We start from the raw sequence: 57,671 nt of genomic DNA, 5'->3' as shown, positions 1-57,671 counted from the left end.
TCTTCGACGGCCTCGGTGGGGACGGTGCACCGCTGCCCCAGAGCGCGCCCGTGGTGTTCGAAGTGCTGGTCGAACGGATCGCCGAGATCCACTTCGTCAGCGCCGACGTCGAGGTGCGGGCAGGCGGCATCGAGGTGACCCGGCTCAACGGCGCCGAGGGCGGCGAGCGGACGCTGCACTGGGACGACACGCCGTTCGACCGTCGCGGACCGAGAAGGTGCAGCGGCACTCCGGTGCTCGACGGCCGGGCAGGTCACGACAGCGCCGGAGGAGTGCACGGCTGGGGGATCGGCGGGTGCGGAAGTGTTGCGGGCGCGGACGCCGATGACCATGTCAGCGGCGGGTGGGGTGACGCCCGAGTAGTCGATGACTGGGCCTATCTCCCGGTCAGGGTCACTCACGCGGTCGTCCTGCCATGACCCGTCGGCGACGCTCGCCACAGTCGGTGGCTGTTCTCCGGGTGAACCACTCAATTGAGTGATCGCGTGATAGTGGCGCGCAAGCCGAGCAACCGCCAGGGTTGTGCAATGCGTTCGGTTGATTAACCGTGCGCGATAAGGAACTGGCTGGTTTCGCCGACGGATTCAAGTGATGTCCGAAGGGGTAAAGCGATGAGTGCAGGCCCGAATGAGACCGAGAAACCGCTGCGGATCGCGCTCGTCGAATCATTGCCGCTGATGAAGCGTGGGGTGCAGACGGTCATCTCCGGCCAGTCCGGCATGGAGTGGGTCGACGCGGTGAGCAGCACCCGCGCGGCGGTCGAACTGTGCGAGTCGGTGCATCCCGACGTACTGCTCGTCACGTCGGGTGGTGATCCTGGCTGGAACCGTTGTCAGTTGCTGACCCGTCTCTTCACCCGGCTCACCGTGGTGGCACTGCTGGGCAGGGAGGCGCGGAACTCGGACAGCATCGCCATGGCCCGCCTGCGCGGCGTCCGAGCGCTGGTGCCGCTGGAGGCCCATCCGGACCGCCTGGTCACGGCCATCACCGCGGGCGTCGTCCTCGGGTACTACATCGACCCCGACCTGGCGATCCACGCCACCGCACCGGATGGCGGCCGGTCCGCGGGCAAGAAGTCGTTGTCGCGCCGCGAGCTCGAGGTGCTGCATCTGGTCTCCGAGGGCCGGACCGCGGTGCAGATCGCGCTCAGGCTGCAGATCACCGCCGAGACGGCGCGCACGCACGTCAGTCACATCCTGCGCAAGCTCGGCGCCAGGGACCGCGCGCATGCGGTGGCCAGGGGGTTCGAGCTGTCGTTGTTGCCCTGCTGAACACGCCCGAGGTGTTCCTACCGGAGGAAGTTGGCGAATGAGCACCCAGTGGAGAAAAGCGTTCCTGTCGGTTGTCGCCCGTATACGCCCGTGTCGTGACCGGTGTTTGCCGGTGCGGTACCAGGACGAAAGCGGGAGGCGGGCCACCGCCGTGGTCCGGCCGGTCGAGGGTGGCGTCCGGCTCGAGGGTTCCGACTTCACGGCGGTGCACCTTTCGGTCACCCAGGCGGACAGGCTGCGCGAGGCGCTCAGGGCGGCCGTGTTCGATCTCGACCGGCTCGACGAGAACGACCTGGCGCCTGTCCGGGCGGTCGAGATACCAGAACAACGGTCGAAGTCGATCACTCGGGAGGGTGACGCCGACACGTATTACCTGGGATGAGGCGACATATTTGGATTCCCGATCGAGTATTTCTCGACACCGTGCGTATGTCGCCTTCCAAGCAAGATCAGCTCGCGGTAGGTTGTTCGCTGAAGTCGGGGCGAAGGGATGAAAGGGATCCATAACAACCCTGAGGTAGGTGAAATGACTGGCCAGGTCCACGATCTCGAGGCCCGCCTGGTGGAGGCGATGCGATCAGGGAACCAAGAGGCGTTCAGCGAGCTCTACCGCAGAAACTTCGCGGCCGCGCGCGGGCTCGCATGCAAATTGTTGGGAACGGCACAAGGTGCCGACGACCTCGTCGCCGAGGCATTCGTCAAGGTGTTCACCCGGATCATCGCGGGCGGCGGGCCAACCTCGATGTTCCGCGCCTACTTGCTGACCACCGTGCGCACGACCTTCTACAAGCAGCTCGACCGCGACCGCATGATCGACCGGCACGCCGACATCACCGAGGCCATGCTGCCCGCGGACGACCGCGACCCGGTGGACCAGCTCGAGGCCCAGTTGGCGATGAAGGCGCTCGCGAGTCTTCCCGAGCGCTGGCGCACCGTGCTGGTTCTGCTGGAACTGGAGCGGCTCACCACGTCGGCGGTCGCGGACCTGCTCGGCCTGCGCCCCAACGCGGTCGCCGCACTCGCGTTCCGCGCCCGTGACGCGCTCCGCGTCGCCTACGTGCAGATGCACGTGAAGGCCGCGGCCGAGGAGGCGTGCCGGGAGTCGGTCGACAACCTCGCGGCGCTGCTGTGCGGGAGGCTGGCACAGGCCAGGAGGCAACGCGTCCGCGATCACCTGCGCGTGTGCGAGCCGTGCGCCGCGGCGGCGACCGAGGTCACCGAACTGCTGGGGCAACTCGCGAGGTCGGTGCCGCTGAACATGCCGCTGGCGGCGTGAGTGGCGAATTCGTCACGCTTTCCCTGCAGGGAATGTCGCGGCTCGCTGCGTGTCGTTCACTCGAACGAGTTAACGCATATCAGTGGTCGTCACGCAGTGTCCGTAAGCGGTCGTCGCACAGTGTCGCGATGGTGCGGCCGTGACAGAAAAATTTGTCACGTTTTGGTGCAAATCCTTCACATACCTGTCTCAACCTTCGCGGCCCCCGTAGTCTCTGCGTGGTTCGCGCGGCCGTTGGTCGAGAACGAGGGGGCGGGATCGGCAGTGACAAAGGGGTTGCGATTGCAGCACGTCGTCGATCTCATGCAGGAAGCCGCGCTGGTGTTGGCGCCGGTCGTGAATGAGTTGCAACCCTCGGTTGTCGTCGACTATCGCGCGGAAATGGTGAACAAGTCCGCCGCTGATGTTCTCGGGAGCGACCAGGTGGTCGGCCAGAGGCTCGCGCAGTTCCTTCCTGAGGACACCGCTGCGCTGCTGCGCAAGCTGTGCGACGAGACGAGGCAGTCCGGTGCAGGTGTCGGTCATGTCGCCGCTGCGCCCGATCCGCTCACCGACCTCGCCCGCGCACCCTCGGTGTCCCTCCGGGTCGCACTGGTCGGCGACCTGGTCCTGTGCACGTGGCTGCCGGGTTGGCTGACTCCTGCCGGGGCCGGCGAGCGGCCGCCGATCACGTCCGACGGGGAGTCGACGGCGGATCACCTCGAGCTCGCCAACGCGGTCGACGCACTCGCGGACGCCGGGGTCGGGGTGTTCTCGCTGGACCTGATGACCGGCAGGCTGATCGGGTCGCGAGGCTTGCGACGCATCTTCGGGCCAGGGTCGGACGCGCAGTCCGGTCTCGAGGCCGCGGTCGCCGACGACGGCGCCTGGCAGGCCCTGCTCAGGCGGGGCGAGCCGATGGACGTCGAGGTGAAGCTGAGCTCGCGACTCGGTGGGCACCGGGTGCGGGTGGTCGGCCGGGTCGGGTACGCCGCTGACGGTCATCCGGCTGTCGTGCGGGGCAGCTGCAGCGTTCTTCACACGTGAGTCCCTGAGCTGCCGTGCTGCGGGAGGGAAGCCGCGTTCAGGTGGGGCGGGCGGAGGTAGCGGTACGCGTCGTCGATCCGGGATCTCGGCGTCATCGTCAGCACGGTGCCGAGCAGCCGCGCCGACACCGCCTCCAGCGCACCGGCCGAGCTGCTCGCCTGCTTCCCGGTCGTCGAGCCGTGGCGCACCAGGAGCACCGCGCCGTCACAGCGGCTCGCGAGGACGGCCCCGTCGGTGATCGGCAGCAGCGGCGGGGTGTCGACGAGCACGACGTCGAAGCGGGCCGCCAGCAGGTCGAGCACGTCGGCGATGTGCCGCGAGGCGACCAGCTCGCTCGGGTTCGGCGGAATCGGCCCGCTGGTGAGCACCGCGACGCCCGCCCGGCCCCACGGCCGCAGGACCTGATCCAGCCCGACTCGCCCGATCAGCACGCTGGTCAGGCCAACCGAGGACGGCAGGCCGGTGTACTCGCCGATGCTGGGCCGGTGGAAGTCGGCGTCCACGACGACGACGGTCCGCCCGGCTTCCGCCAGCGTGATCGCCAGGTCGCACACGACCGTCGACTTGCCCTCGCCGGGAACGGAGCTGGTGACCACGACCGTGCGCGCCGGACGATCCACATCGACGAACCGCAGGTTGGTGCGGATTCGCCGGAGCGCCTCCGCTCTCGCTGACACCGGGAACTCGACCGGGTGCCGCCGCACACCGGGGTCGACCGGGACGGAGCCCAGGAACGGGGCGGCGACCAGCGTCCGGAGCGCGTCGTCCGACCGCACGGACGTGTCGAGAGCGTTGCGCACCAACGCGGCTCCGGCCCCGGTGACGAGTCCCAGCGCGAGTCCCAGCGCGAAGGTGCCCACCGGGCGGGGCGACACCGGCGTGGTGGGCAGCCCGGCCGGCTCGACGACCTTCACCACGACGGTGGGCCTGCCTCCGTCGACGGGCCGCTCCAACTCGGCGACGAGCCTGCTGAACGACTCGGCCACCGCGTCGGCGAGCCGTTGAGCCTGTTGCGGTGAGGCGTCGGTGGCGGTCAGCGTGAGCAGCACCGTGCCGGGCTGGACCTCGGCGCTGACCGCGTCCCGGCCGGGAGCCAGCCCGCGGTGTTCGAGGTCCTGGCGGATGCGGCCGCTCGTGACGAGCCGCGTGTAGGACTTGACCTTCTGCTGCGAGAGCAGGCTGCCCTGGTAGGCCTGGGTCGCGTCGCCGTTCCCGTCACCCGCCGAGACGAACAGCGTCACCTCGGCCGCGTAGACGGGGCTGACGGCCCAGCTGGCCGCCGCTGCGGCGGCGACACCGAGCAGGAGCCCGGCCACCACCAGCCGCCAGCGTTCCCGGAGGACCTGGAGATGTCCGCGCAGAGACACAGGGGTTCGCCTTCAATCAATTCGAGTGCGGATCGCCGGTGAATTCTCGTGGGTGTTCGTGAATGTGCAACTCGGCAACTCTTTCGAGTGCTCGCCAGTAAGCGACCGCGGAAAGAGAGATCTGGGCGGGGTGACTGCGCGCATAGGCGGACTGTGGAATGAGGTGGGAATCCGTGCCCTCCAGAGGTTGGGGACATCGGCTTCTACTAGTGGGAATCGACGCGTCGGCGTGGACCGTCGCATTGGGGATGGTGACCTCGTTCCGGTACGTGCTGGAGAAGACGCACGTCGACGGTCCGCGACTGCTCTGGTTCACGCTGATCGTGCTGGCCGTCGCGCCGGTGATCGGTGTGGCAGCGCATCTCTACCAGGGGCGCTACCCGGTGGGCAGCCTCGAGGAAGCCGTGCGGCTGGCGTGGGTGGCACTGGTCACCGGAGTGCTGGCCGCGGCCGTCAACCTGGCCGTGCCGGATCCGCTCGTCCCCCGCTCCGTCCCGCTGACGGCGGCGTTCGCCTCGCTGTTCCTCTCCCTGGCGGTGCGCGGCGTGATCCGGTGGAGCCGGGAGCGCTGGCCGTACCCGGAACGTGAGCGAGCGACGCGCGTGATCGTCGTCGGTGCCGGCGACACCGGTGAGCAGCTCGTCCGCTCCATGCTCAGCGATCCCTCGCGCGGCTACTTGCCGGTCGCGCTCCTGGACGACGACCCGGCGAAGCGATGGTTGCGGATCCGCGGCGTGCCGGTCGGCGGCACCGGCGGGGACATAGCGGAGGTGGCCGCGCGGACGGGGGCGACGTTGCTGGTCGTCGCGCTGCGCGCACCGGATGCCGAGGCGCTGGGCGAACTGTCTCGGACCGCGCACGAAGCAGGTCTCGGTGTGCAGGTGCTTCCGGGTCTGGACGAACTGCTCGGGCTCCGCGTCAGCGTGGCCGACCTGCGCGAGCTCGACGTCGCGGAGCTGATCGGCAGGCGGCGGATCGACACGTGCGTCGGTGTCACCGGCGAACACCTCACGGGCAAGCGGGTGCTGGTCACCGGCGCGGGTGGGTCGATCGGGTCGGAGCTGTGCAGGCAGATCCACCGCCTCGGACCGGCCGAACTGTTCCTGCTCGACCACGACGAGTCGGCGCTGCACGCGTTGCGGCTGTCGATCCACGGTGAGGCGATGCTCGATTCCCCGGAGATCGTGCTGGCCGACATCCGCGACTCGGAGGCCGTGCGGGCCGCGTTCGCCCGGTGCCTGCCGGACGTGGTGTTCCACGCGGCGGCCCTGAAGCACCTGTCCGTGCTGGAGAAGCATCCGCTGGAGGCGTGGAAGACGAACGTGCTCGGCACGTACTACGTCCTGGAGGCGGCGTTGTCCGCGGGCGTGCGCACCTTCGTCAACATCTCCACGGACAAGGCGGCGAACCCGACGAGCGTCCTCGGCCGTTCCAAGCGCGTCGGCGAGCGGCTCACCGCCAACGCGGCGACGCGCTCCGACGGCAAGTACCTGTCCGTGCGGTTCGGCAACGTGCTCGGCAGCCGTGGCTCGGTGCTCAGCACCTTCACCGAACAGTTGGCACAGGGGCGTCCGATCACCGTGACGCATCCCGACGTCAGCCGGTACTTCATGATGACCGACGAGGCCGTGCAGCTCGTGATCAAGGCCGCGGCGATCGGCCGCTCCGGTGAGGTCCTGCTGCTGGACACGGGCGAGCAGCTGCGCATCGCCGACGTCGCCCGCCAGCTGATGAAGGTGTCCGGCAGGTCCGTTCCGATCGTCTACACCGGACTTCAGGACGGGGAGAAGTTGCACGAGGAGCTCTTCGGCCAGGGTGAGTTCGACCACCGTCCGCTGCACCCGGCCATCTCGCAGGTCCCGGTGCCTCCGCTCGACCCGGCTCATCTGTTGTCGCTCGCCCTGGGAGACAACGAGGTCGCCGCAATGGCCGAGTGTGCAGCGAGGCTGACGGTTCCGTTCGCCCGTGCGTGCCAGGACGATGCGAGCGTGACGTCGTGAAGGTGGTCGTCACCGGCGGAGCCGGTTTCATCGGCGCCAACCTGTGCCGTGAGCTGGCGCGCCGCGGCGCCGAGGTGCTCGTGCTCGACGACCTCAGCACCGGACGGCGCGCGAATCTCGACGGCCTCGACGTGGAGCTGCGCGTGCAGTCCGTGCTCGACCGGGACGCGGTGGTGTACGCCTGCGCGGGCGCCGACACCGTGGTGCACCTCGCGGCCGTCCCGTCCGTGACGCGGTCGCTGATGAACCCGCGGCACAGCCACGACGTCAACGTGACCGGGTCGCTGGAGGTGCTCGAGGCCGCCTGCGCCGCGGGGGCGCACGTCGTGCTCGCCTCGTCCAGTTCCGTGTACGGGCGCAACCCCGCACTGCCGAAGTCGGAGGAGATGGCGTGCGTGCCGGTGAGCCCGTACGCGTCGGGCAAGCTCGCGGCGGAGTCCTATGCCTTGTCCTTCCAGCACTGCTTCGACCTGCCGTGCACGGTGTTCCGCTTCTTCAACGTGTTCGGGCCGCTGCAGCTGCCCGACCACCCTTATGCCGCCGTCATCCCCACGTTCATCTGGTCGGCACTGCGTGGACAGCCTCTCACCGTGTTCGGAGACGGTGAGCAGACCAGGGACTTCACGTTCGTCGACTCGGTCGTGGGCGTGCTGGCCGACAGCGTGCTGCGCTCCGTCAGCTGCACCCGTCCGGTCAACCTGGCCTTCGGCACGCGCACCAGCCTCAACGACGTCGTCGCACTGTTGTCCGCACTGCTCGGCCGCAAGCTCGAGGTCGCGCGCCGCCCGCAGCGCGCGGGTGATGTGCGGCACTCACAGGCATCCGGGACCTCGTTGCGCAGGCTGTTCCCGCAGGCCCGGCCCGTCTCGCTGGAAATGGCGCTGAGCAGGACGATCGAGTGGGTGGAACGGCTTGTGCGCACCGAGAACGAGGCTGCGAGGTCCTCGGTATGAGCCTGGGAAAACTGGTGGTCGTCGGGCAGGGGCACGTGGGCCTGCCGATCGCGATGCGCGCCGTCGAAGCGGGGTTCTCCGTCGTGGGGCTCGACATCGATGCCGACCGGATCTCGTCGTTGCGCGCGGCACGCTCGTACGTCGGGGACGTGCCCGGCGAACAGGTGGCCGAGGCACTGGCGAGCGGCCGGTTTCTGCCGTCCGCGTCCTATCAGGACGCCGTCGGGTTCGACGCGGCGATCATCGCGGTGCCCACGCCGTTGGCGTGCGGGGCACCCGACCTGAGCTTCGTGGAGTCGGCGGTCGCGGGGATCGCACCGTTCGTGCGCACCGGCTCGCTGGTGGTGCTGGAGTCGACCACGTATCCGGGAACCACCGAGGAGCTGGTGGTTCCGCTGCTGGAGCAGGGCAGCGGCCTGGTCGCGGGTGAGGGCTTCGCGGTCGGGTACAGCCCCGAACGCATCGACCCCGGCAACGACCGGTGGACGTTCGCCAACACCCCCAAGGTGGTCTCCGGCGTCAACCGGGCGTCGCTGCTCGCCGTCGACGCGCTCTACTCGAACCTGGTCGGCACCACGGTCCGAGTGACGTCTGCGCGGTGCGCCGAGTTCACCAAGCTGCTGGAGAACACGTTCCGGCACGTCAACATCGCGCTCGTCAACGAGATAGCGATGTTCGCGCGGCAGCTCGGCGTCGACGTCTGGGAAGCGATCGACGCGGCGTCGACGAAACCGTTCGGGTACATGCGTTTCACGCCGGGCCCCGGCGTGGGAGGTCACTGCCTGCCGGTCGACCCGACCTACTTGTCCTGGCGGGTCCGCCACGAGCTGCAGAGGTCCTTCCGGTTCGTGGAACTCGCCAACGAGATCAACGACACCATGCCGGACTACGTGGTGAAGCGCGTCGCCGGGTTGCTCGCCCGGCGTGGAAAGTCTTTGGTGGACAGCAAAGTGCTGCTGCTGGGTGTTGCCTACAAGGCGAACACCGGAGACCTGCGCGGCTCGCCCGCGTTGCGGGTCGCGGAGCTGCTCGCGAAGTTCGGCGCGCGGGTGGAGGCCGTGGACTCCCACGTCGAGCCGCACCGCTGTCCGGACCACCTGAAGCCGGTGGAGCTGTCGGAGGACTGCCTGCGGCTCGCCGACGCGGTGGTCCTGCTCGCTGATCACGACGACGTGGACTACGCACTTGTCGAGCGGGTGGCCGACTGCGTGCTGGACACCCGGTGTCGGCTCACCGCCGCGCACGTGGAGTACCTGTGACCACAACGCTTTCCGCGCGCCCTCTGCGCGTTGTGCTCGTGCTCAAGACCAACCACGGATGCATGTGGGTAGCGCCGCACGTGGACGCGCTGCTCGCTCGCGGGCACGAAGTCGTCGCGGTGCTGCCACCGGGTGAGGGCAGGCTGCGCCGTGAGCTGGCCCGCCGTGCCGTGTCCGTTGTGGACAGCCCGTTCGACTTCGGTTTCCGCCCCGGCTTCCGCACGCTGGCCGGCCTGTTCGAGCTGCGCCGCACGCTCGCCGGGCTCGAGCCGGACGTGCTGCACTACCACCTCTTCGCGTCGGCGCTCGCGGTCCGGCTCGCCGGTGCGGCACTGGGCGCGGCGCGGGTGCACATGGTCCCCGGACCGCTCCACCTGGAGTCGCGGCTGATCAGGGTGGTGGAGCGGTTCCTCGCGCGCATGGACACTGTCACGATCTGCGGAAGTCGTTTCACGGCAAGGCGTTACCGCGCGCTCGGCCGGCCGGCGGCCAAGACGCCGGTGATCCCGTACGGTGTGGACACCTGCCACTTCCGGCCGGTGGGCCCCGCCGAGCGCGCGGTCGCCAGGGCCCGGCTCGGCGTGGAGGGCCGCGACTTCGTCGTCATCATGGTCGCACTGGTCTACGCGCCGAAGGCGCTGGTGCACAGAGGCCGCGGTCTCAAGGGACACGAAGTGCTGCTGGCGGCGTGGCGGAGGTTCCACGCCGAGCACCCGGACAGTCGTCTCGTGCTCGTCGGCGGCGGGTTCGACGAGGCGGGCGCGTCGCATCGCCGGGAGCTGGTCGCGGAATTCCGTCTCGATGAGGACAGGTCCGTGACGTGGGTGGACACCGTCGACGACGTCCGGCCCTACTACGGCGCCGCCGACCTCAGCGTGTCGCCTTCCCTGTCGGACAACCACGGAGCAGCCCTGGAGGCGGGCGCGATGGGCGTGCCCAGCGTCGTGAGCGATGCCGGCGCGCTGCAGGAGGCCGTCGACACCGCGGCGTGCTGGGTCGTGCGGGCGGACGACCCCGACGCCCTCGTCACGGCGCTGCACGAGGCGTGGGCGGAGCATCGTGCCGGCAGGCTGGCCGACCGCGCGGAGGTGGCCCGCGACCGGGTGGTGCGGCAGTTCGACAGCGCGCCCGCGGCGGCAGCGGTGGCCGAGGTCGTCGAGCGAGCCGCCGGCCGCGGCCGGCGGCTCATCAGCGTGTTCACCGAGACGCGGTCCGGCGGAGACCACCGCGCGTACGCGCGGTACCTGGTGAACGGCGATCGGCTGTGTCTGGTCACGAGGGCGGAGGAGCTGGTCAGCGAGGCCGCGCGCCCGCTACCGGACTACCACGGCCCGGTGGCGCTGGTGCGCACGTTGCCGCGGCTCGCGCTCGCGATCGTCCGTGAGGTGCTTCGCGCGGAGGTCGTGGTGCTGCGACAGCCGGGTCCCATCGGGTGGATCGCGGCAGTGGCGTGCAAGCTGTTGCGCCGCAGGTATTCCGTCGAGGTCGTCGGCGACCCGTTCGACGTGCTCGTCTCGGGAACCCTCGGACGAGCGGGGAGAAGCTGTGCGCGCCTGGCGCGTGCGCAGATGCGCTGGGTCGTGCGTGGCGCGACCGCGGTGTCCTACGTCACCGGCTCCGCGCTCCAGCAGCGCTATCCGGCCGCGTGGGGACGGCGCACGGCTGGAGTGTCGGACGTGCGCATCGACGCGGGGGCGCTGCGCGCCGGCCCGCGTGAGTGGTCGCCCGCACCGTTCGGCGTCATCGCCGTCGGCAGTCACGAGCAGCGGTACAAGGGACATGACGTCCTGCTCCGCGCGGTGCGACGGCTGGTGGCCGAAGGGCTCGACGTGAACGTGGTGCTGGTCGGCGGCGGCAGGCGGCACGACGAACTCGTGGCCTTGGCGGGGAAGCTGGGGCTCGCCGACCGGGCGCACTTCACCGGGCCGGTCTTCGACCGGGCGCGCGTGACCGCGCTGCTCGACTCGGCGCACCTGTTCGCCCTGCCGTCGCGAGCGGAGGGGATGCCGCGCGCGTTGATCGAGGCGATGGCCCGCGCGTTGCCCGCGGTGGGCACGTGCGTGGGCGGCATCCCTGAACTGCTCGGTCCCGGCAGCCTGGTGGCTCCCGATGACGACGAGGCGCTCGCAGGCGTCATGAGGCGGCTGCTCACCGACCCGGTGGAGTGGGAGCGCCAGTCGCTCCGCAACCTCGACGTCGCTCGCACCTACGACAGCTCACTGCTGGACGAGAGGTTCTCGACCTGGCTGGCACAAGTGCCTGCCGCGCGGCCAAGAAGGAGGAGTGCATGACGGCTCAGATCGTGCCGGTCAAGGTGGTGCAGGTGCTCGGGACGCTCGACCGCGGCGGGGTCGAGACGATCGCGTTGCGGCAGTGCCGGGACATCCCGCCAGAGCACGTGCGTCAGGTGTTCGTGACGCTGGGAACGCACGAAGGCATGCTCGCCCCTGAGTTTCGCGCCGCGGGCGCCGAGGTCGTCCGTTGCCCCGTTCGTCCGAAGTGGACGTTCCCGATGCGGTTGTGGCACCTGCTGCGCCGCATTCGGCCGGACGTGGTCGAGTCCCACGTGAGCCTCACGAGCGGGCTCGTGCTCGCGGTCGCGTCCGCCGCCCGTGTCAAGGTGCGGATCGCCCGCCTGCGCAGTGAGGGTGACGGTCGCGGCGACGCCCCCCTGCGCAGGCTGCAGCGGAGGTTGCTGCGTGAGCTGATGTGCAACTCGGCCACCAGTGTTCTCGGGGTGACGCGCGCCGCGCTGACCTTCGCCGGGCCGCCACCACACGACTACCGGTACCAGGTGGTGCCCAACCAGGTCGACGTCGAGAGGTTCGCGTCAGCCCGGCGGGCCGTGCGGGACCGCTGTGCCGGACCGGTGATGACGCACATCGGGCGCGCCTCACCGGAGAAGAACCGCGGGTTCCTGCTCGGCGTGCACACCGAGGCGCGACGGCTGCGCCCGGATGTGCGACTGACCGTCGTCGGTCCTGGTGGCATCGAGGACCTCGCGGCGGTGGCACCCCGCGTCGCCTCCGACCCGTCGGTGCGGCTCCTCGGGCCCACTGACCGCGTGGAGGAGGTGCTCGCCGCCACCGACGTGCTGCTGCTGCCCTCGCACCGCGAGGGGCTGCCCAACGTCGTGCTCGAAGCACTCGCCGCCGGGGTGCCCGTGCTGGCCGCGGACCTGCCTGGCCTGCGGGAGCTGTCTGAACAGGTGCACGGCCTGTACCTGTTGTCGCTCAGGGCAGGAGCGGCCGCGTGGGCCAACACGGCGCTGACCCTGGCGGGCACTCCGGAGTCCGAACGTGATCGGATCAGTGAGGGAATCCGCCGCTCGCCATTCGCCCTGTCGGCGGACGACCGCTGGTGGAGGACGGTGTGGACCGCGCACCGGTGACCGGTCGGGCCGGCGCCGATGTGGCCGCGAGCCGTCGGTTCGGCGCCACCACGACAGCGCTCGTGGTGGCCGCGGCCGGGGTGGCCGGGTGGTGCGAGCCGCCGACCGGCACCGCGGTGGCGGCGACGTTCTGGGTGTCGTGGGCGGCGTGCCTCTTCGTACTGGTGCGCGGGCATCCACGGGGGCTGTTCCGTCCCGCCGCGGCCTATCTGGTGGTCTTCGGCCTCTTCCACGGCGGGTTGCTGCTGGCGGTCGTCGTCCGCGGTGAGCACGACCTCGGCTTCGAGGACACGGTGTGGCTCGGTGACCCGCTCATGCCGCGGGCGGTGTCGCTCGCGGTGCTCGGCATGGCGGCGTTCACCCTCGCCGCCGTGCTGGCCTCTCCCGGACCAGGGGTGGCGCCGCCTGACGAGGGGCCGGGCGGCGTCCTGCTGGGGCCACTCGGTGTCGCGGTGCAGGTGGCCGGACTCGGTCTCTTCGCCACCGCGGTGCTGCGAGCGGGCGGCGAGGACCTGCTGTCCGGTGGCTACGTGGCCTTCGTCGAAGCAGGCGCGACAGATCCCTGGCTGGCGGTCGGCACCTTGTGCGCCGGCGTCGGGGCGGTGCTGGCGGTGGCGGCAGGTGGGCCGTCGCGGGTGGCCGGATGGTGCTGCTTCGCGGTGTACGCGCTCATGGCCCTTCCGCTCGGTACGCGTGGTGAGGTGCTGTTCCCCCTGCTCGCCATGACGGTGGTCGAGGCGAGCAGGGTCCGCGTTCGTCCGATGTGGACGGTGGGTGGCGCGGCGCTGACGCTCGTGCTGTCGGGACTGGTGCGGAAGACGAGGACCGAGGGGGAAGCCGTGCTCGACGCACTCGCACTGCCGCTCGACGCCGTGGCGGAGCTGGGTTTCTCGTTGCGGCCCACCGTCGTCGTGCTCGGCTGGGACGAGCCCGGCCGCGGCGGAGCGACACTGGTCGCCGTTCCGTTGCGGGTCGTCGAGTCGCTCACCGGGTGGCACGGCGGGCCTCCCGCACACGACACCCGGCTGTTCAACGTCGAGATCGCGGACCGGGTGGGGCAGATCGGTGGATCGCCCGTCGCCGAGGCGTACCACAACTTCGGGATCGTCGGTGTCGCGCTGTTCCTCGGCGTCGCGGGTGCCGTGCTGGGGCGGCTGGAGCGTTGTTCGGGCGTCGTGCTGGGCGTCGTGCTGCTGCCCGTGCTCATCCAGGTCCGCAACAGCTTCGCACCCGTTCCCGCGCAGATCGCGTTCGGGCTGCTGCTGGTGGGCATCGCTCGAGCGGGTGCGCGATGAGCGGTCTCGCCGTCGACGGCGGCACGCCGGTGCGGACGACCCCCATGCCCTCGTGGCCGTACTTCGCGGACGCCGACCTCGAAGCCGCGCTGAAGGTGCTGGCATCGGGTCGGGTCAACTACTGGACGGGTGCGCACGGCAGGGCGTTCGAAGCCGAGTTCGCCGCGGCCACCGGCACCAGCCACGCGGTCGCCGTCTGCAACGGCACCGTCGCGCTCGAGCTCGCGCTGCGAGCGGTCGGGGTGCAGCGCGGTGACGAGGTGATCGTGCCCGCCGCCACCTTCATCGCCACGGCGAGTGCCGTGGTCGCGTGCGGAGGGCGGCCCGTCGTCGTCGACGTCGACCCGGCCAGCGCGTGCCTCACCGCGGACACCGTCGGCGAGGCGATCACGGCACGCACGAAGGCGGTTGTCGTGGTCCACCTCGCCGGTCATCCCGCAGACATCGTTCCCGTGCTGGAACTGGCCCGCGCGCACGGGCTGAGGGTGGTCGAGGACTGCGCCCAGGCGCACGGAGCAGTCCACTTCGGACGGAAGGTCGGGAGTCTCGGTGACATCGCCGCGTGGTCGTTCTGCCACGACAAGATTCTCACCACGGCCGGTGAGGGCGGCGCCGTCACGACGTCGGACGAGACGCTGTGGCGCCGCTGCTGGGAGATGAAGGAGCACGGCAAGGGCTGGTCCGCGGTGCACGAGCGCGAGCACCCTCCCGGATACCGCTGGCTGCACGAGAGTTTCGGCACGAACGCGCGCATGACCGAGGTGCAGGCCGCGGTGGGGCGCAGCCAGCTCGGCATGCTCGACACCTGGGTGGCGCGGCGGCGGGCCAACGCGGGCGTCCTGCTGAGGGCACTGGCCGGTCAGCCCGCGGTCCGGGTCGCCGAGCCGCCGGAGGGTGTCGAGCACTCGTACTACAAGTTCACCGCCCAGCTGCGTCCCGAACAGCTGGCCGCCGGGTGGACCAGGGACCGCGTCGTCGAGGCCGTGCGCGCCGAAGGGGTCCCGTGCCTGCACGGCGGCTGCGCCGAGATCTATCGCGAACGCGCGTTCGCCGCGGTTCCGGGAACGCCGGCGGAACTGCCCGTGGCCGCGCGACTCGGGCGGACCTCGTTGATGCTCCTCGTCCACCCGACGCTCAGCGACGCGGACATGGCGGACACGGCTGCCGCGCTCACCAAGGTGCTGGAGGTGGTGACGGCATGACGCGGGTGGTCGACGTGGTGGCCGCGACGGCGGCGCTGGTGGTGCTCGCGCCGGTGCTGGCGGTGGTCGCCGTGCTCGTGCGATGGCGACTCGGACCACCCGTGCTGTTCCGCCAGCCGCGCAGCGGGCTGCACGGCGTGGAGTTCTCGATCCTCAAGTTCCGCACCATGCGCCCGGCCGCCTGGCCGGGGGAGCCCGACCGTCCACGCATGACGCGGCTGGGTTCCGCGCTGCGCCGCACGAGCCTGGACGAGCTGCCTCAGCTGGTGAACGTCCTTCGCGGCGAGATGAGCCTGATCGGTCCCCGGCCGACCCTGCCCGAGCAGGTGCGCCGGTACAGCCCGCGGCAGCGCGGGCGGCTCTCCGTCCGGCCCGGTATCACCGGATGGGCACAGGTGCGCGGGCGCAACGCGTTGAGCTGGCCCGAACGCATCGAGCTCGACCTCTGGTACGTCGAGAACCGGTCCTGGCGGGTCGACCTGCGGATCGTCCTGCGGACCATCGGCCAGGTCGTCCGGCCACGCGGCGTCGTGGGCGCCGGTGGTGTCAATCCGGGGTTTCCGCGGTGATGGGGTTCTACATCGCGGGAGCCGGTGGCGCGGGACGGGAGGCGCTGGACATCTGCCTCGCGCTGGGCCGCGAGGTCGCCGCGTTCCTGGACGACGCCGCAGCGGCGCAGATCGTCAGGCGGCACGCGGTGTGCGTGCCGGACGAGGCGGCTGAGGGCGCGGAGTACGTCGTCGCCATCGCGTCGTCACAGGCGCGGTTGCGCATGTCGCGGCTGCTCGACGCGCTCGGCCTGCACGCGGGCGAGCTGGTCCACCCGCGTGCGGTGATCTGCAGTTCTGCGGGACCGGGCCTGATCGCGCAGGCCAACGTCATGATCTCGAGCGGAGTTCGGCTCGGCGCGCACTGCCAGGTGCACTACAACGCCACGATCGGGCACGACGCGGTGCTGGCCGACCGGGTGACGGTGCTGCCGGGTGCGAACGTCGCGGGCGGGGTGCGCTTGGGGGAAGGCGTGCTGGTGGGGTCGGGCGCTGTCGTGCTGCAGGGCCGCACCGTCGGCGCGGGCGCCGCCGTGGGGGCGGGCGCGGTGGTCACCCGCGACGTGCTGGCCGGCGCCGTGGTGGTCGGCTCACCGGCCGCCCAGCTGTGCCGGGGTGCGCGCTGAGAGGCGGTGGCGCAGCATGGTCCACGAGGCGGCGGACATCGCCGCGTACAGGAAGACCGATCCGGCCGCCACACCCGTGGCGCCGGCGAGCGTGCCGGTGACGGTGTAGCAGGCGACCGCCGCGACCGCGCTCGCCGCCCCGAGCCAGCCCGCCGCTGCGGTCCAGCCGCCGCCCACCAGCCCGCGGCTCGCCACGGCCCACGGCGCGAAGCACAGCTCCGCGGCGACGAGCACCACGAGCAGCTCGCGTGCGGCGACGAACTCCGTGCCGAACACCGGGACGACCAGCGGCCACGCCACGAGCGCGACGAGCGGCCCCGCCACGGCGGTCGTCCCGAGTCCGAAGAGGACTGAATCCGCCATGTTCCGCCCATGTCCGAGTGCGACGTCGCGCAGGCACAGCTGCCCGATCGCGGCAGGGAGGATCCGCGGCACCTCGCTCAGCGTCGCCGCGACCGAGTAGATCCCGACCGCCGCCGTGCCCGCCGTGACCCCGAGGACGTACCGGTCGGCCCGCAGCACCACCACGAGGCCGATGGAAAGCCCCAGCGTCGGCGCTCCGAGCCGCAGCAACGCGGCCACCTGGTCACCCGGCCCCCACTGCAGCAGCCCGCCCCGGCGCAGCGCGACGACCTCGGCCACCGCGGCGGCGGCGGTCCCCGCGACCTGGGCGAGCAACAACGTCGTCGCGCTGGGCGAGAAGGAAGCCAGCAGCACCCCGCCGAGCCCTCCCGCGCCGGTGACCGCGGCCGTCGCCGCGCCTCGGCGGAAGCGGCCGGCGGCGTACCAGGCGTCGACGACCTGCCCGATGACGAGCTGGACGGCGGTGAAGCAGCCGACGGCCACCAGGAACCACGGGGCCGCCATCCGGCTGTCGATGAACGTGGCCGAACCGGCGGTGACGGCGACACCCAGCAGCGCCGCGGCAACCGCGCCGGCGGCGGAACACCGCGTGAACGCGGACAGCACCGCGGTGGTGTCTCCGCGTTCCAGGCAGAGCCGCCTGCGCAGGGCCGAACCGGTCCCGCACGCGCCGACGAGGGCGCACAGGCCGCCCAGCGTCACGCCGAGCACCATGACCCCGCGCTCGCCGGGGCCCAGCGCGCGGGCGGCGACGACCGCCGCACCCGCGCTGCACATCAGTTGCGCGACACCGGCACACGACATCGTCGCCAGGTGCCCGAGCCTGCTCATCTGGCCGCGTGCCGTCCGGTCGGGGCACCGGTGTCGAACGCGGCGAGCCGCCACGCGATCTCGAGCGAGGTGTCGAGGCAACGCCGCAGATGCCACGGCGCGTCGACGGTGAACCGGGTCTGTTCACCGGAGACGGTGAGGTGTGTCGTTTCCGTGATGCGGTCGGCGAAAATGATTCGCAACGCGCGGTCGCTGTCTCTTCGCGCTTGGTGGACTGTCATTCCGCTCAGCCGGGACAGGACTTCGAGATGGTGCGCGGAAATCCTCCTGCCTGCGCCGGACTGCCCCAGCCGCCAGCGATGGTCCTCGTCGAGAAACGCACACATCTCCGTGTCACCGAACCGCAAGCGCCAGTGCGTGTTCAGGTCGAGCTGCAGCTCGTAGTCGCGCTCGTCGCTGTAGAAGACCAGGAAGGGAGTGCGTTGCCGTTCGCCGACAGCCACCACGAACGTACCCGCCAGCTCCTGTGGATTCGTCATCACGCGCGCCATTCTCACCTCGTCGTGCCTGGTGATCAGCCTTCTTTCACACGAACTCGTGAGATCTGCTTCTCGCCCGTAATCGGCTCTTGTTTCGCGGTCTTCATCGGGAAGAACGAGTGGCACGCGCGAGTGGAGGAGCAATAGATGATGTGCTGGACGCGGCTGACGGGGGTCTGCGCCGTGGCTCTGCTGCTCGCCACCGCGGTCACCCCATCTCCCTGCGTCGCGACGCCGCCCCCGAGCGGGTCGGCCAGCCCAGCGAACACGCACATCCGATCGCCGCAGACGTTCTTCGCGCACCTCTCGCCGGGTGAGCAGCTCGACGCGTCGTTCATCAAGGCCACCGACTCGACCGGCGCCGCCTTGCGCGACGTCACCGTGACGGTCCGCAGACCAGGAGGGTTCCCGGCCAGTTGCCAGGTGCTCGACGACGCCCCTGTCGGCGCCGCGTGCACCCTGCCCGGCCTCACCAGCCCGGCCGCCGGGATCTGGTCGGTCGAGTTCGCCATGTCCGACTGCCCGAGCACCGGGCAGTGCAGCGGCGACCGGTTCAGCTGGAGCATCGCGGTGCGCAGTGGCGCAACGGGGCTGCCGGGTCGCGTGTGGACGGAGAAGTACCTGATGAACCAGAACGCGACCGCGCAGCCGGTCGACCTCTCGTTCTGGTACCAGAGCGAGTTCGGCTACACCTACCAGGGAATCTACCGTCAGTACAACGGCATCGACTCCACGATCGCGGCCGACAACTTCGGTGTCGTGCGAGCAGGCACCTGCACGCCCGCGTACGAGAGCAGTGCCACGCTGCAGCCCGCCGAAGGCGCGTGCGGAGGCGTCTTCAAGGTGTTCTTCGAGCCGCCGTCGGACGACCTCCCCGCGGCCGCGACCCGGTGGGACTCCAGCACCGACTGGGTCAAGCCGCCGATCGCGCCGGACCCGACGATCAGCGACGCGACGTTCACCCCCGCCGCTCCCGGATCCCGTGCGGGCACGCTGACCTTCGGGCTCGCCGACTACAGCGGTGCCTTCGTGGTGCGCGTGGACGTCGACAACGACGGTGACACAGGCGATCCGGTCGACCGGACGCTGCCGGTCACCGCGGCGGAGGGGCCCGTGTCGGTGTCCTTCGACGGGATCGACGGCACGGGCACGCCGATCGCCGCCAACCGGTCGATCTCGTTCCGGATCGTCGTCGACCGCGTCGCGGAGATCCACTTCATCAACTCCGACGTCGAGCTGCGCGGTGGTGGCATCGACGTGACCCGGCTCAACGGCACACCCATCGGGAAGCGGACGCTGCACTGGAACGACACGACGTTCCCCCACCCGGACCCGAACAGGTGCAGCGAAACGCCGGTCACCGACGGCCGGGCGGGCGTGCCGAGCACGGGTGGCGTGCACGGCTGGGACCTCGGCAGCTGCGGCAGTGTCGGCGGTGCCAACTCCAACAACGGCGTCAACGGCGCGTGGGGCGACGTCCGGTACATCGATGACTGGGCGTACGTCCCGGTCATGGTCGCGCAGTCCGTGCCGGTGCTGGGACACGACCTGCGCATCGCGAAGACGGCGAGCAGGCCGACCGCCCATCCCGGCGACGTGGTGACCTACACCGTCACCGTCGAGAACACCGGCGACTTCGCCCACACCGCCGCAGACCCGGCCGAGGTGACCGACGACCTGAGCGACGTGCTCGACGACGCCACGATGACCGGCCCGCCCACCGCGACCGCGGGCATCGCGTCGGTCACGGCGTCGACGCTGCACTGGGCCGGGCCGCTGGCGCCGGGAGAGAAGGCGACGATCACCTACTCGGCGCGGGTGAACCAGCCGGACACCGGGGACAAGAAGCTCGTCAACTCGGTCGTGTCCACCACACCCGGCGCCAGCTGCGTCACCGGGGCCACGGATCCGGCGTGCGCGACGGTCGTCCACGTGCCGGCACTGAAGATCGTGAAGGAGGCGGACCGGACGGAGTACAAGCCGGGGGACGTCGTGCGGTTCACGGTCACGGTCACCAACAGCGGCGAGGTTCCTTTCACCGCAAGCGATCCGGCGAGCTTCACCGACGACCTCACCGGCGTGCTCGACGACGCGGTGTTCACAGTGGACGACGTGGTCGTCTCTTCCGGCGTGGCGGACTTCACGTCGCCGGTTCTGTCCTGGTCCGGCGAGCTCGCGGCCGGACAGTCCGCCACGGTGACCTACGTGGTCACCGCGACCGACCCGGACACCGGTGACGGTGCCCTGCGCAACGTCGTCACGGGATCGCCGGGAGCCGCGATCAACTGCGTCGTGTGCGAGGTCGGCCTGGAGTCCCGTGTGGTCTCGCTCAGCAAGAACGTGGTGTCCAGGACGCCGAACGCGGACGGTTCGTTCACGCTCGTCTACGACCTCGCGGTCACCGGTGGTGGCTCGGAACCGTCCACCTACGACCTGGCCGACGAGCTGCGGTTCGGTGCCGGCGTGACGGTGCACGCGACGAGCGCGGTGGACTTGAGCGGGGAGACGGTCAACGTCGGCTGGGACGGTCGCGACCACACCTCGGTGGTGACCGGGGTCAGCATCGCTCCCGGTGAGACGGACACGTACCGGCTCACCGTGAACGCGAGTCCCGGCCCAGCCACCACGGGAGCCGCGACCGACTGCGCGACCGACGACGGCGAGACGGGCACCGGATTCCGCAACACGGCCGCGGTCACCGGCAGCGGGGGGACCGAGACCGCGCAGGCGTGCAGCCCGATCCCGCGGCTGTCGCTGACGAAGACCGTGCTGCCCGGCTCGCCGAAGCACAACGGCGACGGCACCTACACGGTTGAATACCGGATCGACGTCGTGAACTCCGGTGCCACGAGCGTCACCTACGACCTGGCCGACGCACTGAGCTTCGGTTCCGGCCTGTCGGCGGGCGTGGTGTCGGTGGCGAACATCGCGCCGGGGACGGTGCCGGTGAGTCCCGGCTGGGACGGACGGGGCTCCACCTCCGTGGCGTCCGGTGTGGACATCGAACCGGGGGACACGCACACCTATGTCGCGACCGCGGTCACCTCGGTGGATCCCGCGGCCGCCGGCGGGGCGACGGACTGCGTGGTGGCGGACGGCGAGAGCGGAACGGGTTTCCTCGGCACCGCCACGGTGACCGGCGACGGCCACAGCCAGCACGCCGATGCGTGCGTCGAGGCGCCGAACCTCGCGGTCACCAAGCAGGCGGTCGGCGGCCCGGCACCCGGTGGCGAGGGCACCTTCACCCAGATCTACGACGTGACCGTGGCCAACCGCGGCGCGGGCGCGACCACGTACGACCTGACCGACCAGCTGAGGTTCGGCGCAGGCATCGACGTCCGGACCACCGGCGTCGTGAACACGTCACCGGGGACGCTGCCCACCAGCTCGTCCTGGGACGGTGCGTCGGACGTCGTGGTGGTGAAGGCGATCCCGGTCTCCGGCAGCACCTCGCACGTCTACCGCGTCACCGTGGTGGTCGAACCGGATCCGAGCGTCACCGGCACCAGGGCTGACTGCATCGCGGATCCCGGCGAGACGGGCACTGGTCTGCGCAACATCGCGACCGCGACGCAGAACGGACGCTCCCTCGCCGTCGAGGCGTGCACCGCTCTGCCGGTGATCTCCGTTGGCAAGAAGGTGACCGGCTTCGTTCCGAACGGCGACTCCACGTACACGACCACCTACGAGGTCACCGTGACGAACGATGGCGCGGGCGAAGGCCGCTACGACCTCGCCGACTCGCTCGAGTACGGCGCGGACGTGCAGATCGTCGCAGCGAGCGCGACGCTCCCACCCGCGGCGGGAACCGGCGCCGGGTGGGACGGCTCGACCGATCCCTTCGTCGCGTCGGACGTCTCCATCGAGGCCAACAGCAGCCACGTCTACGTGGTCACCGTGACCGCGAGCCCACCGGACGATCCCGCCGCGGGAGCTCTGGACTGCGCGTTGGACTCGGGTGAGAGCGGAACGGGAGCCCGCAACAGGGCCATCGTGCTGAGCAACGGGGTGTCCCGTGCCGCGACCGCGTGCGTCGCGTTCCCGCATCTCTCGATCTCGAAGGTGGTGCTGCCGGGCTCGCCGAAGCCGAACGGCGACGGCACGCACACCGTTGTCTACGAGATCGACGTGCGGAACTCAGGTGCCCAGGCGACCGCGTACGACCTGACCGACGAACTGTTGCCGGGCAAGGGGATCAGTGTCGTGTCGGCGGTGGCGGCCGGACCGGTCGCCACGAACCAGGCTTGGAACGGCACGGCCGGGCAGGAGATCGTGAGCGGGGTCGGCATCGCGGCGGACGTCACTCACACCTATCAGCTGACCGTCGTCTACGTGGTCGATCCCACCACTGCCGCGACCGCGGCGACCGACTGCATGCTCGACAAGGGCGAGACCGGCACGGGGTTCCTCGGCCGCGCCGTCGCGACCAGCAACGGCTCAGCCCGCACCGCGGAGGCCTGCGCCGAGGCGGCACTCCTGTCGGTCACGCAAGAGATGGCGGCTCCGGTCACACCCAACGGCGACGGCACGCACACCGCGATGTACGAGATCACGGTGACGAACACCGGCGCCGGTGCGGCCGTCTACAGCTTGACCGACCACCTGCGGTTCGGCTCGGGGATCCGGACCGACGAGGTGGCGGCGAGCGCCGTCGGCGACGGCCCGGCACCCGACAGCGGGTGGCGCGGCACGGACGACGGACGGTTCGTCACCGACGTGACGATCGCCGGTGGCGGTTCGCACGTCTACCGAGTCACCACGACCGTGCGGTCGCTGGCCACCGGGAAGGCGACGGACTGCGTCGTCGACCCCGGCGAGAGCGGCACCGGTCTGCGCAACCTCGTCACGATGAACAGCAACGGTGTCACCGAGGAAGCCGCCGCGTGCGACGGGCTTCCCGCGGTCGCCCTGACCAAGGACGTCGTGCGTGCCACGCCGCGCGGAGACGGCCGGTACGCGATCACCTATCGGATCACCGTCACCAACGACGGCGCGGCGGGGACCTCGTACAGCCTGCACGACAGCCTGCGGTTCGGCACGGGCACGACCATCGAGTCGGCCACCGCCGAAGGAGTGTCCGGTTGGGACGGTCGGCTCGTTCCCGTTGTGGGCGAGGACATCCCGTTGGCGGCGGGCGAGGAGCACACCTACACCGTCGAGGTCGTCGCCACCCCACCCGCGAGCGCCCGTGCCGAGGCGTTCGACTGCGCGCTCGGGCAGGACGAGGAGGGCACCGGTGCGCTGAACACCGCGGCGATGGTCGTGAACGGCGTCTCGACCTCGGCCAACGCGTGCGCTCCCTTCCCCGGCGTCACGCTCACCAAGGTCGTGCTGCCGGGTTCGCCTCGGGTCGAGCCCGGCGGCGACGTCGTCGTCGACTACCGGATCACGGTGGTGAACAAGGGCGCTGCCGACACGACGTACGACCTCGACGACCAACTGCGGCTCGGTGCGGGGACCGAAGTGACCGGCGCGACCGTGATGATGAGCCCCGACGTGGCTCCGACGAACCCCGGCTGGAACGGCAGGACGGACCTGCGGGTCGCGAACGGCGTGCGTCTGGCCGCGGGCGCCGGGCACACCTACGTCGTCACGGTGCACGCCGAGCCTGGCGCGAGTGCGCGGGCGGGCTGCGCACCGGCCGCGGGGGAACAGGGCGGCGGACTGCGCAACACCGCCACGGTGATCGTCAACGGAACCAGCCTCACCACCGACGCCTGCGCCCCGGTGCCCGACGACAGCCTCGCGGCGACCGGGTTGGACATCGAGTGGCTGGCCGGTATGGGCGCCGTGCTGCTCATCGCCGGGGTCGCGCTCGTGCTGGCCACCCGCCGCCGATCGCGGTGATGCCGCGATCCGTCGCAGCTGTTCAGGGGAGTGAGTGATTCGGCATGCTACCGGCCTCCTGTGCACCCACGACCCTGAACGGCCAACCTGACGAGGTCCTAGGTGGTGATCCCCGGCTGCACGTAGTGGCCGATCTCGACAGCCGACTGGATCGCGGCGAGCAGGCAGGAGGCGTCGGCGTTGAGGCCGACGAGGCCCTGCACGCCGTGCAGCCGCGCCCAGGCGGCGGTCACCGAGTTGCGGGACTGCCTGCGCAGCAGCGCGACGATCACCAGGTTCGGGAACATGGAGGTCAGCAACAGCGACATGTCCCACCGCGGGTCGGTCGCCGAGTCGACCAGCAGCACGTCCGGGCCGTCGGCCCGGCAGAGGTGGATCGCGCCGTCCGAGTCCGGCGCCGAGCCCGTCCACGTCAGCTGGGGACTTTCCCGGACGATCGGGGCTACTCCTCGCTCCAGCGACGGCTGGGAGCTGATGAGGGCGACGCGCAGAACGCGCGTCGGCACACGGCTGATCACGACTCGTGTCCTCCTGAGACAGATCGGGCAACGACGTTGATAGACACCCCGGCCGCACCCGGATTACGCGTGGACGCCGAGGTTCGCTCGCTCCGGTGAACTCGCCTCTCCACGCGTAAGCGGTCCGCCCGCCGAGGTCATCCACCGTGATGTGTCGAAACGACAAGACCGGAACGGGAGTCGGCATGTGGCGCCGCAGAGCAGCGGGCAGACATCGGCTGGTGTCGCCGAAGGAGAATCAGTCCAAATGCGACGACTGTGCGAAGAGGAGTCTCGTTGCCGCGCTGCTCGTGCCGCTCGCGGTTCTCGTCGGCGCGTCGTTCGACTCCGTCTACCGAACCCCCGGCGCCGGGGCGACGGTGGCCGGGAACGCCAGTGCGGACGTGCCCGAACGCGTGGTCACGGTGACCGTGGTGAACGACGGGCCGACGGCCGAGCCGCCCGCACCGGGGGCCGCCACACCGCCGCCGGGGCCGGTGGGGCCGGTGAAGTCCACCGGCCCCGTGATTCCGCCGGTCGCACGGGACGCGGACCCGGTGGCCCCGCCCATGTCGTGCGCCGGACAGCCGCAGACGAAGCCGCCGCGCACGACACCGCCTGCGGCGAGCATGTCGGTGGGCGTACTGCCCGACAAGCATCCAGGCGGAAGCGGGCATCGCCGCTCCGATCGGCCGATGACGTGCGGGTGACCGCCGCGTCGCCGATCGCCGAGGCTCGCGCACACGTCCCTGAGCGCAGGATCGCGGTCGCGCTCGTCGACCTGGTGCCGTTGCTGCGGCGTGGCGTGCAGACCGTCGTCACCGCGGACCCGGCACTGGTGTGGGTCGACGCGGTCGGCGGAGCGCGCGCCGCCATCGAGCTGTGCGAACGGACCGGCCCGGACGTCGTGCTGATCAGCTCGCGCAGCGATCCCGGCTGGAAGCTGTGCGAGCTGCTGACCCGCCTGTTCAAGGAGCTGACCGTGGTCGCACTGCTCGGGGACGAGGCACGGAACCAGGAGGCGATGGCACGGGCGCGATGTCACGGGGTGCACTCGCTGGTGCCCATCGAGGCCGACGCCGATCGCCTGATCGCGGCGATCAGACTCGGCGTCGACCTCGGCCACTTCGTCGACCCCCACCTGCACGCCTCCGTCGGCCCGCTCAGGCCGGTCGCGATCACCAAGAGCAGGCCGCTGACCCGGCGCGAACTGGAGGTGCTGCAGCTGGTCGCCGAAGGGCGCACAGCTGTGCAGATCGCGAGCATGCTGGGCGTCACCGCCGAGACCGTCCGGACGCACGTGAACCACGTCCTGCGCAAGCTGGAGGCGAGAGACCGGGCGCACGCAGTCGCGAAGGCGTTCACGATGTCCTTGCTCTCCAACGAATCGACCCCCTCCGGGTGATACGGCGAGGCGGGTCGTAATGAACCCCGTGCGGTGGGGTCCACATTCACGGCGACGGACATAGCCCCGTCGCGGCCGGTGAAACTTCGGGTGACCCGGTCGTGACTCCGTCGCCTCCAGGGGCCGTGGTGGCGGGTATCTCCTTCCCCGCCACCGCGGTCTCGATCTCGTGTGTCCGGCAGTCAGATCGACGAGGAGCTGGTTTGGTGAGTCGCCGTGATCGGAGAATGCCGCTGTTGTCGATCCTGGACCGGCTGGGACGCGGCCGGAGGGCCGCCTCGCCCCGCGGCGTCGGAGGGGATGAGCGGAGGGGTGACTCGACGGTGATCGTCAGCCTAGGTCGCGGATGTGTCGCACTGGAGGGAACCGCGTTCGGTCCCGTCTACCTGGCGCCGCTGCAGGTGGGCCGCCTGCGTGCGGCGCTCAAGGCCGCGGCCGTGCGAGCCGCCTCCGCCGAGCCCGGCATCTCGGAGCCGGCGCGCCGGTCGTGACGCCGGCGCCATCATGTATGAGATCAGCGAGCACTACACCTTCGTCGCCACGCACGAGATCCTCGGGCTCCAGTCGACACATCCGTGCCACGGCGTGCACATGCACCAGTGGTCCGTGGAGGTCGTGTTGTTCGCGGCCTCACTGCTGCCGACGGACGGCCCGGCCGAGACCGCGGCGCTGGAACCCCTGCGCCGGTACGTGACGACGGAGCTGGAGGCCCGGCACCTCAACGACGTGCTGGTGGGAGATCCGACCCCGGCGCGACTTGCCGGGCACCTGGTCAGGTGGTGCCGCTCCCACCTGGGCGGCTACGTCACCGAGACGCTGCACAGCGTGGCGGTCTCGGCAGGCCGCGCGTCGCGCGCGCGGTGCCTCGCGATACGGGGCCGAGACGGCGTTCGATGACCGAGAGGTGGGTTCTGGTGTCCAGTCCGCAGTTCCGGGAAGCTCTTCGCCGCCATCCGCACCTGGCCGAGCTCGCGTCGCTGGCGCGGTCGGGAGGTGGTGGGTGGACGTTCTTCCAGGCCAGCATCCACGGGGTCGAGTGCCTCTACGGCGTGCGGGTGGGGCTCGTCGTGAGCGAGACGATCACCGTGCGTGCCGTCGACGACGTGACCGTCGCCCGGCTGCGCACTGACGACTACCTCGCCGCACGGCGCGTCGCGGTGCCACAGGTCCTCTGGGAGTACACGGGCACGATGATCGACGCGATCGGGGAGTTGCGCGCGCTGCCCCATCCCGAGCACTCGGCGGCACCGAAGCTGCTCCGGCCCGCGTCGTCGATGTTCGCTCGCGGTGGCAGGTGACTTGAATTCTGTCGCTGAGCAATCACATTGCACTTCTTCGTGCGCGGTCATCATCACATCGGATGACTGTCTCGGCAATTATTGGGATGGCATCGAGTGGCTGAGTTACCGCAGTCGAGCCGGACGGGCGGAAAAGATGTCGGAATGGAGGCTCGTGCGCTGCTTTTCGTTGAGCCTGGTTGTAGCTTTGGCCTACCGACCACCGGACAAAGGGCGTAGGTGAGATGGCTCAGGACCTCGACGACAACAGGGTTGGCTGTGATCCGGATGCCTACCTGCTCAACGCCGTGCGCCGGGGTGACCGGGAGGCGTTCGGTGAGCTGTACGGCAGGTACGAGTCGGCCGCGCACAGCTTCGCGTGCCGGCTGCTGGGCACCTCGCAGGGTGCGGATGACCTCGTCGCCGAAGCCTTCACCAAGGTGCTGCGGCGGATCGTGTCCGGCGGAGGCCCGACGGCGCAGTTCCGCGCCTACCTGCTCACCACCGTCCGCACGACGTTCTACAAGCAGCTGGCCGGTGAGCGCCTGGTCGACCGACATGCCGAACTGCCGGAGCAGGTCTTGCCCACGATCGACCGCGACCTGCTGATCGAGAAGCTCGACGCCGACCTCGCCGTCCAGGCGCTGGAGAGCCTGCCGGAGCGGTGGCGGACCGTGCTGGTCCACCTCGAGATCGAGAACCGCTCGACGTCCGCTGTCGCCGACCTGCTCGGCCTGCAGCCGAACGCGTTGGCGGCGCTCGCGTTCCGCGCGCGAGAGGGGCTTCGGGTCGCCTACGTGCAGATGCACGTCAAGGCCGCGGTGAACGAGGAGTGCAGGCTGCCCGCGAGCAACCTCGCCGCGTGGCTGTGCGGTCGGCTGGGCCGCGGTCTGCGGGTGCGCGTCCAGCACCACATCGAGTCGTGTGCCAGTTGCGCGGCAGCGGTCGGTGAGCTGTCGGACCTGCTGACGCAGCTTCGCCGTTGCTCGCCGGTGTCGATCTCGCTGCCCGCACCCGCGAACAGGCGTGCGGCTCTCGCTGCCGCGTTCTGACGGCGTCGGCATCCCCAAAATTCGTCTTGATCATCCCCATAATTGATGACTCGGTTTGGCTTTCATTTTTCTTTCTCGCTAGCGTTCGGGCTGCGCCGTGCCGCATCGTTCGAAACGAATCCTGGCCGCGGCGTGTCTCCCATTGAGTCACGAGGCTCTCGTACCTCGATCCATCGAGTTTGAAACAAAGGAAACGGAATGCAGAAGAAGCTGTACAAGGGACTGCTGACGGTGGCGGCGGCGAGCGTCGCGGTTCTCGCGAACGGGTTCTCGACTGCGAGTGCGCACGTGCAGGAGGACCACATGGGTCCGGCCTCGCAGGACGCCCCGGTCGCGAGTGCGCCCGCGCAGTCCGAGCCGGCCTCCGGTGCGTCCGCCCCGGACGCGGGGATCATGGGCGTGGGTACCGATGACGACACGATGTACCCGGCGGGTGGCCCGCAGCCGGTGCTCTCCGGCAACCACGACCCGGTGCTCCTGGCCGCGACCGGGCACGACGACCCGGTGATCGAGACGTCCGCCGACCACGACCCCGGTGTCGTCACGATGGCCGGCATCGACGACCCGGACCTGGTCGTGACCACGGCCACGGCCGACGCGGCGGGCAACGCCACCGCGCAGGCCGGCGTGAACGCTGTCGCGGGTGTTGGCGCCACGGCTGACGCGGGTGTCGGCGTGGGACTCGGTGTCGCGGCCGCCGTGGGCGTTGACGCTTCTCTCGCCGCTGCTCTCGGCGTGGTCGCTGGTGTCGCCGCGGACGTCGCCGTGGGCGCTGACGTGGACGCCGACGCTGACGTGGACGCCGACGCTGACGTGGATGCCGACGTCGATGCGGATGCCGACGTGGACGTGGATGCCGGCGCGGACGTGGATGCCGACGCTGACGCGGATGCCGACGTCGATGCCGGCGCGGACGCGGATGTCGCTGCCGACGTGGACGCGGCGACCGGTGTCGTGGTCGACGTGACCGCGGGCGCGGGCGTGCACGTGGTGGTGAACGGCGGCGTGGGTGTGGCTGCCGGTGCGGATGCCGACGTGGATGCCGACGCCGGTGTCGGTGTGGGCGCCGGTGTCGGTGTGGGCGCCGGTGTCGGCGTGGGCGTTGGTGTGGGTGTGGGCGTTGGTGTCGGTGTCGGTGTGGCTGCCGGTGCGGATGTGGACGTTGACGCCGACGCCGACGTTGACGCCGACGTTGACGCTGACGCTGACGCTGACGTGGATGCCGGTGTGGGCGCTGGTGCGGTTGCCGACGTCGACGTTGACGCGGGCCTCGGTCTCGCCGTCGCGCTCGGCGTGGCCGCAGACGTGGACCTCGACGTCGCGCTGGCCGCTGCCCTCGGTCTGACGGCGGCTGTCGCCGCCGACGTCGACGCCGCGGTCGGCGCAGGTGTGAGCGCTGGCGCCGGTGTGGATGCCGGTGCCGGCGTGGGCGTGTGAGCAACGGAGCCTGACCAGCCTCCGGGTCGCACTGGCAGGCTCCGGACCGGTCATCGCGCCGGTGGAGCGGGTGCGGCGAGCTCGGTTCTCGCCGCACCCGTCTCAGATCCGCTCATCCGTCGCGCTTGAGGTGAACAGAATGGCCGTGCAAATCGTCGTCCGGAAGATCGACGATCTCGATGGGACCTGCGGCGAGGACGTATCGACGGTCCACTTCGGACTGGACGGGCTCCGCTACGAGATCGATCTGACGCCGGCCAACGCCGCCGCACTGCGCGACGTCTTGGCTGAGTTCATCCAGGCCGCCCGGCGTGCGGGAGACGCCGCGGGCGGTCTGGCGTTCGTCGACCGCAGGGACCTTCCTGCCCTGATCAGGACGTGGGCGCTGGAGAACGGGTTCAGCCTGTGCGGGCGGGGGCGCATCCCGGACGCCGCGATCGTGGCGTTCAAGTTCGCGCACGAGGACGCGCACGAGGGCATCACGCGGATGTGCGACGATCTTCTCGACGTGCACGGCCCGTGACGACTCGCCGCCGCCGCTGTCCGGGAATCGTTGCCTGACTGCGCTTTCGGGCGGCACGCCGCGATCGCGATGGGCGGCGTGCCGCGACCTTCAGCGCCACGCCGCAGACGACCAGCAGCACACCGGTGACCGCGAGGTGGTCCAACGGCGTGCTGATCGGGGACAGCACTTCCAGCGCGCTCGTCACCGGCACTCCGCGGGCCGGGAGCGAGCGAGGGCGGCGCAGGCGTGGAACTGCTCTGGATTCCGGTCAGGCTCGTGCTGCTGCTGATCCGGGCGCCACAGGGGCAGCGGAACGATGCCGGGTTCTCCGATCTCGAAGCCGGCCAGCAGGTCGACGACCTCAGCCGGGTGGCGAAAGGCGAACGAGGGTGTGGGGAACCCGTAGATGTCGCTGAACAACCGGACGGCGTCGACCATCCGATCGTCCTGGCAGGTGTGCGACACGGCGACGTGCGTCCCCGGCCCGAACGCGTTCGCGTAGGCGGTGAGCAGGCCGGCCGGATCGGCGGAGTCGGGCACGAAGTGCAGCACGTCGATCACCAGCACGGCGACCGGCTGGGAGAGGTCCAGCACGGCGCGCAGTTCCGGCGCCTTCAGCACCTCCTCCGGACGGCACAGGTCGGCCTGCACGTAGGCCGTGCCCGCACGGCCCGCCAGCAGTTCGCGGGACTCGGACACGACCACGGGATCGAGGTCGACGTAGACCACGCGGGACTCGGGGTCCGCCCGCTGGGCGACCTCGTGCACCTGGCCGACGGTGGGCACGCCCGAGCCGAGGTCGAGGAACTGGCGCACGCCGTTGTGGACGAGATGCGTGACCACCCTCCGCAGGAACGTCCGGTGCGTGCGCACCAGGTACGGCAGGTGTGGCGCGCACAACGTGAACTGCTCGGCCATTCGCCGGTCCACATGTGTGTGGTGCGAGCCGCCCAGCCAGTAGTCGCGGACCCTCGCGGTGTTGGGCATTTCCTGGCCGTTGTCGCCGGGCGCCCAGATCGGTGGTGCGGCTGCGGGTTGACTCGTTTTGATTTCGGCCACGATGGCAGTGTTCGCGGCCCTGTGCGATGGCGCGGTAGAAGTAGTCAAAATTGGGGATGCGACAACTGGGGAACGCTAATGCCAAGTTTTCTACCTGCTATTACGCACGGTAGATCCATTTCCTCAAATCGTGTGACATTGAGTTGGTGTGGTGGCGTTGCTCGCTAGCATTGCGCGTAAGGCAAGTCGCCGGATGACTTGAGAGAGTTCGACATGGGCAATGGGGGCCACAATCAGCGGCGCCGTCGGTCGCGCACGTTCGGTTCGTTTGCGCGGCTCAACGTGGTCATTCTGTCCTCACTCCTCCTCGCTTGGTCTCCACTGGGTGTCGCGGCCTTCTACACGTACCTGGGGACGAGTGCGGGCAACGTGTTCAGTTCGGCCGCGTGCCCCCAGGCCAAGGTGGCGTCGACCCAGTCGGGCACGGAGGTCACCACGTCGGCGAGCACGGTGACGGTCAACATCACCAGCGTCGACCCGGCCAAGTCGTTCCTGACCTTCAGCACGTCGTCGAACAGTGCCAGGCCGGTCGGCTCCACCATCCGAGGGCGGATCGCGAGCAACACCACGCTCGAGTTCGTCCGCGCGACCGACGAGGGCTCGCCGCCGACGATCACCGTGCGGTGGTCGGTGGTGCAGTACTCCTGCGGCGTGTCGGTCCAGCGCGGGGCGGTGGCGCAGACCGCCGCGACGACGAACGTGCCCATCACCCCCGTGGCTTCGACCGACCGGTCGTTCCTCACCTGGTCCAAGACCGTGGAACCGTCCGAAACGGACTGGGGGCCGACCGACCAGACAGCGGGCAGGCTCACCGCGACCGACAACATCCGGTTCGACTCGCAGTCCGCGCCGGCGGGCGCTGGGGCCGCCGCCTGGTACAACGCGTCCTGGCAGTACCGCAAGACGATCACCATCGACCACACCAAGGTCAGCGCGAACCAGACGAACTTCCCGGTGCTGGTGAACATCACCGACGCCGACCTGCGGGTGTTCAGCCAGTCCGACGGCGACGACATGCTGTTCACCAGTTCGAACGGCACGACGAAGCTCAGTCACGAGATCGAGTCGTGGACGTCGAGCACCGGCGTGCTGGTCGCGTGGATCAACGTGCCCGCGCTGTCGAGCACGACCGACACGATGCTGTACCTGTACTACGGCAACGCTTCCGCGTCCAGCCAGCAGGGCGGCACCGCGGCGTGGCCGAGCCAGTACAAGTCCGTGTGGCACCTCTCGGAGAACCCCGCAGCCACCGCCCCGCAGTTCGAGGACTCGTCGTCGCTCGCCAACAACGGGACCGCGCAGGGCATGGCGGCGGGCGCCCAGGTGGCCGGCAAGATCAATGGCTCGCTGACGCTCGACGGCACCGACGACTACATGTCCACGACGAACCTGCTGACGAACCCGCAGAACTTCGCGGAGGAGGTGTGGTTCAAGACATCGACGGCATCCGGCAGGAAGGTGGTCGGCGTCGAGCAGGTGCAGGTCGGCACCGGCATCGGCAGCTACGACCGGCACATCTACGTCGGCACCGACGGCAAGGTCTACTTCGGCGTGAACGACGGCGCCGGCAACAACATCACCGTGGCCTCCACGGGCACGGTCACCGACGGGGCGTGGCACCACGTGGTGGGATATCGCGACGACGCCACCGACACGATCGGCCTGTACCTGGACGGGACTTTCCAGACCTCCACGGCCAGCACGCAGGCGCAGCCCTACAACGGTTACGTGCGCGTCGGCGCCTATCGTTCGCTCGGGCCGAACTGGCCTTCGGCGGGCGGCCACGGCTACTTCCCCGGCAGCGTCGACGAGGTCCGGTACACCGACACCGTGCCCAGCTCGTCGTGGATCACGACCCAGTACAACAACCAGAACTCGCCGGCGACGTTCATGACGCTGGGCGGCGCGCAGACGCAGAGCGGCTGGTACAGCACGAGCTGGCAGTACCGCAAGGCGGTCACGGTCGACGCGACGAAGGTCGGCACCGGCACGCACACCGACTTTCCCGTGCTGGTGGCGAGGACCGACGCCGGGCTGATCGGCAAGGTGCAGTCGGACGCCGACGACATCCTGTTCACCGCGGCGGACGGGGTCACCAAGCTGGACCACCAGGTCGAGTACTTCAACTCGTCGACCGGTCAGATGTACATCTGGGTCCGGGTGTCCAGCCTGACCAACGCGTCCAACACGACGCTGTACATGTACTACGGCAACGCGGGCGCGAGCAGCCAGCAGAACGCGACCGGGGTGTGGGCGTCGAACCACTACGGCGTCTGGCACCTGAACGAGACCGTCAACACGAACGCGGGCGGCTTCAAGGACTCGTCGTCCGCGGTCAACCACGCCACGTACCAGGGCTCTCCTGGCATGACCAACACGGCTGACTTCGGCGTCGACCTCGACGGCTCGAACGACTACCTCTCCACCGCCGTCCAGCAGACGGGCAGCGGACCTCAGGTGCTCACCGTTGAGGCGTGGGCCCAGACCACGGTCGCGTCCGGTAAGTCGATCGTCGGACTGGACGGCGCTCAGACGGGCACGGCCGCCACCCTGTGGGACCGCAGCCTGTACATGGGCACGGACGGCAAGGCCCGCTTCATGATCTACGACGGGGCGGTGCAGGTCGCGGTCGGCAACGCGGCGACGAACGATGCCAACTGGCACCACTACGTCGGCACCTACAGCAGCTCCACGCAGCAGGTGCTGTTGTACGTCGACGGTGTACTGCAAACCACGCAGGACACCGCCACCACGGCCGAGTCCGACCCCGGCTGGTGGCGCATCGGCTCCTACCACGAGTCGACCGGCGCCGCGGGCGCCAACGGCTACTTCGACGGCCTCGTCGACGAGGTCCGGGTCTCCTCGGTGGTGCGGTCGGCAGGCTGGAACCTGACCAACAAGAACGCGCAGAACAGTCCTGGGACGTTCACCATGCTCGGCGCGGAGCAGACGAAGATCGTCACGCCGCACACGGTCTGGTGGCAGGTGGTGGAGTTCACCAACGCCGCGGACATCTCGGTCCAGCGCGGCACCACGTCGCTGTCCGGCGCGTCGCTGTCCACCACCGCGTCTCTGTCCGCTGTGGACTTGAGCAGGGCATTCGTCATCGCGGAGTTCACCAGCAGCGGCAGCGGCGCGGACATCGGCGCCCGCATGATCCGGGCGCGGCTCACCAACAGCACGACGCTGACGATCGACAGATCCGTGTCCGGCACGCCGGACGCGCTCGAGCTGATCAGCTGGCAGGTCGTGGAGCTGAAAGACGGCTCGCGCGTGCAGTCCGGCTCCGCCGCGTTCGCGGGCGGTACGGCCACGGTCACACCGGCACTGACACCGGTGGACACGTCCAGAGCGACCGCGTTCGCGTCCGTCCGGGTGTCCTCCGGTGCGTCCTCCGGCCGCTCGGACTACGTCACCGACGACGTGCTCGGCGTCGCCTCCGCGACCGTCACGGTGACGTCGGCGACGCAGCTGACGCTCACGCGGGCGAACACCTCGGGTGCGACCGACATCGCGTGGTTCGTCGTCGAGTGGGGCGGCCCCGGCTGGTGGAACGCGAACTACGCACTGCGCAGTCCGATCTCCGTCACCACCACGACCGCGGCGTCGCCCGCCGACTACACGCAGTCCGTCACGTTCGACCACGCGGCGCTGGTGTCGACAGGCGTCTCGCAGGCGGACGGCGACGACGTGCGCGTCGTTTACTGGAACGGTTCGGCCTGGACGGAGCTGGACCGCGTCCTCGACGACTTCTCGTCGTGGAACAGTGCGACGACGCAGCTGTGGTTCAAGATGCCATCGGCGATCGGGACGAGCAGCAGCGACGCCAATTTCTTCCTCTACTACGCCAACCCGGCAGCGGCGAGCCCACCGGCGAACAAGTCCAACTTGTACGTCTTCATGGACGGCTTCGAGAGCGGGCTGGACAGCTGGAACTCGTGGTACGACAGCAACTGGCTGTACCGCAAGCAGATCACGCTGACGTCGGGCCAGATCTCCGGAACGAACACGGACTTCCCGGTGCTGATCAGCACAACGGACTCGGCGCTGATCACCAAGGCCCAGGCCGACGCCGACGACATCCTGTTCACCTCGAGCGACGGCGTGACGAAGCTCAAGCACGAGGTGGAGAAGTACACCAGCGGCAGCGGGCAGATCATCGCCTGGGTGAAGATGCCGACGCTGTCGAGCTCCTCGAACGTGCTGTACATGTACTACGGCAACGCTTCGGCCTCCGCGCAGTCCGATGCGGCCAACGTGTGGACGAGCGGCTTCGCCGGTGTCTACCACCTCAAGGAAAACCCGACGAACCCCGGCAGCAACGAGATCAAGGACAGCACGAGCGGCGTACACCACGGCAGCTCCAGCGGCACCATGAGCTCGTCCAACCAGGTGGCGGGCAACATCGACGGCTCGGTCGACTTCGACGGCACCGACGACAAGATCCCCACCGCCGACTACGCCGACGGCGCGAGTGTCGGTCAGATCAGCTTGTCGGCGTGGGTCAACTTGGACACCGTGAAGAACCTACGGCTGATCGCCAAGTCCACGACGGCGTCGAACACCGGGGCCAACGACTGGAGCTGGGCGCTGGGGATGGACACCGGAGTCCTCAAGGCCTCGATCGGCACGCCCACCAGCGACGGCGGCGTGCCCCGTGAGCTCGCGGCGGCGACAACCCTGCCGACGGCGACGTGGATGTACATGACCATGAGCTACGACGGCAGCAACATCCGGGCCTACAAGAACGGTGTCCTGCTCGGCACCCTCGCGCAGACCGGCACGATCACCGACATCACGCCGAAAGTCACGCTGGCCAACTACGACGGCACGACCAACCGCTACCTGGACGGAAAGCTCGACGAGGCGCGCGTCGCCACGACGGCGCGTTCGACCGGGTGGTTCCTGACCGAGTACAACAACCAGAGCAACCCCGGCAGCTTCCTCACGTTCGCCTCCGAGCAGACGAGCGGGGCGGGCAGCGTCTACACCGTCGCGAGCGACCAGGTCCACGGCGGCGGCAACGCGCTGAAGGTGCTGCCCACCGGGGTCGCGGGAAACCTGTTGACAGCCAAGAACGTCACGCAGGCCGACGTGCAGTTCGACGCGTGGTGGCGGATGTCGTCGACCAGCTCCTTCGACGTGGCGCAGAGCGTGCGCGCGGGCACGTCGGCGCCGTCGAACGGCTATCTCGGCTCGATCTCCTCGACCGGCTATCTGAGAACCGGTAAGGACATCAACGGCACGTACAGCACGTTCGACACGGCGAGCAGCAACGCCTGTCCAGGTTCCGGCCAGTGGGCGAAGGTGAGCGTGATGGTCGTCGGTACGCAGGTGAGGGTCAACTGCCGCAACACCGGGGTGTCCCTGGCCGTCGGGTGGTCGAACACCGGATCGGAACTGACGACGGGAACCGTCGGCTTCCGCACGTCCGCCGTGCCAGGTGGGCAGAACCTGTGGCTCGACGACGTCACGGCGCGCAAGCTGATCAACCCCGAACCGACGGCGTCCGTCGGCACCGCGGACCGTGCCTGAACAAGGTCCACACGTTGTGGTGAAAGAACTTCGGCCGCGCGTAACAACTGCGGGAAACACGGGTCCAACTGGTGTACGGCACAGGTTTCTCCATGTCCAATCAGGGTGATCGGAGCCCGCTGTGACCAGTTCTTCATCAGTCGACAAGGAAACGCGCTTCGACCGGCTACGAATCCGCCGGTCGGTGCTCATCCTCAGCATCTCACTCGTGTCGGTTGGCGTGGCGCTCGTATCAGCGCTCTACACCTACACGGCGACGAACACCGGCAACGTCTTCTCGACGGGCACCATCCACCTGACGTTGAACCCCGCGACCGCCATGTTCAACTCCACGTTGAACCCCGGTGACACGGTCAACCAGGACATGCAGGTGCTCAACGACGGCACCATGCCGCTGCGGTACGCGATCACCGGCCTGACGACGGCGTCGAGCAACGGTGGCGTCGCGGACACCCCTGCGGTCAACACGCTGGCGGCCGCGTTGCAGCTCACGATCAGGTCGGGTCTCACGGAGGCCAACTGCGAGTCGGGCAACTACACGGGCGCCACTGTGGAGTACGGTCCCGGCCCGACGAGTGACATCACCACCGCACGGCAGCTCGTCGGTGACATCACAGCGGGCCAGCAGGACCCCAACGCCGCGGCGCTGCCGGGCGCTGACCGCGTGCTGGCGAACGGCACCAACGAGCACCTGTGCTTCACGGTCGGCCTGCCAGGTGGTGACACGAACGCGGGTCTCAGCACGACCGTGACGTTCGCGTTCGTCTCCGAGCAGACGGCGAACAACCCGTAAGGACGTCGTGACGGAGACCGCTGATCAGACGGCTGTCCGGACCACCTCGGTCCGGGCAGCCGTCGGCGTGTGCGTGGAGATCATCGGCTGGATCTTCACCGCGGTCGTCGTGGGCCTCGTGATCGCGAGTGTCGTCATGATGGCGCGTGGCTACCGGATGGTGGCGGTGACCAGCGGCAGCATGCGTCCCACCTACGAGGTCGGCGACGCGGTGCTGGTCCGGCCGGGGAAGCCCGACGACGTCCGGATCGGCGACATCGTCGTGTTCAGCACGGGCGACCACACGCAGATGACCATTCACCGGATCGTCGGCGGCTACGAGGTGTTCGGCCGCGGGCTCCACTACCGGACCAAGGGCGACGCCAACACCGAGCCCGACGCACAACTGCTGCACCCGGACGCCATACAGGGCAAGGGTTCCTCACGGATTCCCCAGGCCGGCCGCATCGCCCACCTGCTGTCCGCCGACGCGGGCCGGATCGTGCTCATCGGTCTGCTGATGCTGATGATCGGCCGGGAAGTGGTGACGATCGTGCAGGTGCGGCGGCGGATGAAGAAGCGTGCGCAGGCCGCCCCACCGGCGGACGACGAAACCGCGGCCGGCCTCGACGAACTCCTCGAGCTCCCTCAGGAGATTCCGGAAGCCCGGACGCCGAAGTCACAGGACCGATCGCGCGCGAAGTGAAAGTGCCGCCGAACCCGAGCGCGGGGGGTTCGGCGGCACTGAACGTGGTGGCGGAAGTTCACAGCCATTCGCGGTCGCTCATCGCGTCACCTTCCCAGGGGTGTTGAACCACAGCCACAACGCGACGATGAGCAGAGCCGCCGCGAAAGTTCCTTGCCACGCAGTGGGTTCCGTGACCACCATGCCGAGGTTGGCGATGCTCAGCAGCCCGAAGACTCCTGACAGGACCAACCGGGTGCGCTGGTCGTCCATCCCGTTCGTGCGGCTTCGATCATCGATACTGGCCATGCCAACCTCCTGAACACATCAACGTTCTGCGTGACCGCTGGCGCCGCTCTCCGCCCGCGGACGGGTGCGCAGGGGCGGTCGGTATCGGTAGCCGACGCCGCGCACCGACTCGATCGGCGAGGTCGCCGAGTCGTCCCACTGGAGCTTGCGGCGGAGCCTGAGCACCGTGAACTTCACGCGCTCGGCCCCGATGCCGGTTGGGTCCTCCCACGCTTCGGCCAGGAGCTGGCTGGACGACAGCGTCACGCCCGCGTTGCGGGTGAGCATGTTCAACAGTCGGAACTCGATGGGGGTCAGCGACACCTCGCGATCGTCGACGTGGACGAGCCGGGAGAGCGGGTCTATCCGCAGCGTCCCGTCGTCGTAGACGCGCTCCGACCACTGTGCCGGGCGAGCCCTGCGCAGCAGCGCCTCGACCCGCGCCAGGAGCTCGCCGTTGGTGAAGGGCTTGGTCAGGTAGTCGTCGGCGCCCGCACGCAGGCCGCGGATCTTGTCCGACTCCTGATCGCGTGCGCTGAGCAGGAGCACCGGCACGTCGCTGACGTCACGGATGCGCTCGAGCACAACGAGTCCGTCCATGCCGGGCAGTCCGATGTCGAGCAGCACGAGGTCCGGTTTGGACTCGTACACCGCGCGCAGGCCGGAACGGCCTTCGTTCGCGCGCTCCACCTGGTAGTTGTTCCTGGCCAGGAGCAACGCCACGATCCGCGCGATGTCCGGATCGTCCTCGACTACGAGCACCCGTGGCATGGTTCCTCCCGACGATCAACTCACGTCCCAACGTAAGTGGGCCGTAGCAAGATCACGTTCTCATCACTCGGCCGTGTTTCGGAGGTGCTCACACCGTGATGGATCTGCGTGTCGATGCGGCAAGTCGACGTGTCGTACACGCAGATGAGTGATGAGTGACGGGGCGGTTCGTCCGTGTTGGTCAACCCTGTGTCACAAGCGCGATCACGAACGTGGAATAGACCATGAACGGTCCCAGCGGTAGCACGGAGCCGCGCCGGGCGTGCCCGGTGGTCAGCAGGACCAGACCGACTGCGCCGCAGAGAACGAACGACAGCGCGGTCGCGAGCAGGACGGCGCCCCAACTGATCCACCCCAGCGCCAGGCCGAGCAGTCCGGCCAGTTTGACATCGCCCAAACCCAGCTGGCCCGGTCGGATCAGCGCCAGCACCAGATATCCGGTCGCGAGCGCCGCACCGGCGAGCAGAGCGCGGAGGAACTGGGCAGGTTCTCCGTTCGCCAACGCCGCCGCGGCGAACAAGCCTGCCAGCAACGGATATGCCGACAGGGTGAGCCGGTCGGGCAGGCGGTACACCAGCAGGTCGATCGTCGCCAGCGCCACGCACAGCACGGTGAGCCAGCAGAACGCGACCAGTTCGGGACGCGGACCCACCGCGACGGCCATCGTGCCGAGCGCGGCGGCGGACACGATTTCCGTTGCTCCACAAGACAACGCCACGCGCTCGCCGCAGGACGGACAGCGGCACGCGAAGGTGGGCCTGAGGGTGCGTCCGCACCGTGAGCAGGTCGTCCGCTCGGCCTCGTCGGCGGGTACGGAGAGCCGGAACACCACGGCCCGCACCCATGGCCCGGTCAGCACACCGGCGGCGGCCGCGACCGCTGTCGTCGTGAGATCCACGCCTGACACGGTAGCCACAGTCCACTCAGAACACCGTCCATGTCGGTCATTCGTACGACAGGACGTCGTCGGCATCGGCTGATCCGCGAGAACTATTGGCCGTTCGCCCGCTGTCCGCGGGGGTTGCGCATCCCGCACAGTTGTCCACATCGGGCGGCGGCAAGGGATCGCCCAACCACAAGAGGAGATCGCAATGCTGGTTCTGATCGCACACCTGCAGACCTGGGTCGGCGACCGTCTCGACCGCGACCGCGGCGCAACGGCCGTCGAGTACGGCCTGATGGTCGGGCTGATCGCCATCGCGGTCATCGGCGTCGTGGCGACTTTCGGCGAGGAGCTCGCCGGGCTGTTCACCGGCGTGACCGACCAGCTGCCCGGCACCACGCCCGCCCCCTGAGGCCGGAGTCGGATGAGCCAGCTGCTCAGGGGCCGGTCAGCACGGATCGGCCCCGGCGGACACGAGCAGGGCTGAGCAGAGAGAAGGATCATGCGACGACGCTTGCTCACCATCGGACTCACGTTGCTGCTCGCTGCGGTCGGCACCACTGCGGTGCTGCTGTACGTCCGCGCCGCCGACGCTCGGGCGTTGGCGGGCAAACGCGCCGTGTCCGTCGTGGTCGCGGACAAGCGGGTGTCCACCGGCACGACCGCGGGCAGCGCCAACCAGAGCGGATTGCTGCGGCTGGAGAAGATGCCCGCCGAGTCCGTGCCCGCGAACGCGCTCGGGAAGATCGACGCGGATCTGGCCGGGCTCGTCGCGACCGCCGACATCCAACCCGGTCAGCTCGTGCTGAAGTCCATGTTCGCCGCGGCCAAGCCCGTCTCGGTGGGCTTGCCGATTCCCGACGGCAAGATCGCCGTCAGCGTCGAGCTCAGTGCTCCGCAGCGGGTGGCCGGTTACGTCAAGGCCGGTTCACGGATCGCGGTGTTCGACACGTACTCCGCACTGGACGAGCAGACCCGGACGCCTTCCGGTGCGGGGCTGGAGAAACAGCCCGAACGCAACCAGGTCACCCGACTGCTGCTGCCGAAGGTCGAGGTGCTTGCCATCGGCGGGCCGGGCAACGCGAAGGCCTCCTCGGGCGAGGGCGTCCTGGTCACGGTGGCGGCCACGCAGTCCGAAGCCGAACGGCTCATCCAGCGCGCCCAGTTCGGCACGCTGCACCTCGCGCTGCTCGGCGACAGCTCTCAGGTCACCGAAGGTGCCGGCACCGACAGCAAGTCCGTCTTCCAACCTGCGAAGTAGATGAGGGTGAACCATGGCGATCCTGTGCACGACGTCGAAGGCGGTGATCCCCCCGGTGTCCGGTGCGCTGGGGGGCGACGTGTTCGTCGTGGACGACCTGTCGGCGGCCGACCGCCGACTCGTGTCCGACCCGGCGGAGACGCTGGTCGTCATCGGGTCCGATGTGGACCTCGACGACGCGTTGAACTTCACCGCGTGCCAACGACTGACGCGCCCTTCGCTGGGGGTCGTGCTGTTGCGCGAGGGGCTCGAGGTAGCGGTGCTGGCGCTGGCGATCCGCGCCGGCGTGCGCGAGGTCGTGCCGGCGTCCGACCTCGACCTGATCGCCGAAGCCTGCCTCCGTTCCGAGAACCTGTCACGGATGACTCCGGTCGCCGTTTCCCTTCCCTCGCAGCAGGGGACCGAGGGGAAGGTCGCGGTCGTCTTCGCGACCAAGGGCGGCTGCGGCAAGACGACCACGGCCACCAACCTGGCGGTCGCGCTGCATGCGGGCGGCACCAAACGCGTCTGCCTCGTGGATCTGGACCTCGCGTTCGGTGACGTGGCGATCTCCCTGCAGCTGACCCCCGTCAGGACGCTGGTGGACGCCGTCGCGATGGACGGAAGGCTGGACGTGACCGGTGTGTCCGGACTGCTGACCCACTACCTGCCCGGCTTCGACTGCGTGCTCGCCCCGGTGGAGCCGGGTGACGCCGAGCAGATCCCGGCATCGCTCGTCACGGATCTGCTGCACGTGCTGCGTCGCATGTTCGACTACGTCGTCGTGGACACACCGCCGCAGTTCAACGAGCACGTGCTCGCGGTGCTGGACGAGGCGGACCACCACATCCTGCTCACCACGCCGGACGTGCCGACGCTGAAGAACCTGCGGCTCACCATCGACATGCTGGACATGCTGTCCTATCCGCGCGACCGGCGTGCCATCGTCCTCAACCGGGAAGACCCGAGGGTGGGGCTCACCGTGGCCGACGTGGAGAGCGTGGTGAAGACGAACGTCACCTCCCGGATACCCGCCAGCCTCGCCGTACCGGCCTCGATCAACCGCGGCGTACCGATCACGGTGGAGTCGCCTGACCATCCGGTCAGCATCGCGATCAGGGACATCGCCGCCGGGACGATCGCAGGCGCCAGGCACGAGCCGTCCGCCGCCAGGCGCGGGTTCCTCGGGCTGAGGAGGCGGTCCGGATGAAGCTGAGCGACCGGCTGGCGCAACTCACCATGCCCGTCAAGGCCGAGGAAGAACCAGCGGTGGCCCAGCAGCGTCAACCCGACCACTTCGCCGAGGTCAAGAACCGCGTGCACGGTGCGTTGCTGGACGCACTCGGGCCCAAGCTCTACGACGAGCGCCTGGAGGAGCACGAGCTCGAACCGCGTGTGCGCACCACGCTGCAGGCAGTGCTGGAACAGGACGAGACGCCCATGACGCTCGCCGACCGCAGCCGCATGGCGACCGAGGTCGCCGACGAGATCCTCGGGCACGGTCCGCTGGAGCCGCTGCTGCGCGACACCGAGGTCAGCGAGATCATGGTCAACGGATGCGACCAGATCTACGTCGAGCGCAAGGGAAAGCTCCGGCTGGTGGACTCCGCGTTCACCAACGAGGCCCACCTGCGCCGCATCATCGAGAAGATCGTGTCGCGGGTGGGCAGGCGGGTCGACGAGGCCAGCCCCATGGTGGACGCCCGGCTCCCGGATGGCAGCCGGGTCAACGCTGTGGTGCCGCCGATCGCGCTGGACGGCTCGTCGCTGACGATCCGGAAGTTCGCCACCGACCCGCTCCGGGTCGACGACCTGATCAGGTTCGGCACGATCAGCCCCGCTGTGGCCGAGCTGCTGTCGGCGTGCGTGCGCGGCAGGCTGAACATCCTGGTGAGCGGAGGCACCGGCTCGGGAAAGACGACGACGCTCAACGTGCTGTCGTCGTTCATCCCCTCCGACGAGCGCATCGTCACCATCGAGGACGCGGCGGAGCTGCAGCTGCGACAGGACCACGTGCTGCGCATGGAGTCACGGCCCGCCAACGTCGAGGGCAGGGGACAGGTCAGCATCCGCGAGCTCGTCCGCAACTCGCTGCGGATGCGACCGGACCGGATCGTCGTCGGCGAGGTCCGTGACGGCGCCGCGCTGGACATGTTGCAGGCCATGAACACCGGTCACGACGGATCGCTGACGACCGCGCACGCCAACACACCGCGCGACGCGCTGGCACGGCTCGAGACCATGGTGCTCATGGGTGGTGTCGAACTGCCGAGCCGGGCCATCCGCGAGCAGGTCAACTCCGCGCTCGACCTGATCATCCAGCAGGCGAGGCTGAAGGACGGCAGCAGGCGGATCACCCACATCACCGAGGTGATCGGGATGGAAGGTGACGTGATCACGCTGCAGGACCTGTTCGTGTTCGACTACGCGGCAGGCGTGGACGAGCACGGCAGGTTCCGCGGGAGCCTGCGTTCGACGGGGCTGCGTCCCACCTTCGCGGACCGGCTCGCCGACCACGGGATCACCCTGCCAGCCGAGCTGTTCTCTTGATCACCCGACTGGTCTCGGTCGCGTTCGTTCTCGGTGCGGTGCTGCCGCCCGTGGCGAGCGCGGACCCGAGCGCCGAGCTCGGCCCGGTCCGGTTCGAGGACGGGAAGGCGCACGTCACGCTGACCACGCGCGACCTGCCCGTGCTCGACCCGGCAGGAGTGCGCGTCGACATCGACGGCACACCTGTGCACGCCGCGGCGACGGTGGCCGGCGAGCCACCGCAGAGGCGGGCCGTGCTGGTCGTGCTCGACACGACCGGCACGATGAGCGGCACGGCGATCGCGGCGGCGCGCGGCGCGGTCACCGACTACCTGTCGGCGCTTCCGCCGGACGTCCACACCGGACTGATCACCTTCACCTCGCACCCTGAGCTGACGGTGCCGCTCACGCCCGACCGGCAGCAGGTGACGGCCGCACTCGCGCGGGCGGGCACCAGTGGCAGCAGCCCGCTCAACGACGCGGTGGCCATGGCGGCCCGCACCCTGGCCGGGGTGCCCGGAGCGCGACGGCTGCTCGTGTTGTCCGACGGCGAGGACGCCGACGGCGGCGCCTCGCTCGACGGCACCCTGCGGATGCTGTCCGAGGCGGGTGTCATCGCCGATGTGGTGGCGCTCGACGTGGCCGCGGGAGCGACAGCCGCAGGGCGCGACCGGATCGCGCACGGCAGCGGCGGGCAGGTGCTGACAGTGGCCGGCGCGAAGGCCGCGGTCTTCGCGCCGGCAGCTCCCCTGCGACTCGAGGTGACCGCCGACGTGCCCGACGAGCTGTCCGGCCGGGATGTCCGGCTGACCGTTCGCGTCCGCGCGGGTGGGACGGAAGTCGTTGCGGGAACGGGCACGCGCGCTCCCGACCGGCGCGGCGAGGTGATGCCCGCCGTGCCCACCTGGTTGTTGCACGCGATGCTCGGCGTGGTCTGCACCGTCCTCATCGGACTCGGATGGCTGTTGTCCGGGCGCCGGGCCTGCAGGCACGCGCTGTCGCGGCGGCTCGCCGAGGTGAGGCGCTACCGCGTGCGGGATCGTTCGACGCCGGCGATCGGTGCCGTGCACTCGCGGCCGCTGCTCGTGCGCCTGTCGCTGGCGCTGAGCGAGCGGGTGGTCAGCGCGCGCGGCCAACGGGAACGGCTCGAGCTCGAGCTGGACCTGGCCGGCGTTCGGTTGCGTCCGGCGGAGTGGCTGCTGGTGCGGTTCGGCACGGGTGTCGTGCTGGGTGTGGTCCTCGCGGCAGCCTCGGGTGAGCTGTTGGTCGGCGGACCGTTCGGAGCGCTGCTCGGGTGGTTCGCCTGCCGGGTGTTCCTCAAGGCGCGCGTCGCCAAGCGGCGTTCTTCCTTCGGCGAGCAGCTGCCGGACACGTTGCAGCTGGTGGCGGGCGCGCTGCGGTCGGGGTTCTCGCTCCCGCAGGCGCTCGACGGCGTGGTGCGGGAAGGAAGCCAGCCCATCGCCGGGGAGTTCGCGCGGTCACTGGCCCGCACCAGGCTCGGTGTCTCGGTCGAGGACGCGCTGGCCAAGGCCGCCGAGCGCATGGAGTGTCAGGACCTCGCATGGGTCGTGATGGCGATCCGGATCCAGCGAGAGGTCGGCGGGAACCTCGCCGAGCTGCTGCTGACGACCGTGCACACCATGCGGGAGCGGGCGACGGTGCGCAGACAGGTCAAAGCGCTGACCGCCGAAGGCAAGATGTCGGCCTACGTGTTGATCTCACTGCCGATCGGCATCGGCTCGTGGATGTTCATGACCCGTCGCGACTACCTCGAACCGCTGTACACCCGGCCGATGGGCTGGGCGATGCTCGCCGGGTGCGTGACCTCCCTCGGCGTCGGCTGGTTCTGGATGAGCAGGTTGATCAAGGTGGAGGTGTGAGGTGACCGGAACACTTCCGCTGGTGGTCGGCCTCGGCGCCATCGCGGCCTCGCTGGTCCTCCTCGGCCTTCACGTGGCCACGGGAACGAGTGGCTCCGCCAGGTTGTCGCGCAGGCTGGCCCACATCGAAGCGGTCTACGGCCGCGCCGAACCGGCTGCCGGGGTGAGCGGTGAGCCGGCGCTGCCGCCCCTGCTGGACCGGTTGCGCGCGGTGGCCGCCCGTCTCTCGCCCGGAGCGACCACGGCGTCGTTGCAACGCAGGCTGGACCTGGCGGGCAACCCGTCGCGGTGGACCCCCGAACGCGTGCTCGCGTACAAGGGCGCCGGGCTGTTCGGGCTGGCCTCGGTCGGCGTCCTGTACGGGCTCGGGTCCGCACTGACCATGATCGGTTACGCCCTGGCCGGTGCCGCGGCGGGGTTCTTCCTGCCGGACCTGCTGCTCCACAACGCGGCGAGCAAGCGGCAGGCGCTCATCGCCAAGGACCTCGCGGACGTGCTCGACATGCTGACCGTGTGCGTCGAGGCCGGGCTGGGCTTCGACGCCGCGGTGTCCCAGGTCGCCCACAACACCTCGGGGCCGCTGTCGGTCGAGTTCTCCCGGATGCTGCAGGACATGCGGCTGGGCAAGTCCAGAGTGGACGCGCTGCGGGCATTGTCCGGCCGGACGACTCTCAACGAGGTGCGCGCGTTCGCGTCGTCGCTGGTCCAGGCGTCCGAACTCGGCATTCCGACCGCGCGGGTGTTGCGCGAGCAGGCGGGCGAGATGCGGGTCAAGCGCCGCCAGGCGGCGGAGGAGAAAGCGCAGAAGATACCGGTGAAGATCCTGTTCCCGCTGCTCATGTGCATCTTCCCCGCCCTGTTCATCATCGTCATCGGACCAGCCGCCATCGGCATCTACGACTCGATGTTCGCTCGCTGAACGCAACCGTCCCGCAACCATCCGACACCTCGGCCCGCACCCGAGGCACGGCTTCATGGAGACACACAGGTTTCCGGGAAGCAGAGGACGGTCATGGCGATTCGACTCGTGGTCGTGGACGGACAACCCCTCGCCCGGTTCGGGCTCGCACGGCTGCTCGAGGGTGAGGCGGACGTGGAGATCGTGGGCGAGGCGGCCACCGCGGCCGAGGCGGTCGAGCTCATCGCGAGGACGCGGCCGGACGTGGTCACCGTCGACGTGACGCTTCCGGACGGAAACGGGCTGACGCTGGCCCGTGAGCTGCGTGACCGCTGGGACTCGCTGGGCATCGTCGTGCTGACCTCCAACGGGGAGGACGACGTGTTGTTCCGCGCGATGGAGACCGGTGTCTCCGCGTTCGTGCCGAAGACGTCGGCGTTGGCGGAGATCGTGGGCGCGATCCGGCACGGCGCCGTCGCCGCGTCCTCGTTCACCGCGACCGGACTGGCAGGCGCGTTCACCCGGCTGCGGGAGTCGCGGGCCCGTTCTCCGCTGAGCCCGCGGGAGGCCGAGGTGCTCCTGCTGCTCCAGGACGGGTTGTCCGTGCCGGCCGTGGCTCGGACGTTGCACATGAGTCCGTCGACGGCGAAGACCTACGTGGCGCGGCTCTACGACAAGCTCGGGGCGTCCAGCCGTGCCCAGGCGTTGATGACCGCGCTGGACCGAGGCCTCATCGGCCTGCGCACGGCCTGATGATCCCCAGTTTGCGGTACTGAACAACGCTCCACTGTGGACGGGATGCCAGCATCGAGCTCAACGGCCGGAGGTGCCACGTGGTTTCGAAGGTGCTGGTGATCGAGGACGACCAGGACATCCTCGGTCTGCTGGAGTGTCACCTCAACGCCATGGGGTTCGAGGTCACCCTCGCTCACACCGCCGAACTGGGACTCGACCTCGCGCGAGCCGATCCGCCCGACGTGGTGGTCGTCGACATCGTGCTGCCGGGCAGGGACGGCCGCTGGGTGATTCGCGAGCTGCGGGCCGACCCGAGCACGCGGCGGTGCCAGATCGTCGTCACCACGATGCTCGACCCCGACGACATCGGTGTCGGCGACGTGGACGCGATGCTGCTCAAGCCGTTCGACCGCGCCGCTGTCCGTGCGGCCATGGGGGTTGCGTCGTGACCACCGTTCTCGTCGCTGAGGACGACGCTGACATCCGCGACCTGTTGGTGTTCAAGCTGATGCAGGAAGGCTTCGACGTCGCCGCCGTCGGCGACGGCCGGTCCGCTCTCGACGCGATCGTCGTCCGACAGCCCGACCTGGTGATCCTCGACGTGATGATGCCGGGGATGTCCGGCCTCGACGTGTGCAGGAGGCTGCGGGAGGAACCCGCGACGAAGGACCTGCCGATCATCCTGCTGACCGCGCGTGCGCAGGAGACCGACGTCGAGTCGGGGTTCGGCGTGGGCGCGGACGACTACGTGACGAAGCCGTTCAGCCCGCGTGAGCTGCTCGACCGGGTGCACACCGTGCTGGCTGGTGGTGCGCGGACGTGAGCTCGGGTCAGCCCTTCCGGCGGTTGCTGTTGTTGACGTTCGGGCCGCTCGTGGCCGTGGTGCTGACGCTGCTCGGGCTCGGGCTCGGCGCGATCTCGGTGGCCGCGGACTCCGTGGAACAGCTGGTGTTCCGCGTCCAGCCGTTGCAGCGGGCGAACGCCGAGCTCCGGGCGACCATGCTGGACAGCTCACGGGGTTTGCGCGGCTACACCTACAGCGGGGACGCGACGTACCGGGAGGCGTACGACCGCGGGCACCAGAGCTACGCCCGGTCGAAGGACGAGGTGACCCGCCTCGCGGTCGGCAGCGAGCAGGACGCCGCGCACGAGCTGGCCGAGCTGGCCGACCACTGGTTCGACATGACGTCGACGGTGAGGTCGGCCGGACCGGGAGGGCAGCGGACGGGTGTGCTGCTGGCGAACGGCTCCCTGGTGCTGGACGAGTTCCTCCGCACCAGCAACGAGCTCGCCGCGGAGATCGACGTCACGAGTGCCTCGCTGCAGCAGAGCAGCGCCGCGACCCGGCGGCAGGCGCAGCTGGTCCTGCTCGCCTGCGGAGCCTTGGCCATCGTCTTCGCGATCGCGGCCGCCACCGCCACGGCACGCAGGTTCTCCGACTCGGTCGCCGGACTGCGGACCACGGTCACCCGGTGGGCCGCGGGCGACCGGGACGCCCGTGTTCCCGAGCACGGGCTCGCGGACATGCGGGAGGTGGCCCGTTCCATCAACACGATGGTCGACGAGGCGACCAGGTTGCACGACGTGGAGCGCGAACGGGAACGCTGCCGGGACATCGCCGCGGGCATCGGCGTCCGGATCCGTGAACACCTCGACGTCGACGAGGTCGTCAGGCTCGCCACCACCGAGATCGGCAGGCACTTCGACGCCGAACGGGTCTGCGTGTGGCTGGCCGAGGGTGTGCTGGAGGACACCGAGGCGGAGCTGGCCACCCCCGAGTGGCACGAGCTCGACCTGGCGCCGCTGAGGTCCACGCTCGACGCCGGAGGGGAACGGATTCCGATCGCGCCGTTGCGCACCTTGTACGCGGAGCGGCGTTCCCAGGTGGTGCGTTTCGCGGCGGACGCCGAAGCACTGGGACTGCCGCAAGATCCACGCGACGGCGCGATGCTCGTCGTGCCGTTCGGACGCGGCGAGATCGTGCTCGGAGCGGTCGTCGTCGTCCGCTCCAGTGGCGCATGGCCACTCGTCGAGGTGGACGCGCTGGAGCACGTCGCGGCCGACCTCGCCCGAGGAGTCGACCAGGCCCGGTTGTACCAGGAACAGCAGGTGCTGGTGCGTGACCTGCGGGCGCTGGATCGCAGCAAGACCGAGTTCGTCTCGAACGTCTCCCACGAGCTGCGCACCCCCATGACCAGCATCGCGGGATACGTCGAGATGCTGCGCGACGGTGACGGCGGCACGATGAACGACTGCCAGCGGACGATGCTGGAGGTCGTGCACCGCAACGCGACGCGGTTGCGCAAGCTCATCGAGGAGCTCCTCCTGCTCGCCAAGCTCGAGTCGGGCGCGGTCGACATGGCGGCGGAGACAGTGGACGTCAGCTCGCTCGTCGAGGGTGTCGTGGACACTCTGCGCCCCGCCGCGAAGGTGGGCGGCGTTCGGCTGGACCGCGAGAACGACGACGAGCTCATCGTGATCGGCGACCCGGCACACCTCGACCGCGTGCTGACCAACCTGGTGTCCAACGCGGTCAAGTTCACCCCCGCGGGCGGTGAGGTGCACGTGACCTCACGCCGGTGCCACGACGGCTGGATCGAGGTGGAGGTCACCGACACCGGCATCGGCATTCCGGAAACCGAGCAGCAGGCGATGTTCACGCGCTTCCACCGGGCGACCAACGCCACGGAGAAGGCGATTCCCGGCTCCGGGCTGGGCCTGGCGATCGTGAGGCAGATCGTGCACCGGCATGGCGGGCACGTCGCGCTCGCCTCGAAGGAAGGCGCGGGCACGACCGCGACGGTGCGGCTTCCCGCCGCCGGGACAGGAGAAACGGCATGAGAACCGCAGAGGGCCTGGTGGCGACGGGGCCGTACTGCCTCGACGACGCGGTGCTGATCGCCACCGCGCTCGGCCGTGTCCCGATCGCCGGAGTCGCGCTCCTCGAGCGGGACGAGCTCCGCCTGCGCGAGGTGCGGGGAATGCCGCCCGACCGCTACGGCGAGCTGCTGCCGTTGTGCCAGCAGACCGTGGACGCCGACGACCTGGTCGTGTTCGCGCGGCCGCGGCGGTCCACGGGACGGGTCGTGCACTACTACGCGGGCGTACCGATCCGAGCGGACGACCGGCGGCCGGTCGGCGTGGTGTTCATCGCCGCCTACGACGCTCCGCACTTCGACCACGTCGCCCACGACGCGTTGTGGGTGCTGGGGCGTCAGGTCGAGCGGCAGCTGGAGGCGGAGTGGGCGGGCAAGGCGACGGACCTGCTGAGCCGGGTCGTGTCGACGGCGCACGGCGCGTCCGGCGTCGGCGAGGCGCTGCGGTCTTGCCTCGAGGAGGTCTGCGCCTTCGCCGAATGGCCTGTCGGTCACGCCTACGTCCCCGCCGACGACGGCACGGGTGAGCTGATGTCGTCCGGCGTGTGGCACTGCGCGGACGAGCGCCGCTTCACGCGGCTGCGGGACGTCACGGGTGCCGCTCGGGTGGCTCCCGGCGCCGGGCTGCCAGGCGAGGTCGCCGCCACGATGTGTCCGAAGTGGATGGATCGGCTCGACCTGGCGGAGATCGGGGTCAGCAGTGCGTTCGCATTCCCGGTGTGCGCGAACGGCGAGCTGGTCGCGGTGCTGGAGTTCTTCCACGACGACATCCGGTCGCCCAGCCCGCACCTGCTCGACGTGGTCACCGAGCTCGGGCGAGAACTGGGCGTCGCCGCCACGCGGATCTCCGACCGGGCGCGGCTGCGGGACACCGTGCACCAGCTCCGAAAGATCATCGGCACCGCGCACGACGCGTTCGTCGCGCTGGACGGTGACGGCCTGGTGACCGAGTGGAACGAGGCCGCGGAGCGGATGTTCGGCTGGCGCCGGGAGCAGATGCTGGGCGTGTCGCTGGCCGACAGGGTCGTGCCCGACCGGTACCGCGAGGAGCACGTGGCCGGAATCGCCCGCCTGAAGGCCACCGGCGAAGGACCGGTACTGGGCCGTCAGGTCGAGCTGAGCGCGGTGCGGAAGAACGGGCAGGAGTTCCCGATCGAGCTGCTCGTCTGGGAACCGCAGTCGAGCGACGTGTACCGCTTCAACGCGTTCGTCCGCGACATCAGCGATCGCAAGGAGGCTGAGCGGGCACTGCACGCCGCGTACGCGCGCGAGCAGGAGGTCGTCGAGGAGCTGCGCAGGCTGGATCGGACCAAGACCGACTTCATCGCCAACGTCTCCCACGAGCTGAGGACCCCGTTGACGTCCATCTCGGGTTACCTCGAGCTGCTGGTCGACGGCGCCGCGGGGGAGCTCTCGGGTGAGCAACTGGACCTGACATCGGTCATGCAGCGGAACACCCAGCGGTTGCTCCGGCTCGTGAAGGACATCCTGACCGTGGGCAAGATGGACTCCGGCCAGTTCCGCCCGGACCTGGTGCCGACCGATCTCGGGGCGCTCGTCGCCGCCGCGGTCAAGAGCGTGGAACCCGAGGCCGTCGGCAAGGCGATCAACCTGGTCAGCCAGGTAGGACCCGACCAGATCACGGTGCCCGCCGATCCGAACCAGCTCGACCGCGCGCTGCTGAACCTGCTGAGCAACGCGGTCAAGTTCACCCGGCCTGCGGGGTCGGTGGCGGTCCGGGTGCGGCGCATCGGGAACGAAGCGCGGATCACCGTGGCGGACACCGGCATCGGGATACCCGCCGACGAGCTGCCGAGGTTGTTCGACCGGTTCTTCCGTTCGTCGCTCGCGGCGGACAACGAGATCCAGGGCACCGGTCTTGGTCTGGCCATCGTCAAGCACATCGTGGAACAGCACGGTGGCGCCATCTCCGTGACGTCCCGTCCCGGTGAGGGAACGATGGTCGCCGTCGTGCTGCCGATCTGCGGTCCGCAGCCGTAGGCAACCCAGCGCCGTCTACAACTGTTCTGCACCCGAGCGGATACCGGTGTGCTCACCGTGTGCTCGAAGACTCGAACCATGGCAACGGTCAGCGAAGTCGAGACACTGGTGCGCGGCCACCTTTCGCTGGTGGAGCGCGAGGTTCGGCGGCTGGGGCGCAGGTTGCCGCCCCACGTCGAGCGGGACGACCTCGTGTCCGCGGGGCTGCTCGCACTGGTCGGCTGTGCGCGGGGCTACCAGGGCAGGGGGTTGTTCGCACGGGTCGCGTGCGTGCGCGTCCGCGGCGCGTTGCTCGACCACCTGCGCGACCTCGACTGGGCGAGTCGCTCGGTGCGCGCCAGGGCTCGCCAGTTGCAGGTCGCCGAGGACGACCTCGTCGCGGTGCTCGGGCGAACCCCCACGGCCGCGGAGCTCGCCGAGGCGCTCGGGGTGACCGCGCGCGAGGTGTCCGCCCGCGTCCAGGACGTGCTGCGGGCGGACACCTTCAGCCTGCAGGGAGTCGCGCCGGAGATCACCGACCTCCTCGTGCGCGAGCGAGCGCCCGGTCCCGAGGACCTGCTGCTGCGGCGTGAGGAGATCGGCTACCTGCGCGACGCCGTCGAGGCGCTGCCGGAACGACTGCGCACGGTCGTCGTGCGGTACTTCGTCCAGGGGTGCTCGATGGTCGAGATCGCGGCCGAGCTGGGCGTCGGCGAGTCCCGTGTGTCCCACATGCGGGCGGAGGCACTGGCGTTGCTCCGCGACGGCCTCAACGCCCAGCTCGACCGCGACCTGGTGGCCGAGGCGCCGTCCGATCACGTTGCCCGCAAGCGCGAGGCGTACTTCGCCGCGATCGCCGGACGCGGCACCCTGCGCAGCCGCCTCGCCGCATGACGGCACCCGTCCCTCAGCCGGGTGGGGCGAGGACCACGACGGAGTTGTGGCCGCCCATCCCCAGTGAGGACTTGACGGTGATGCCGTCGGTCAGGGGAGTGGGGCCGTCGAGCAGTTGCGGGTGCCCGGACGCCACGGTGTGCGGTGCGGGAACCAGCCCTCGCTCGCAGCCCAGTGCCGTCGCGGCGACCTCGATCGCCGAAGCGGCGCCCTGGCAGTGCGCGACGAGCGGCTTCACCGAGTAGATCCCGACTCGCGGGGAGAGCAGCCGCTCCACCACCGCGGCCTCCGCCCGATCACACTGCTGCGTGCCGGGACCGTGGGCGTTCAGGTAGCGGACCGCGGAGGTCCCGACGCCCGCGTTGGCGAGCGCGTCCTGGAAGCACCCGACGACCTGGGTCAGCCGCGGGTCGATCGACGTGACGTGATGCGCGTCGTGGGACATCGCACCCCCGAGCAGGTTCAGGTAGGGGCTGGACGCGCGGTTCGACAGAACCATCGCCACCGACGCCTCGCCGACGGTGAACCCGCGGCTGCCCTCCTGGAACGGCCGGCAGGCGTCCAGCGGGTCGGCGTCGGTCACCGCGACGCCGAGCCGGACGAAGTGCCGCACGTTCTCCGGCGTCGCGGAGAGGTCGGTGGCCACGAGCACGACGTCGTCGACCACCCCCGCGTCGAGCCACGCCTTCGCGGTGATCAGCGCGGCGTTCCCGGACGCGCACATCGCCGAGACGTTCATCGCGGGACCGTGGAAGCCGTACTCCCGCATGAGCGTCGACATCGGTGTCGACGGCATCATGCCGAGGAACTCCCGCACCGGGACGTTCCTGTCGCGCGACGTGTGGAAGTCCCGCCAGAGATCCACTTCGCCCAGCACGACCGCGTGCAGCAGGCCCACCCGCCTGCCGGGGCGCCAGCCGCGGTGGCCGGCGTCGGTGATCGCCTCGCGGGCAGCCGCCCGCATGGCCCTGGCGAACCGGCTCGGCCCGTCCGCGAGGTCACCTCCGTCCGGAACGAGCGCGACCCACGCCCCGGCCGGTCCATAACCGTCGACGAGCGCGGCGGCGGGTTTGCCGCTCACCAGCCCGTCCCACAACGGCTCACGTCCCCAGCCGTAGCCGCTCACCACGCCGATGCCACAGATGCCGATCATGTCTCGTCCTCTCTGCTGTGCCTGCCGCTCACAGCGGACTCAGTGACGCGGAGATGACGACGACACGGTGGTGACATGGGGTGGACTCGTGTTGCGACGCCGCCGGAAGTCCCGCAGCCAGTCCCGCACGGTCGTCTCGGGCAGTCCCAGACTCAGCGCGATCCGTCGGTAGCCGTTGCCGCGGATGTGCGCGGCGACGGCCTCCCGGATGACCGGCGCCGCGTACGCCCGCCGGAGTCGCATCCAGTCGGGCAGCAGCACGTGTGTGCGGCGACAGCTCGAACATCTGGCCCTGCGAGGGCGCACCTTCCGGTCCGCGATGCCGCGCAGGCGCACGACGCGTTCGCGTGCCATGCCCCACGGCCGCAGCGCGCCACGGCAGGCCGGGCAGGCGAGCAGGCCGGCTCGCAGGGACTCTTCCAACGCCGATGTCGTTCCGGTCACCACACGCATGTCCAATTCTCGTCAGGTTCTCGTCGAAATCGCCGTTGAGAGCGGTATGGACGCTGAAGCGAAGCTCGACTCCGGGGTCGTCGCCGACTTGGCGGTGTCCGCCGACGCCGCGATCATGTGGTGGTTCGATCTCACGACGAGTTCCGCCACCTGGATGCCGGGCATGGGTGAGCTGCTCGGCGTGCCCGACGCGGGCATCCGCGCGCGGCTCGGTGAGCTGCTCGAACCACTGGTCGTCGCCGCACGCACGGCCGCCGTGTGGCAGGACTTCACACTGGAGCAGCCGAACCTGATGCCGGACGGGACCACGAGGTGGGTCCAGGTTCGTGCCTGCGTGTCCGGCGACGCCACCGCGAAGGGCCTGACCGGGGTCGCCACCGACGTGACGAGGCGGCACACCGACCGGCAGGCGCTGGCCGACCTCGCCGACCGCTACCGCCTGCTCGTCGAGCTGAGCCCCGACGCGATCGCCGTGCACGAGGCGGGTGTGGTCACCTACGCCAACCCGGCGGGGATCCGCGTACTCGGTGCGCGTTCGTCGGCGGAGATCGTGGGGCGGCCCATCACCGACTTCGTGCATCCCGCCTCGATCCCGGAGATGATGCGCCGAATCGGCGCACTCACCACGCCGGGCGCCGCGTCGGAACCCGCTGAGGCGGCCATCGTGCGGTTCGACGGCGTGACGGTCGACGTCGAAGCGGTTTCCGTGCGGACCACGTGGGAAGGAAGGCCGGCGTTCCAGGTGATCCTGCGCGACGTGACCGCGCAGAAGGCCGCCGAGGCCACCCTGCACTACCAGGCGGCGCTCGTCGCACACGTCAGCGACGCGATCATCGCGACGACCGCGGACGGCATCGTCACGACGTGGAACCCGGCCGCCGAAACGGTGTACGGCCGCTCGGCCGCGGAGGCTGTGGGCCGGCATGTCGGCACGATGGTGGGTGCCCGGCTCGATCCCGTCGACGTCCTGCGGCTGGGCGGCGTGACGCACGCCGTGCACCGGAGAGCGGACGGATCCACGCTCGTCATCCGGGTGTCGGCCGCCGAGATGGACTCCGGGTACGTCCTCGTCTGCGCGGACGAAACAGCGCGGCGCCGGGCCGAGCAACACTTCACGACGGTGGTCGCCTCGCTCGAGGAAGGGGTCTTCGTCGTGGGGCAGACCGGGCTGATCGAGTCGGCCAACCCCGCCGCGGAACGCATTCTCGGTGTCCGCGAGGAGCAACTCGTCGGGATGTCCACGACGGTCGTCCCGCTGTACGACGAGAGGGGCGCGCGGGTGCCCGAGGCGGACTACCCGTGCGCGCTGACCCGGAGGACGGGACTTCCGCACAACGGGCGGATCTTCCGCGTGCGTCGCAGGGACGGGCGGGACATCTGGCTGTCCGTGAGCTGCCGTCCGCTCAACCAGGTGAGCACGTTCCCGGCTGCCGTGGTCGTCTCGTTCGCCGACATCACCGAGCGGCGGTCGATCGCCGCCCGGCTCGAACACGACGCCACGCACGACGCGCTCACGGGGCTGGCCAACCGCACACTCGTCATCCGTCACCTGACCTCGCGCACGAGCACGATGTCGGTCCTGTTCGTCGACCTGGACAAGTTCAAGGTCATCAACGACTCGCTGGGCCACTCCGCAGGTGACAAGGTGCTGCGGATCGTGGGCGAACGGTTGCGCAGGCGAGCACGCGGCGGCGACCTGGTGGGCAGGCTGGGCGGCGACGAGTTCGTGGTCGTCGCCCACGCCATGACCCACGGCGAGGTCTGCGCGCTCGCCCAGCACCTCCGTGACGCCGTCGTCGCGCCCGTTCTCGTCGACGGGCGGCAACTGCACCTCGACGCGAGCATCGGGATCGTCACGGCCGGACCGGACGACCCCCGCGACGGCGAGGACCTCGTCCGCGACGCCGACGTCGCGATGTACCAGGCGAAGTCGCAGGGGCGGGGCAGACACGTGTTCTTCGACGTCGACCTGCGCGAGCGCATGCAGCGCAGGCTGCAGCTCGAGCAGGACCTGCGTGACGCCGCGCGCAACGAGCAGCTCGCGGTCGTCTACCAGCCGATCGTCGACCTCCGGACGAGCCGCGTCGTGTCGGTCGAGGCTCTCCTGCGCTGGGCGCACCCGGTCCACGGGGCGATCTCGCCCAGCGAGTTCATCCCGCTCGCGGAGGAGAGCGACCTGATCAACCTGCTCGGCGGCCACGTGCTGCGGACGACGACCGAGCAGGTGTCCGGTCTGCGTGCCCGCGTCGGGCCGGACTGCAACCTGGCGGTCAACCTGTCGCCGCGGCAGCTCGACGACCCGCGGCTCGTGCCCGCCGTGCAGGACGTGCTGCGCACGACGGGCTTGTCGCCGAGCACCCTCTGTCTCGAGATCACCGAGAACGCGCTGATGAGGGATCCGTCGATCGCCGCGGAGACGTTGAGCGCACTGCGTGAGCTCGGCGTGCGGCTCGCCATCGACGACTTCGGCACCGGGTACTCGTCGCTCGCCCAGCTCCGCAGACTCCCGATCGACCAGCTGAAGATCGACCGGTCGTTCGTCGCCGCGCTGGGCGAGTGCCGGGACGCCGAGGAGATCGTGCGGAGCATCATCATGATGGCGCACGCCGTGAACCTGACCGTCGTCGCCGAGGGGGTGGAGAACGCCCGCCAGCTCGACGTCCTGCGGCACCTGGAGTGCGATCAGGTGCAGGGCTTCCACATCGGCAGGCCCACGGCGCCCGAGAACCTGGTGACCACCGGCTGACGTCGGCCATCAGTTCCGCAGGTCGACCTGCCACACGGGTTGTCCGGGGCGCCTCAGCACCTCCAGACCGCCGACCACGCGGAGCCGGATCCGCCCCTGCGCGTCCGCGCCCGTCGCGCTCACCTCGCCGACGGGGCCTGCCGTGCCGTACAGCCGGATGTGTTGTCCTGGCTCGAGGTCCTCGGCCGGAGTCCGCCGGGTGTTCACCGCCTGCGACGAGGGCCGCCACCTGGTCGTGCACCACTTCCACACCAGGTAGCCCAGCGGGGTCGCGACGACCGGCAGCCACGGGTGCAGCGGCACGGTGGCGAAGAACGCCGCTGACGCCGCCCAGAACCCGGAGCTCACCGGGAGCTTCCCGAACTGCACCCACCCCGTCGTGCGCAC

The 57,671-nt window shown here is 69.9% G+C and carries 50 protein-coding genes and 1 pseudogene (1 of these 51 running past the window's edge); 38 read left to right on the top strand and 13 right to left on the bottom strand.

Going from position 1 to position 57,671, the window contains the following annotated elements:
* From FKR81_RS08780 to FKR81_RS08760, 5 genes are all read left to right on the top strand, one after another.
* Positions 1–419, top strand: partial view of a hypothetical protein gene (locus FKR81_RS08780; RefSeq protein ID WP_146350477.1) — the 3' end only. The gene continues 808 nt to the left of window position 1, outside the view; 419 of the gene's 1,227 nt are visible here — the last part of the coding sequence; the start codon falls outside the window, past its left edge; its stop codon occupies positions 417–419.
* A 192-nt stretch (positions 420–611) separates the two neighbouring features.
* Complete coding sequence (locus tag FKR81_RS08775; protein WP_146350476.1) at positions 612–1,271, top strand: response regulator transcription factor; 660 nt, start codon at positions 612–614, stop codon at positions 1,269–1,271.
* Between the two features lie 112 nt (positions 1,272–1,383).
* Entirely contained in the window at positions 1,384–1,653 is a 270-nt protein-coding gene (locus FKR81_RS08770) for a hypothetical protein (protein ID WP_146350475.1), read from the top strand.
* Positions 1,654–1,797: 144 nt separating this feature from the next.
* A complete protein-coding gene (locus FKR81_RS08765) occupies positions 1,798–2,547 on the top strand; it encodes a sigma-70 family RNA polymerase sigma factor (RefSeq protein ID WP_186762860.1) in 750 nt (249 codons plus the stop codon).
* A 282-nt stretch (positions 2,548–2,829) separates the two neighbouring features.
* Complete coding sequence (locus FKR81_RS08760) at positions 2,830–3,573, top strand: hypothetical protein (RefSeq protein ID WP_146350473.1); 744 nt, start codon at positions 2,830–2,832, stop codon at positions 3,571–3,573.
* Here FKR81_RS08760 and FKR81_RS08755 read toward each other — a convergent pair.
* Positions 3,564–4,940, bottom strand: a complete 1,377-nt coding sequence (locus FKR81_RS08755; protein WP_146350472.1) for a polysaccharide biosynthesis tyrosine autokinase — start codon at positions 4,938–4,940, stop codon at positions 3,564–3,566. The two genes, FKR81_RS08760 and FKR81_RS08755, sit on opposite strands and share 10 nt — an antisense overlap.
* Before the next feature lie 209 nt (positions 4,941–5,149).
* Here FKR81_RS08755 and FKR81_RS08750 point away from each other — a divergent pair, with 209 nt between their 5' ends.
* From FKR81_RS08750 to FKR81_RS08710, 9 genes are read left to right on the top strand one after another with little or no spacing between them, the layout of a single operon-like run.
* Positions 5,150–6,940 carry a nucleoside-diphosphate sugar epimerase/dehydratase gene (locus tag FKR81_RS08750; RefSeq protein WP_222598200.1) on the top strand — a complete coding sequence of 597 codons (1,791 nt, stop codon included), beginning with the start codon at positions 5,150–5,152 and terminating at the stop codon, positions 6,938–6,940.
* Positions 6,937–7,893: an NAD-dependent epimerase/dehydratase family protein gene (locus FKR81_RS08745; RefSeq protein WP_146350470.1), complete on the top strand. Its 957-nt coding sequence runs from the start codon at positions 6,937–6,939 to the stop codon at positions 7,891–7,893. The genes FKR81_RS08750 and FKR81_RS08745 overlap by 4 nt, the downstream gene beginning before the upstream one ends.
* A complete protein-coding gene (locus FKR81_RS08740; protein WP_146350469.1) occupies positions 7,890–9,152 on the top strand; it encodes a nucleotide sugar dehydrogenase in 1,263 nt (420 codons plus the stop codon). Before FKR81_RS08745 ends, FKR81_RS08740 begins: the two co-directional genes overlap by 4 nt.
* On the top strand, positions 9,149–11,443 hold the full coding sequence (locus FKR81_RS08735; protein ID WP_146350468.1) for a glycosyltransferase: 2,295 nt from the start codon (positions 9,149–9,151) through the stop codon (positions 11,441–11,443). The genes FKR81_RS08740 and FKR81_RS08735 overlap by 4 nt, the downstream gene beginning before the upstream one ends.
* The gene (locus FKR81_RS08730; RefSeq protein ID WP_146350467.1) at positions 11,440–12,543 is read left to right on the top strand and encodes a glycosyltransferase; all 1,104 of its coding nucleotides are present in this window, start codon (positions 11,440–11,442) and stop codon (positions 12,541–12,543) included. Before FKR81_RS08735 ends, FKR81_RS08730 begins: the two co-directional genes overlap by 4 nt.
* A complete protein-coding gene (wzy, locus tag FKR81_RS08725) occupies positions 12,525–13,838 on the top strand; it encodes an O-antigen polysaccharide polymerase Wzy (RefSeq protein ID WP_146350466.1) in 1,314 nt (437 codons plus the stop codon). Before FKR81_RS08730 ends, wzy begins: the two co-directional genes overlap by 19 nt.
* Positions 13,835–15,040, top strand: coding sequence for a DegT/DnrJ/EryC1/StrS family aminotransferase (locus tag FKR81_RS08720; protein ID WP_146350465.1), 1,206 nt, complete (start codon positions 13,835–13,837; stop codon positions 15,038–15,040). Before wzy ends, FKR81_RS08720 begins: the two co-directional genes overlap by 4 nt.
* A complete protein-coding gene (locus tag FKR81_RS08715; protein ID WP_146350464.1) occupies positions 15,037–15,609 on the top strand; it encodes a sugar transferase in 573 nt (190 codons plus the stop codon). Before FKR81_RS08720 ends, FKR81_RS08715 begins: the two co-directional genes overlap by 4 nt.
* Positions 15,609–16,214 (top strand): PglD-related sugar-binding protein, encoded by a 606-nt coding sequence (locus FKR81_RS08710; RefSeq protein ID WP_146350463.1) that lies wholly within the window; start codon positions 15,609–15,611, stop codon positions 16,212–16,214. The genes FKR81_RS08715 and FKR81_RS08710 overlap by 1 nt, the downstream gene beginning before the upstream one ends.
* On the opposite strand, the gene FKR81_RS08705 is transcribed toward FKR81_RS08710, so the two are convergent.
* Both FKR81_RS08705 and FKR81_RS08700 read right to left on the bottom strand, forming a co-directional pair.
* Positions 16,179–17,408, bottom strand: a complete 1,230-nt coding sequence (locus FKR81_RS08705; RefSeq protein WP_146350462.1) for a lipopolysaccharide biosynthesis protein — start codon at positions 17,406–17,408, stop codon at positions 16,179–16,181. The genes FKR81_RS08710 and FKR81_RS08705 overlap by 36 nt on opposite strands.
* A complete protein-coding gene (locus FKR81_RS08700; RefSeq protein ID WP_146350461.1) occupies positions 17,405–17,899 on the bottom strand; it encodes a hypothetical protein in 495 nt (164 codons plus the stop codon). The genes FKR81_RS08705 and FKR81_RS08700 overlap by 4 nt, the downstream gene beginning before the upstream one ends.
* Positions 17,900–18,034: 135 nt before the next feature.
* Here FKR81_RS08700 and FKR81_RS08695 point away from each other — a divergent pair, with 135 nt between their 5' ends.
* Positions 18,035–23,734 (top strand): DUF7927 domain-containing protein, encoded by a 5,700-nt coding sequence (locus tag FKR81_RS08695; RefSeq protein ID WP_146350460.1) that lies wholly within the window; start codon positions 18,035–18,037, stop codon positions 23,732–23,734.
* 98 nt (positions 23,735–23,832) lie between these two features.
* On the opposite strand, the gene FKR81_RS08690 is transcribed toward FKR81_RS08695, so the two are convergent.
* Positions 23,833–24,252 (bottom strand): helix-turn-helix domain-containing protein, encoded by a 420-nt coding sequence (locus FKR81_RS08690; RefSeq protein WP_146350459.1) that lies wholly within the window; start codon positions 24,250–24,252, stop codon positions 23,833–23,835.
* 331 nt (positions 24,253–24,583) lie between these two features.
* Positions 24,584–24,862 (bottom strand): hypothetical protein, encoded by a 279-nt coding sequence (locus FKR81_RS43425; RefSeq protein ID WP_186762859.1) that lies wholly within the window; start codon positions 24,860–24,862, stop codon positions 24,584–24,586.
* Positions 24,863–24,937: 75 nt separating this feature from the next.
* On the opposite strand from FKR81_RS43425, the gene FKR81_RS43420 reads away from it, so the two are divergent.
* The 7 genes from FKR81_RS43420 (at position 24,938) to FKR81_RS08660 (ending at position 29,925) form a co-directional block, all read left to right on the top strand.
* Complete coding sequence (locus tag FKR81_RS43420) at positions 24,938–25,636, top strand: response regulator transcription factor (protein ID WP_186762858.1); 699 nt, start codon at positions 24,938–24,940, stop codon at positions 25,634–25,636.
* Positions 25,637–25,959: 323 nt separating this feature from the next.
* Entirely contained in the window at positions 25,960–26,127 is a 168-nt protein-coding gene (locus FKR81_RS43415; protein ID WP_186762857.1) for a hypothetical protein, read from the top strand.
* A gap of 13 nt (positions 26,128–26,140) precedes the next feature.
* Positions 26,141–26,533, top strand: coding sequence for a 6-carboxytetrahydropterin synthase (locus FKR81_RS08680; RefSeq protein ID WP_146350457.1), 393 nt, complete (start codon positions 26,141–26,143; stop codon positions 26,531–26,533).
* 17 nt (positions 26,534–26,550) lie between these two features.
* The gene (locus tag FKR81_RS08675; RefSeq protein WP_146350456.1) at positions 26,551–26,934 is read left to right on the top strand and encodes a hypothetical protein; all 384 of its coding nucleotides are present in this window, start codon (positions 26,551–26,553) and stop codon (positions 26,932–26,934) included.
* A gap of 224 nt (positions 26,935–27,158) precedes the next feature.
* On the top strand, positions 27,159–27,965 hold the full coding sequence (locus FKR81_RS08670; protein ID WP_146350455.1) for a sigma-70 family RNA polymerase sigma factor: 807 nt from the start codon (positions 27,159–27,161) through the stop codon (positions 27,963–27,965).
* Positions 27,966–28,163: 198 nt separating this feature from the next.
* Positions 28,164–29,402 (top strand): hypothetical protein, encoded by a 1,239-nt coding sequence (locus FKR81_RS43410; RefSeq protein WP_186762856.1) that lies wholly within the window; start codon positions 28,164–28,166, stop codon positions 29,400–29,402.
* 139 nt (positions 29,403–29,541) lie between these two features.
* Positions 29,542–29,925, top strand: coding sequence for a histone-like nucleoid-structuring protein Lsr2 (locus FKR81_RS08660; RefSeq protein WP_146350454.1), 384 nt, complete (start codon positions 29,542–29,544; stop codon positions 29,923–29,925).
* Between the two features lie 183 nt (positions 29,926–30,108).
* Here the strand turns inward: FKR81_RS08660 and FKR81_RS08655 are convergent, their stop codons facing one another.
* Entirely contained in the window at positions 30,109–30,966 is an 858-nt protein-coding gene (locus FKR81_RS08655) for an SAM-dependent methyltransferase (RefSeq protein ID WP_235921402.1), read from the bottom strand.
* Positions 30,967–31,304: 338 nt separating this feature from the next.
* A complete protein-coding gene (locus tag FKR81_RS43405) occupies positions 31,305–31,709 on the bottom strand; it encodes a hypothetical protein (RefSeq protein WP_186762855.1) in 405 nt (134 codons plus the stop codon).
* Here FKR81_RS43405 and FKR81_RS08650 point away from each other — a divergent pair.
* From FKR81_RS08650 to FKR81_RS08640, 3 genes are all read left to right on the top strand, one after another.
* A complete protein-coding gene (locus tag FKR81_RS08650; RefSeq protein WP_186762854.1) occupies positions 31,681–36,501 on the top strand; it encodes a DUF2341 domain-containing protein in 4,821 nt (1,606 codons plus the stop codon). The genes FKR81_RS43405 and FKR81_RS08650 overlap by 29 nt on opposite strands.
* Before the next feature lie 208 nt (positions 36,502–36,709).
* A complete protein-coding gene (locus FKR81_RS08645) occupies positions 36,710–37,294 on the top strand; it encodes a TasA family protein (RefSeq protein ID WP_186762853.1) in 585 nt (194 codons plus the stop codon).
* Positions 37,295–37,301: 7 nt separating this feature from the next.
* Positions 37,302–37,979 (top strand): signal peptidase I, encoded by a 678-nt coding sequence (locus FKR81_RS08640; RefSeq protein ID WP_146350451.1) that lies wholly within the window; start codon positions 37,302–37,304, stop codon positions 37,977–37,979.
* 78 nt (positions 37,980–38,057) lie between these two features.
* On the opposite strand, the gene FKR81_RS08635 is transcribed toward FKR81_RS08640, so the two are convergent.
* The 3 genes from FKR81_RS08635 to FKR81_RS08625 all read right to left on the bottom strand — a co-directional run bounded on the left by FKR81_RS08635 (position 38,058) and on the right by FKR81_RS08625 (position 39,915).
* On the bottom strand, positions 38,058–38,267 hold the full coding sequence (locus FKR81_RS08635; protein WP_146350450.1) for a hypothetical protein: 210 nt from the start codon (positions 38,265–38,267) through the stop codon (positions 38,058–38,060).
* Positions 38,268–38,285: 18 nt separating this feature from the next.
* Positions 38,286–39,017: a response regulator transcription factor gene (locus tag FKR81_RS08630; protein WP_146350449.1), complete on the bottom strand. Its 732-nt coding sequence runs from the start codon at positions 39,015–39,017 to the stop codon at positions 38,286–38,288.
* A gap of 181 nt (positions 39,018–39,198) precedes the next feature.
* A complete protein-coding gene (locus FKR81_RS08625) occupies positions 39,199–39,915 on the bottom strand; it encodes a prepilin peptidase (protein ID WP_186762852.1) in 717 nt (238 codons plus the stop codon).
* Between the two features lie 193 nt (positions 39,916–40,108).
* Here FKR81_RS08625 and FKR81_RS08620 point away from each other — a divergent pair, with 193 nt between their 5' ends.
* The 12 genes from FKR81_RS08620 to FKR81_RS08565 all read left to right on the top strand — a co-directional run bounded on the left by FKR81_RS08620 (position 40,109) and on the right by FKR81_RS08565 (position 52,932).
* Positions 40,109–40,312 (top strand): Flp family type IVb pilin, encoded by a 204-nt coding sequence (locus tag FKR81_RS08620; RefSeq protein ID WP_146350447.1) that lies wholly within the window; start codon positions 40,109–40,111, stop codon positions 40,310–40,312.
* Between the two features lie 90 nt (positions 40,313–40,402).
* Entirely contained in the window at positions 40,403–41,161 is a 759-nt protein-coding gene (cpaB, locus tag FKR81_RS08615) for a Flp pilus assembly protein CpaB (protein WP_146350446.1), read from the top strand.
* A 13-nt stretch (positions 41,162–41,174) separates the two neighbouring features.
* Positions 41,175–42,350 carry an AAA family ATPase gene (locus FKR81_RS08610; protein ID WP_146350445.1) on the top strand — a complete coding sequence of 392 codons (1,176 nt, stop codon included), beginning with the start codon at positions 41,175–41,177 and terminating at the stop codon, positions 42,348–42,350.
* Positions 42,347–43,690 (top strand): CpaF family protein, encoded by a 1,344-nt coding sequence (locus tag FKR81_RS08605; RefSeq protein WP_146350444.1) that lies wholly within the window; start codon positions 42,347–42,349, stop codon positions 43,688–43,690. Before FKR81_RS08610 ends, FKR81_RS08605 begins: the two co-directional genes overlap by 4 nt.
* Positions 43,687–45,549, top strand: a complete 1,863-nt coding sequence (locus tag FKR81_RS08600) for a type II secretion system F family protein (RefSeq protein ID WP_146350443.1) — start codon at positions 43,687–43,689, stop codon at positions 45,547–45,549. The genes FKR81_RS08605 and FKR81_RS08600 overlap by 4 nt, the downstream gene beginning before the upstream one ends.
* Position 45,550: 1 nt before the next feature.
* Positions 45,551–46,468, top strand: a complete 918-nt coding sequence (locus tag FKR81_RS08595) for a type II secretion system F family protein (RefSeq protein ID WP_222598199.1) — start codon at positions 45,551–45,553, stop codon at positions 46,466–46,468.
* A gap of 93 nt (positions 46,469–46,561) precedes the next feature.
* Positions 46,562–47,200 (top strand): response regulator transcription factor, encoded by a 639-nt coding sequence (locus FKR81_RS08590; RefSeq protein ID WP_146350442.1) that lies wholly within the window; start codon positions 46,562–46,564, stop codon positions 47,198–47,200.
* An 80-nt stretch (positions 47,201–47,280) separates the two neighbouring features.
* The gene (locus FKR81_RS08585; RefSeq protein ID WP_186762851.1) at positions 47,281–47,631 is read left to right on the top strand and encodes a response regulator; all 351 of its coding nucleotides are present in this window, start codon (positions 47,281–47,283) and stop codon (positions 47,629–47,631) included.
* On the top strand, positions 47,628–48,005 hold the full coding sequence (locus tag FKR81_RS08580; RefSeq protein ID WP_146350440.1) for a response regulator transcription factor: 378 nt from the start codon (positions 47,628–47,630) through the stop codon (positions 48,003–48,005). The genes FKR81_RS08585 and FKR81_RS08580 overlap by 4 nt, the downstream gene beginning before the upstream one ends.
* Positions 48,002–50,023 carry an ATP-binding protein gene (locus tag FKR81_RS08575; RefSeq protein WP_146350439.1) on the top strand — a complete coding sequence of 674 codons (2,022 nt, stop codon included), beginning with the start codon at positions 48,002–48,004 and terminating at the stop codon, positions 50,021–50,023. The genes FKR81_RS08580 and FKR81_RS08575 overlap by 4 nt, the downstream gene beginning before the upstream one ends.
* A complete protein-coding gene (locus FKR81_RS08570) occupies positions 50,020–52,059 on the top strand; it encodes an ATP-binding protein (protein WP_146350438.1) in 2,040 nt (679 codons plus the stop codon). Before FKR81_RS08575 ends, FKR81_RS08570 begins: the two co-directional genes overlap by 4 nt.
* A 78-nt stretch (positions 52,060–52,137) precedes the next feature.
* Positions 52,138–52,932 carry a sigma-70 family RNA polymerase sigma factor gene (locus tag FKR81_RS08565; RefSeq protein ID WP_146350437.1) on the top strand — a complete coding sequence of 265 codons (795 nt, stop codon included), beginning with the start codon at positions 52,138–52,140 and terminating at the stop codon, positions 52,930–52,932.
* A gap of 13 nt (positions 52,933–52,945) precedes the next feature.
* Here FKR81_RS08565 and FKR81_RS08560 read toward each other — a convergent pair whose 3' ends face one another.
* Both FKR81_RS08560 and FKR81_RS08555 read right to left on the bottom strand, forming a co-directional pair.
* On the bottom strand, positions 52,946–54,085 hold the full coding sequence (locus tag FKR81_RS08560) for a beta-ketoacyl synthase N-terminal-like domain-containing protein (protein WP_146350436.1): 1,140 nt from the start codon (positions 54,083–54,085) through the stop codon (positions 52,946–52,948).
* 39 nt (positions 54,086–54,124) lie between these two features.
* On the bottom strand, positions 54,125–54,538 hold the full coding sequence (locus tag FKR81_RS08555; RefSeq protein WP_146350435.1) for a DUF6431 domain-containing protein: 414 nt from the start codon (positions 54,536–54,538) through the stop codon (positions 54,125–54,127).
* A gap of 46 nt (positions 54,539–54,584) precedes the next feature.
* Between FKR81_RS08555 and FKR81_RS08550 the strand changes: the two genes are divergently transcribed.
* A complete protein-coding gene (locus tag FKR81_RS08550; protein WP_146350434.1) occupies positions 54,585–57,284 on the top strand; it encodes a sensor domain-containing protein in 2,700 nt (899 codons plus the stop codon).
* 9 nt (positions 57,285–57,293) lie between these two features.
* On the opposite strand, the pseudogene FKR81_RS08545 reads toward FKR81_RS08550, so the two are convergent.
* Positions 57,294–57,671, bottom strand: a pseudogene (locus tag FKR81_RS08545) (hypothetical protein); the annotation flags it as partial.

Source organism: Lentzea tibetensis, from assembly GCF_007845675.1.
Lineage (GTDB): Bacteria > Actinomycetota > Actinomycetes > Mycobacteriales > Pseudonocardiaceae > Lentzea > Lentzea tibetensis.
Note: the sequence above shows the minus strand (reverse complement) of the source record. Positions and strands in the feature narration are given on the sequence as shown.

Bases quoted from the DNA above. Each gene is read 5' to 3' on its own strand.
- FKR81_RS08775 (WP_146350476.1), top strand. From the start codon at position 612: ATGAGTGCAGGCCCGAATGAGACCGAGAAACCGCTGCGGATCGCGCTC.
- FKR81_RS08765 (WP_186762860.1), top strand. From the start codon at position 1,798: ATGACTGGCCAGGTCCACGATCTCGAGGCCCGCCTGGTGGAGGCGATG.
- FKR81_RS08740 (WP_146350469.1), top strand. From the start codon at position 7,890: ATGAGCCTGGGAAAACTGGTGGTCGTCGGGCAGGGGCACGTGGGCCTG.
- FKR81_RS08730 (WP_146350467.1), top strand. From the start codon at position 11,440: ATGACGGCTCAGATCGTGCCGGTCAAGGTGGTGCAGGTGCTCGGGACG.
- FKR81_RS08720 (WP_146350465.1), top strand. From the start codon at position 13,835: ATGAGCGGTCTCGCCGTCGACGGCGGCACGCCGGTGCGGACGACCCCC.
- FKR81_RS08715 (WP_146350464.1), top strand. From the start codon at position 15,037: ATGACGCGGGTGGTCGACGTGGTGGCCGCGACGGCGGCGCTGGTGGTG.
- FKR81_RS08710 (WP_146350463.1), top strand. From the start codon at position 15,609: ATGGGGTTCTACATCGCGGGAGCCGGTGGCGCGGGACGGGAGGCGCTG.
- FKR81_RS08705 (WP_146350462.1), bottom strand. From the start codon at position 17,408: ATGAGCAGGCTCGGGCACCTGGCGACGATGTCGTGTGCCGGTGTCGCG.
- FKR81_RS08700 (WP_146350461.1), bottom strand. From the start codon at position 17,899: ATGGCGCGCGTGATGACGAATCCACAGGAGCTGGCGGGTACGTTCGTG.
- FKR81_RS08695 (WP_146350460.1), top strand. From the start codon at position 18,035: ATGATGTGCTGGACGCGGCTGACGGGGGTCTGCGCCGTGGCTCTGCTG.
- FKR81_RS43425 (WP_186762859.1), bottom strand. From the start codon at position 24,862: ATGCTCGCCGCAGGCGGTGTCGTGCGCGGCGGCTTCGTCTGCGGCTGT.
- FKR81_RS08680 (WP_146350457.1), top strand. From the start codon at position 26,141: ATGTATGAGATCAGCGAGCACTACACCTTCGTCGCCACGCACGAGATC.
- FKR81_RS08670 (WP_146350455.1), top strand. From the start codon at position 27,159: ATGGCTCAGGACCTCGACGACAACAGGGTTGGCTGTGATCCGGATGCC.
- FKR81_RS43410 (WP_186762856.1), top strand. From the start codon at position 28,164: ATGCAGAAGAAGCTGTACAAGGGACTGCTGACGGTGGCGGCGGCGAGC.
- FKR81_RS08660 (WP_146350454.1), top strand. From the start codon at position 29,542: ATGGCCGTGCAAATCGTCGTCCGGAAGATCGACGATCTCGATGGGACC.
- FKR81_RS08635 (WP_146350450.1), bottom strand. From the start codon at position 38,267: ATGGCCAGTATCGATGATCGAAGCCGCACGAACGGGATGGACGACCAG.
- FKR81_RS08630 (WP_146350449.1), bottom strand. From the start codon at position 39,017: ATGCCACGGGTGCTCGTAGTCGAGGACGATCCGGACATCGCGCGGATC.
- FKR81_RS08620 (WP_146350447.1), top strand. From the start codon at position 40,109: ATGCTGGTTCTGATCGCACACCTGCAGACCTGGGTCGGCGACCGTCTC.
- cpaB (WP_146350446.1), top strand. From the start codon at position 40,403: ATGCGACGACGCTTGCTCACCATCGGACTCACGTTGCTGCTCGCTGCG.
- FKR81_RS08610 (WP_146350445.1), top strand. From the start codon at position 41,175: ATGGCGATCCTGTGCACGACGTCGAAGGCGGTGATCCCCCCGGTGTCC.
- FKR81_RS08605 (WP_146350444.1), top strand. From the start codon at position 42,347: ATGAAGCTGAGCGACCGGCTGGCGCAACTCACCATGCCCGTCAAGGCC.
- FKR81_RS08590 (WP_146350442.1), top strand. From the start codon at position 46,562: ATGGCGATTCGACTCGTGGTCGTGGACGGACAACCCCTCGCCCGGTTC.
- FKR81_RS08570 (WP_146350438.1), top strand. From the start codon at position 50,020: ATGAGAACCGCAGAGGGCCTGGTGGCGACGGGGCCGTACTGCCTCGAC.
- FKR81_RS08565 (WP_146350437.1), top strand. From the start codon at position 52,138: ATGGCAACGGTCAGCGAAGTCGAGACACTGGTGCGCGGCCACCTTTCG.
- FKR81_RS08560 (WP_146350436.1), bottom strand. From the start codon at position 54,085: ATGATCGGCATCTGTGGCATCGGCGTGGTGAGCGGCTACGGCTGGGGA.
- FKR81_RS08555 (WP_146350435.1), bottom strand. From the start codon at position 54,538: ATGCGTGTGGTGACCGGAACGACATCGGCGTTGGAAGAGTCCCTGCGA.
- FKR81_RS08550 (WP_146350434.1), top strand. From the start codon at position 54,585: ATGGACGCTGAAGCGAAGCTCGACTCCGGGGTCGTCGCCGACTTGGCG.